At 70.3% G+C, this 53,220-nt stretch carries 32 protein-coding genes, 1 tRNA gene and 5 pseudogenes; 25 read left to right on the plus strand and 13 right to left on the minus strand.

All coding sequences use genetic code 11. From position 1 onward, the window contains the following. A pseudogene (locus tag SSOG_RS37990) lies at nucleotides 1-681 on the minus strand (anti-sigma factor RsbA family regulatory protein); the annotation flags it as partial. Nucleotides 682-913: 232 nt separating this feature from the next. Here SSOG_RS37990 and SSOG_RS37995 point away from each other — a divergent pair. After that, nucleotides 914-1,420 carry a MarR family winged helix-turn-helix transcriptional regulator gene (locus tag SSOG_RS37995; protein ID WP_009719619.1) on the plus strand — a complete coding sequence of 169 codons (507 nt, stop codon included), beginning with the start codon at nucleotides 914-916 and terminating at the stop codon, nucleotides 1,418-1,420. Between the two features lie 41 nt (nucleotides 1,421-1,461). Here the strand turns inward: SSOG_RS37995 and SSOG_RS38000 are convergent, their stop codons facing one another. Continuing rightward, on the minus strand, nucleotides 1,462-2,715 hold the full coding sequence (locus SSOG_RS38000; RefSeq protein WP_050800397.1) for a PP2C family protein-serine/threonine phosphatase: 1,254 nt from the start codon (nucleotides 2,713-2,715) through the stop codon (nucleotides 1,462-1,464). 341 nt (nucleotides 2,716-3,056) lie between these two features. On the opposite strand from SSOG_RS38000, the gene SSOG_RS38005 reads away from it, so the two are divergent. The 3 genes from SSOG_RS38005 (at nucleotide 3,057) to SSOG_RS38010 (ending at nucleotide 9,647) form a co-directional block, all read left to right on the plus strand. Next, complete coding sequence (locus SSOG_RS38005) at nucleotides 3,057-6,971, plus strand: HAMP domain-containing protein (RefSeq protein ID WP_009719621.1); 3,915 nt, start codon at nucleotides 3,057-3,059, stop codon at nucleotides 6,969-6,971. A gap of 61 nt (nucleotides 6,972-7,032) precedes the next feature. Beyond that, nucleotides 7,033-7,326 carry a response regulator gene (locus tag SSOG_RS58670; protein WP_009719622.1) on the plus strand — a complete coding sequence of 98 codons (294 nt, stop codon included), beginning with the start codon at nucleotides 7,033-7,035 and terminating at the stop codon, nucleotides 7,324-7,326. After that, a complete protein-coding gene (locus SSOG_RS38010; RefSeq protein ID WP_009719623.1) occupies nucleotides 7,323-9,647 on the plus strand; it encodes a SpoIIE family protein phosphatase in 2,325 nt (774 codons plus the stop codon). Before SSOG_RS58670 ends, SSOG_RS38010 begins: the two co-directional genes overlap by 4 nt. Nucleotides 9,648-9,663: 16 nt before the next feature. Here the strand turns inward: SSOG_RS38010 and SSOG_RS38015 are convergent, their stop codons facing one another. Then, nucleotides 9,664-10,530, minus strand: coding sequence for a helix-turn-helix transcriptional regulator (locus SSOG_RS38015; protein WP_009719624.1), 867 nt, complete (start codon nucleotides 10,528-10,530; stop codon nucleotides 9,664-9,666). A 114-nt stretch (nucleotides 10,531-10,644) separates the two neighbouring features. Between SSOG_RS38015 and SSOG_RS38020 the strand changes: the two genes are divergently transcribed. Next, nucleotides 10,645-11,343 carry an SDR family NAD(P)-dependent oxidoreductase gene (locus SSOG_RS38020; protein WP_009719625.1) on the plus strand — a complete coding sequence of 233 codons (699 nt, stop codon included), beginning with the start codon at nucleotides 10,645-10,647 and terminating at the stop codon, nucleotides 11,341-11,343. Between the two features lie 55 nt (nucleotides 11,344-11,398). After that, on the plus strand, nucleotides 11,399-12,343 hold the full coding sequence (locus SSOG_RS38025) for an NADP-dependent oxidoreductase (RefSeq protein ID WP_039939668.1): 945 nt from the start codon (nucleotides 11,399-11,401) through the stop codon (nucleotides 12,341-12,343). 27 nt (nucleotides 12,344-12,370) lie between these two features. Here the strand turns inward: SSOG_RS38025 and SSOG_RS38030 are convergent, their stop codons facing one another. Beyond that, on the minus strand, nucleotides 12,371-13,267 hold the full coding sequence (locus SSOG_RS38030; RefSeq protein ID WP_039939669.1) for a LysR family transcriptional regulator: 897 nt from the start codon (nucleotides 13,265-13,267) through the stop codon (nucleotides 12,371-12,373). Nucleotides 13,268-13,362: 95 nt separating this feature from the next. On the opposite strand from SSOG_RS38030, the gene SSOG_RS47790 reads away from it, so the two are divergent. Further along, nucleotides 13,363-14,712 carry a nuclear transport factor 2 family protein gene (locus SSOG_RS47790; protein ID WP_078510501.1) on the plus strand — a complete coding sequence of 450 codons (1,350 nt, stop codon included), beginning with the start codon at nucleotides 13,363-13,365 and terminating at the stop codon, nucleotides 14,710-14,712. Here the strand turns inward: SSOG_RS47790 and SSOG_RS47795 are convergent. The 5 genes and pseudogenes from SSOG_RS47795 to SSOG_RS38055 form a co-directional block, all read right to left on the minus strand. Beyond that, nucleotides 14,641-16,065 (minus strand): annotated as a pseudogene (locus tag SSOG_RS47795) (peptide MFS transporter); the annotation flags it as partial. The gene SSOG_RS47790 and the pseudogene SSOG_RS47795 sit on opposite strands and share 72 nt — an antisense overlap. Next, on the minus strand, nucleotides 16,062-16,490 hold the full coding sequence (locus SSOG_RS49645; protein ID WP_154686027.1) for an FAD-binding oxidoreductase/lyase: 429 nt from the start codon (nucleotides 16,488-16,490) through the stop codon (nucleotides 16,062-16,064). The gene SSOG_RS49645 and the pseudogene SSOG_RS47795, both read right to left, overlap by 4 nt. A 90-nt stretch (nucleotides 16,491-16,580) precedes the next feature. Then, entirely contained in the window at nucleotides 16,581-17,519 is a 939-nt protein-coding gene (locus tag SSOG_RS49650; RefSeq protein WP_009719630.1) for an NAD(P)/FAD-dependent oxidoreductase, read from the minus strand. A gap of 49 nt (nucleotides 17,520-17,568) precedes the next feature. Continuing rightward, nucleotides 17,569-18,141 (minus strand): XRE family transcriptional regulator, encoded by a 573-nt coding sequence (locus SSOG_RS38050; RefSeq protein ID WP_009719631.1) that lies wholly within the window; start codon nucleotides 18,139-18,141, stop codon nucleotides 17,569-17,571. A gap of 67 nt (nucleotides 18,142-18,208) precedes the next feature. Continuing rightward, nucleotides 18,209-19,555 carry a glycoside hydrolase family protein gene (locus SSOG_RS38055; RefSeq protein WP_009719632.1) on the minus strand — a complete coding sequence of 449 codons (1,347 nt, stop codon included), beginning with the start codon at nucleotides 19,553-19,555 and terminating at the stop codon, nucleotides 18,209-18,211. Between the two features lie 180 nt (nucleotides 19,556-19,735). On the opposite strand from SSOG_RS38055, the gene SSOG_RS38060 reads away from it, so the two are divergent. From SSOG_RS38060 to SSOG_RS52755, 8 genes are all read left to right on the plus strand, one after another. Continuing rightward, a complete protein-coding gene (locus SSOG_RS38060) occupies nucleotides 19,736-20,755 on the plus strand; it encodes a LacI family DNA-binding transcriptional regulator (RefSeq protein WP_009719633.1) in 1,020 nt (339 codons plus the stop codon). Nucleotides 20,756-20,846: 91 nt separating this feature from the next. Continuing rightward, the gene (locus SSOG_RS38065) at nucleotides 20,847-22,190 is read left to right on the plus strand and encodes an ABC transporter substrate-binding protein (RefSeq protein WP_039939672.1); all 1,344 of its coding nucleotides are present in this window, start codon (nucleotides 20,847-20,849) and stop codon (nucleotides 22,188-22,190) included. A gap of 165 nt (nucleotides 22,191-22,355) precedes the next feature. Next, a complete protein-coding gene (locus SSOG_RS38070; protein ID WP_245606469.1) occupies nucleotides 22,356-23,288 on the plus strand; it encodes a carbohydrate ABC transporter permease in 933 nt (310 codons plus the stop codon). A 6-nt stretch (nucleotides 23,289-23,294) separates the two neighbouring features. Continuing rightward, a complete protein-coding gene (locus SSOG_RS38075) occupies nucleotides 23,295-24,137 on the plus strand; it encodes a carbohydrate ABC transporter permease (protein ID WP_009719636.1) in 843 nt (280 codons plus the stop codon). Nucleotides 24,138-24,272: 135 nt separating this feature from the next. Next, complete coding sequence (locus SSOG_RS38080) at nucleotides 24,273-25,541, plus strand: glycoside hydrolase family 16 protein (protein ID WP_039939673.1); 1,269 nt, start codon at nucleotides 24,273-24,275, stop codon at nucleotides 25,539-25,541. A 113-nt stretch (nucleotides 25,542-25,654) separates the two neighbouring features. Next, nucleotides 25,655-26,122 (plus strand): DUF3592 domain-containing protein, encoded by a 468-nt coding sequence (locus SSOG_RS38085; RefSeq protein ID WP_039942384.1) that lies wholly within the window; start codon nucleotides 25,655-25,657, stop codon nucleotides 26,120-26,122. Between the two features lie 19 nt (nucleotides 26,123-26,141). Further along, entirely contained in the window at nucleotides 26,142-26,555 is a 414-nt protein-coding gene (locus tag SSOG_RS38090; protein ID WP_039939674.1) for a hypothetical protein, read from the plus strand. Continuing rightward, nucleotides 26,546-26,648 (plus strand) — tRNA-Pro (locus SSOG_RS52755). The genes SSOG_RS38090 and SSOG_RS52755 overlap by 10 nt, the downstream gene beginning before the upstream one ends. Before the next feature lie 516 nt (nucleotides 26,649-27,164). Here SSOG_RS52755 and SSOG_RS38095 read toward each other — a convergent pair. Further along, a pseudogene (locus tag SSOG_RS38095) lies at nucleotides 27,165-27,445 on the minus strand (DNA-binding protein); the annotation flags it as partial. 125 nt (nucleotides 27,446-27,570) lie between these two features. On the opposite strand from SSOG_RS38095, the gene SSOG_RS38100 reads away from it, so the two are divergent. From SSOG_RS38100 to SSOG_RS38110, 3 genes and pseudogenes are all read left to right on the plus strand, one after another. Next, nucleotides 27,571-27,930: a hypothetical protein gene (locus tag SSOG_RS38100; protein ID WP_009719640.1), complete on the plus strand. Its 360-nt coding sequence runs from the start codon at nucleotides 27,571-27,573 to the stop codon at nucleotides 27,928-27,930. A gap of 53 nt (nucleotides 27,931-27,983) precedes the next feature. Next, nucleotides 27,984-31,761 (plus strand): annotated as a pseudogene (locus SSOG_RS38105) (RHS repeat-associated core domain-containing protein); the annotation flags it as partial. Between the two features lie 387 nt (nucleotides 31,762-32,148). Next, nucleotides 32,149-32,397, plus strand: coding sequence for a hypothetical protein (locus SSOG_RS38110; protein ID WP_009719642.1), 249 nt, complete (start codon nucleotides 32,149-32,151; stop codon nucleotides 32,395-32,397). A 293-nt stretch (nucleotides 32,398-32,690) separates the two neighbouring features. Here SSOG_RS38110 and SSOG_RS38115 read toward each other — a convergent pair whose 3' ends face one another. From SSOG_RS38115 to SSOG_RS38125, 3 genes are all read right to left on the minus strand, one after another. After that, nucleotides 32,691-33,329, minus strand: a complete 639-nt coding sequence (locus tag SSOG_RS38115; protein WP_009719643.1) for a leucine-rich repeat domain-containing protein — start codon at nucleotides 33,327-33,329, stop codon at nucleotides 32,691-32,693. A 3-nt stretch (nucleotides 33,330-33,332) separates the two neighbouring features. Beyond that, nucleotides 33,333-37,538 (minus strand): hypothetical protein, encoded by a 4,206-nt coding sequence (locus SSOG_RS38120; protein ID WP_167542532.1) that lies wholly within the window; start codon nucleotides 37,536-37,538, stop codon nucleotides 33,333-33,335. 255 nt (nucleotides 37,539-37,793) lie between these two features. Further along, nucleotides 37,794-38,402, minus strand: a complete 609-nt coding sequence (locus SSOG_RS38125; RefSeq protein ID WP_009719645.1) for an acyl-CoA-like ligand-binding transcription factor — start codon at nucleotides 38,400-38,402, stop codon at nucleotides 37,794-37,796. A gap of 83 nt (nucleotides 38,403-38,485) precedes the next feature. On the opposite strand from SSOG_RS38125, the gene SSOG_RS38130 reads away from it, so the two are divergent. From SSOG_RS38130 to SSOG_RS58675, 7 genes and pseudogenes are all read left to right on the plus strand, one after another. Continuing rightward, on the plus strand, nucleotides 38,486-39,421 hold the full coding sequence (locus tag SSOG_RS38130) for an oxidoreductase (RefSeq protein WP_039939676.1): 936 nt from the start codon (nucleotides 38,486-38,488) through the stop codon (nucleotides 39,419-39,421). 427 nt (nucleotides 39,422-39,848) lie between these two features. Continuing rightward, on the plus strand, nucleotides 39,849-40,838 hold the full coding sequence (locus SSOG_RS38135) for a cytochrome P450 (protein WP_208867403.1): 990 nt from the start codon (nucleotides 39,849-39,851) through the stop codon (nucleotides 40,836-40,838). A 2-nt stretch (nucleotides 40,839-40,840) separates the two neighbouring features. Then, nucleotides 40,841-41,050 (plus strand): ferredoxin, encoded by a 210-nt coding sequence (locus tag SSOG_RS38140; RefSeq protein WP_039942389.1) that lies wholly within the window; start codon nucleotides 40,841-40,843, stop codon nucleotides 41,048-41,050. A 237-nt stretch (nucleotides 41,051-41,287) separates the two neighbouring features. Further along, nucleotides 41,288-41,824: a response regulator transcription factor gene (locus SSOG_RS38145; RefSeq protein ID WP_009719649.1), complete on the plus strand. Its 537-nt coding sequence runs from the start codon at nucleotides 41,288-41,290 to the stop codon at nucleotides 41,822-41,824. Between the two features lie 206 nt (nucleotides 41,825-42,030). Further along, nucleotides 42,031-51,261 (plus strand): type I polyketide synthase, encoded by a 9,231-nt coding sequence (locus tag SSOG_RS55125; protein WP_050800088.1) that lies wholly within the window; start codon nucleotides 42,031-42,033, stop codon nucleotides 51,259-51,261. Nucleotides 51,262-51,296: 35 nt separating this feature from the next. Further along, nucleotides 51,297-52,607: pseudogene (locus tag SSOG_RS55130) on the plus strand (acyltransferase domain-containing protein); the annotation flags it as partial. A gap of 246 nt (nucleotides 52,608-52,853) precedes the next feature. Then, the coding region (locus SSOG_RS58675; protein WP_425385473.1) for a polyketide synthase dehydratase domain-containing protein at nucleotides 52,854-53,220 on the plus strand (367 nt) is incomplete at its 3' end.

Below are 53,220 nucleotides of genomic sequence, written 5' to 3' on the forward strand. Positions count from 1 at the left end.
GGCGACCGCCAGGGCCAGATCGCCCAGCCGCTGCCCGGTGAGGCCGAGCCGCCCACCGGCGGCGACCGCGAACTCGCGGGCGAGGGGCAGAAGGTCCGCGTCGAAGGAGAAGGCGGCAGCTCCGGCGGGCGGGGGAAGCGGCGCATTGTACGCCGCGATGGCGCGCTCGGGGGCATAGCCGTGGCTCGGGCGCTACCGGCCGTCCTCGATGACCACGGGATGGGTCAGCCACGCGTCGGCGAGCGCGTCGGTGTCCAGCCCGCCGGTGTCGTACGGACACAGGATGGTGACCGCGCGGCCGGTGAAGGCCAGGTTGATCAGCGCCTCGTGCTGGACACATGGCCCGTACTCGGCCGCGGTGCGACCGGCCCAGACGGGTTCGCCGATGATCCGTACCCGGCCGCCGGGATGCCGGTCGGCGAAGTCCCGCAGGACCGTGGGGATGATCCGCCCGGGGTTGCGCCCGGCCTCGGCCATGTCGAGGAACCGTACGCGCTCACCGTCCCGCCCCAGCGCCGTCCGCAGGAGCCGGAGGTTGGCACCGGGCACGGCCACCGCGACCGGCTCGGCGGCGCGCAGCCCGTCGAGCACGAAGGGCAGGGTGCCGGCCAGATAGTCCTCGTCGTCCCGGTAGAAGAGGGCCGGGTGCACGAAGGGGTCGGCGACGGCTTCGGTGCTCACCACGGCGTCACCCCGATCGCGGAAGGGCAGGGCCCGGACCCGGACCGGTCGGCCTCGGGCGAACCGCCGGGGGAGTGGGCGGAGGCCCGCACCACCCTACCCAAGGGGTGTCCGGGGCGGCCGTATGGCGGTCCGAGGGGGGCGGGCAGCGGACCGGGGATAAGGTTGCGGCGGGAGCAAGGCGCAGGGTCGGCACCAAGGCGCCGAAGACGCTGATTCGGAGTGCACTGTTATGGGCGTGAATCCGGCACCCTCTCACCGCCGGTCCCGCGAGGCTGCTCAGATGGCGTCCGAGGTGATCGAGTTGCTCGAGGTGCTGTGGGAGCGGGGGCGGGACGCCGTCTCCTCGTCCCCGGTGTCGGCGTCACAGCTACGGGTGCTGTACAGCCTGGACCGTGAGGAGGGCATCAACCTCCGCACGCTGGGGGAGCTGCTGGGTTCGGCGCCCTCGTCCGTGAGCCGTTTGTGTGACCGGTTGCAGGCCCTCGGATTCGTGGAGCGCGCGCCCAGCCCGGTCAGCCGCCGGGAGCTCGAATTGCGGCTGACCAGTCACGGCAAGGCGTACCTGCTCGAATTGCGGGCCCGCCGGGAGGAAGCCCTGCTGGCCGCCATCGCCGCGATGACCCCGACCGCCCGCAAGGCGCTGCTGGAAGGGCTGACGGGGTTTCAGGAGGCCGTGGAGAAGACGGCGTCGGGCCACGAGCGGGAGGCCGCGGACGGAGCGGTCCGCTTCGCCTGAGCCTGCCGCCCGGCGCACCCGGCGTGGGCACGAGTGCCTGCTCATCTGATGCGCCACAGTCCGCCCCCGTCTGTCTTCGGCTGCTGCCCCTGAGCGGGTCCCCTCCGCTCCTTCCGCCCGTACCAGTCGAGGCAGACCACCAGGGCGTCGTCGTCGAGCGGGCTCTCGGGGCGGAAGCCGGCCAGCTGATGCAGGACCGCCTGGGGCACCTGGGTCGGCGGCAGCAGCCGGGTGTTGCCCAGGGCGCGGGTCAGCGCCCGCTCCCCGTAGCTCTCGCCGGACGGGGACAGCGCTTCGTACACTCCGTCGCTCCCGAACAGGAGACGGTCGCCGGGGCGGGCGGTGAAGTGCTCGGCGACATAGACGGTGTCCTCGAACATCCCGAGCGGCAGCTGGGCGTCGAACCGCACGGCTTCCACCGCGCCCTCCCGCTGGCGCCACATCCGCGGCGATCCCGCGTCCACGACCGCCACGTCCCCGGTCGCGAGGTCGAATTGGAGCAGCAGCGCCGATACGGAGGATGCTCCCCGGTAGTGGGCGTAGACGGCCTGGTCGGCCAGGCTGGCCTGATCGCACAGGCCGAGGCCCGCGCGCCGCGCGTTGCGCAGGGCGTTGACGGCGAGGTTGGTGAGCAGCGACGCCTCGATGCCCTCGCCCATGCCGTTGGTGATGGTGAGCGTCAGATGGTCGGCGGAGGCCGACCAGTCGAAGTTGTCGCCGAAGATCGCGTATGCCGGTTCCAGATGCGCCCCGAGCGAGAACTCCGGACGGGAACAGGAGTGGCCGGGCAGTAACTGCCACTGCATCTCGGCGGCCAGGGTCAGCCGGGTGGCGCGCCGGGCCAGGAGGTAGAGGTCCGTGTCCCGCTGGGCGACGAGGATCTCCCGGCCGAGGGCCGCGCAGACCGCTTGGAGGTGGGGTATCCGGGTCCGGGCGTCGTGCTCGCCCGGCAGCCGTACGGACAGCACCCCCAGTCGGTCGCCGCGGATGGTCATCGGAAGGTGTACGGTCACCGCGTCCTGCCGGGCGTGCCGGGTGACGCAGGGTTCCTGTGACCCGAAGGCGCGGCCCTGGGGGCTGCCCTGGATGGGCACCGGCTCCATGTCGCGGGTCTCCGGGCCGCCGCCGCGGGTCTCCGGGTTCACGGACTGGAGCGACCGCATGCCGTAGTCCACCATGCGAAGCTCGACCTGTTCGGCGCCGTACTGCTCCGCCAGGGCGGCCGTGACGACATCGAGCAGGGCGTGCGGTGCGGCTGTGTGCAGCGCCTGCTCGACCGTAGAAATCTTGTCCACATCGTCCTGCTTCTCGAATGCGCCGGGGCAGCGGCGGCCGCGGGACGGCGCGGTCCGCCACGCCGACATGCGATGACCGGTGCGCGGGCACCGCGACAGAGGCCGCGGCGATGCCCGTGATCACCACGAGCGCATTCTATGCACCACGAGGACAATAATTGTCGTACGACAATTGTCGTCGTCAGCCTTTGGGTGGGCGGCTCGTCCCTCAATAGTTGCCGGACGGCAAATGTGGCAGTATGACGCCCCGGAGCGTCTGATCACTCCCGGGCCGAAGGCCCGCCGACTCCTCGACCAGGGGCGCTCGGTGGGCGGGACCGCTACTCGAGGGGCGGAGAACCATGGTGGCGAGTTCCGGCGCGGGGCAGCGCCCGGCGGCGCGCACGGCCAAGGGGCGTGGTGTCGGCACGGTCGCGGAGCCGGAGTTACGGCAGTTACTGGCCGGCCTCACGGCGGTCAGGGACGGCGACTTCGGCACCCATCTGCCGACCGACCGGGACGGCCTCCTGGGGGAGATCGCCACGGTCTTCAACGGCATGGTCGACCAACTGTCGCTGTTCACCTCCGAGGTGACCCGGGTGGCCCGGGAAGTGGGCACCGAGGGCCGTCTCGGCGGACAGGCCGCGGTGCCCGGGGTGGACGGCACCTGGAAGGACCTCACCGACTCGGTCAACGCCATGGCCGGCAACCTGACCACGCAGGTGCGCGACATCGCCCAGGTCGCCACGGCGGTGGCCAAGGGTGATCTCTCGCAGAAGATCACGGTCGTGGCCCGGGGCGAGATCCACGAGTTGAAGAACACCATCAACACGATGGTGGACGAGCTGTCCTCGTTCGCGGCCGAGGTGACGCGGGTGGCCCGCGAGGTCGGCACCGAAGAAAAAAAGGGCGGCCAGGCCCAGGTGCCGGGCGTCGGCGGCACCTGGCGCGACCTGACCGACTCGGTCAACTCCATGGCCGGCAACCTCACCGCCCAGGTGCGGTCGATCGCGCGCGTGGCCACTGCGGTGGCTCAGGGCGATCTCACGCGCAAGATCGAGGTCGATGCGCGGGGCGAGATCCTGGAGCTGAAGACCACGATCAACACGATGGTGGATCAGCTCTCGTCGTTCGCCGCCGAGGTCACGCGCGTGGCCCGCGACGTCGGGACCGAGGGCCGCCTCGGCGGTCAGGCCGATGTGCAGGGTGTCTCGGGCACCTGGAAGGACCTCACCGAGTCGGTCAATGTGATGGGCGACAACCTCACCGCCCAGGTGCGGTCCATCGCCGAGGTCACCACCGCCGTGGCGCGGGGCGATCTGTCGCAGAAGATCCGGGTGGACGCGCGGGGCGAGATCCTGGAGCTGAAGACCACCATCAACACGATGGTCGATCAGCTGTCGGCCTTCGCCGACGAGGTGACCCGGGTGGCCCGCGAGGTCGGCACCGAGGGCAATCTCGGCGGCCAGGCCACCGTTCGCGGCGTCTCGGGTACGTGGAAGGACCTCACCGACAACGTCAACGTCATGGCCTCCAACCTCACCAGCCAGGTGCGGTCCATCGCCCAGGTGGCGACGGCGGTGGCCCGCGGCGATCTGTCACAGAAGATCATCGTCGAGGCCAAGGGCGAGGTGGCCGCGCTCGCCGGTGTCATCAACACCATGGTGACCACCCTTTCGGCGTTCGCCGACGAGGTGACGCGCGTGGCCCGTGAGGTCGGCACCGAGGGGATCCTCGGTGGTCAGGCGCAGGTGCCCCATGTGGCGGGCACCTGGAAGGACTTGACCGACAACGTCAACTCCATGGCGAACAACCTGACCAATCAGGTCCGTAACATCGCCCAGGTCACCACCGCGGTGGCCCAGGGCGATCTCACGCGCAAGATCGACGTGGACGCGCGGGGCGAGATCCTGGAGCTGAAGACCACCATCAACACGATGGTGGACCAGCTGTCCTCGTTCGCCGCCGAAGTCACACGCGTGGCCCGCGAGGTGGGCAGCGAAGGGCGGCTGGGCGGTCAGGCCGAGGTCGAGGGCGTCTCGGGCACCTGGAAGCGGCTGACCGAGAACGTCAACGAGCTGGCCGGGAACCTGACCCGTCAGGTCCGGGCCATCGCCGAGGTCACCAGCGCGGTGGCCGAGGGCGATCTGACGCGCTCCATCACGGTGGACGCCTCCGGCGAGGTCGCCGAGCTCAAGGACAACATCAACGCCATGGTGGAGTCCCTGCGCGAGACCACCCGGACCAACCAGGAGCAGGACTGGCTCAAGACCAACCTCGCCCTCATCTCCGGGCTGATGCAGGGCCAGCGCGATCTGAGGGTGGTCGCCGACCTGGTCATGGACCGGCTGACCCCGCTGGTCGGCGCCCAGTACGGTGGCTTCTACCTCGCCCACGACGCCCCGGACGGGGTGGAACTGCGGCTGCTCGGCTCCTACGGACTGCCCGTCGCGGACGCCGAGGACCGGCCGGTGCGGTTCCGGCTCGGCGAATCGCTCGTCGGGCAGGCGGCCCGCAGCCGCCGCACCATCGCCATCGAGCAGCTTCCGCCCGGCTACGTCACCGTCTCCTCGGGACTCGGCGCGGCCGAGGCGTCCAGCCTCCTCGTCCTGCCCATCGTGGTCGAGGAGCAGATCCTCGGCGTCATCGAGGTGGCCTCGGTCAGCCGGTTCACCCAGGTCCACCGGGACTTCCTCGATCAGCTCATGGAGACCATCGGGGTCAACGTCAACACCATCGTGGCCAACGCCAGGACCGATGAGCTGCTGGAGGAGTCCCAGCGGCTGACCGCCGAACTCCGGGCGCGCTCCCAGGAGTTGCAGGTGCGTCAGGACGAACTCCAGAACTCCAACGCCGAACTGGAGGACAAGGCCGCCCTGCTGGCCGCGCAGAACCGCGACATCGAGACCAAGACCCGGGAGATCGAGCAGGCGCGCCAGGAGCTGGAGGAACGGGCCCGGCAGCTCACGCTGGCCTCCAAGTACAAGTCGGAGTTCCTGGCCAATATGAGCCATGAGCTGCGCACTCCGCTCAACAGCCTGCTGATCCTCGCCCAGCTCCTGGCGCAGAACCCGGCCCGGAACCTCACCCCCAAGCAGGTGGAGTACGCGGGCGTCATCCACTCGGCGGGATCCGATCTGCTCCAGCTGATCGACGACATCCTGGATCTGTCCAAGGTCGAGGCCGGGAAGATGGACGTCGAGCCCGAGCGGGTGCCGCTTCAGCGGCTGCTCGACTACGTGGAAGCCACCTTCCGGCCGATGACGGCGCAAAAGGGCCTCGACTTCCGCATCAGCGTCTCGCCCGCCGTCCCCGCCGAACTGGTCACGGACGACTCCCGGTTGCGCCAGGTGCTGCGTAATCTGCTCTCCAACGCGGTCAAGTTCACCGAATCCGGCGCCGTGGAGCTGCGCATCGCGCCCGCCGCGGAATCCGATCTGCCCCGGGAGGTCCGCGGACAGGGGCCCGCCCTCGCGTTCCGGGTGGTGGACACCGGAATAGGCATCGCCGAGCAGCAGCTCGAAGCCATCTTCGCCGCGTTCCAGCAAGCGGACGGCACCACGAGCCGCAAGTACGGCGGCACAGGGCTTGGCCTGTCCATCAGCCGGGAGATCGCCCATCTGCTGGGCGGGGCGGTGCACGCCGCCAGCACCCTGGGCGAGGGCAGCACGTTCACCTTCTATCTGCCCGTCGGCAGGTTCTCCCTCCCCGGCCAGGAAGGGCCCGAGACCTCCCCGGCACTGACCGCCGGTGCCGTGGAGCAGCGTCGGCTGCTCGTGGTCGAGGAGCGGCCGCACGGGCTGCTGTCGCTCCTGGTCGAGAGTGCCGTGGCCGAGCTCGCTGCGGGCGGCAAGGCCACCGGCGGGGTGCGGGTGCGGACGGTGGCCGATCCGTGGGAGGCCGCCGCGGCGCTCACCGGCGAGCCGTACCACTGCGTCGTCCTCGGCCTCGACATGCCCGACGAGGCCGCCCTGCGCTTCCTCGACGAGCTGGACCGCGTCCCGGCCGCCCGGCAGGTGCCGATCCTGGCCCACCACACCCGGCGGCTGGACTCCCCGTGGAACCGTCGGCTGACGGACCGTTTCCAGGGCGAGGGGTGGGAGCTGCTGTCGAGCCTCGACGAGCTGCGTGAGCGCGTCGTCCTGCATCTGTCGGCCGACCGGCCGGCCGACGTCCTGCCCCTGGTGCCGTCCGTCGGCTCCGTGGCGGACGTCCCCGTGGCGGTGCCCGTGAACGCGGGCGCGGACGGCGACCTGGCCGGGCGGGGGGGGTGCTGATCGTGGACGACGACACCCGTAATGTCTATGCGCTCACCGGGCATCCTGGAGCTGTACCGGCATGCACGTCCTGCACGCCGAGAACGGGCGCAAGGGGCTGGAGATGCTGTCCCGCCACGACATGGTCGAGCTGCTGCTGATGGACATCATGATGCCCGAGATGGACGACTACACCGCCACCGCGGCGATCAGGGCCATGCCCGAGTACGCCGATCTGCCGATCATCGCGGTGACCGCCAAGGCCATGGCGGGCGACCGGGAACAGACGCTGGCCGCCGGGGCCAACGACTACATCACCAAGCCGCTGGACGCCGATGAGCTCGTGGCCTGCGTGCGCCGCTGGCTGAACCGGTGAGCGGGCGCGAACGGCGTCTGAACGCGCTGGCGGCCACGGTCGAGCGGCTGCGCGGCGAGCTCACCGCGGCACAGGAGGCCGCGGACGCGCGCACCCTGATCGGCATCGCCACCGGCATCCTGGTCGAACGCGGCCATGGCGGCCCGACGCGGGCCGCCCGCCACCTGGAGGAGCTGGCCGAGGCCGCCGGGCTGCCGCTGGTGGAGCTGGCCGCCGACGTGGTCGACGGGGCGGCCGGGGACACGGTCGCCCTGGCCCTGTCCGGTGCGCCGCGGGGGCCCGGCGGCGGACACCACAGCCCTCCGGACGTCCTGCGGGTGCGGGCGGCCGAGGCCGGTTCGCTCACCGACGACCCCCAGTCGGTGGTGGACACGCTGGTCGAGCAGGTGCTCGCTCCCCTCGGGGTGAGCGCGGTGGCGCTGTGGTCCGTGGTGTCCGGCGATGCGCTGGCCCTCGCCGGACACGCGGGCTTTCCGCGCGGCGAGGCCGAGCGGTGGCGGTTCGTCCCGCCGGGCCTGCGGGTGCTCGCCCAGCGCGCCGTGACCGAACGGCGGGCGCACTGGTTCGCGGCGCTGCCCGCCGACGCGGCGGCCATCGGAAGGCGCCACGGCACCGACGGCGCCCGTGCCGTACTCCCGGCCGAGCTGGGCGGCCGGACCCTCGGTGTGCTCGAGGTGTGCTGGGCCCATCCGCGGCCCCCGCTGTCCGCCCCGGTCAGCCGCCAGCTGGACGCACTGGCCGAGCTGTGCGCCCACGCCCTGCCCGGTACGGAGGAGACGGCGGCCGGTACCACCGCGGACCCGGCGCTCCCGGGCGGTCCCGCGATGGACCTCGCCGACGGCCTGCTCGACCCGGCGCTGATCCTGCGCCCGGTGCTCGATGACAACGGCCATGTGGCCGACTTCTCCATCGCCTACGCCAACGAGCGCTTCGCCGATCCGGCGGGCCGCCCGCGCGCCATGATCACGGGTATGCGGCTGCTGGCGGCGTACCCCCTCATGGCCTGCGACGGCGGTCTGGACGACCACGTGTTGCGGGTCCACGCGACGGGCGAGCCGTTCCGCGCGGAGCGGCTCGCCCTGCGCGTCCTGGTCGACGATGTGTCCCTGACCGGGCTCCTCACGGTGGGCATCGGGCGCTACGGGGACGCGGTGCTGCTGAGCTGGCGGCTGGAGGACGAGGCGGCACGGCTGTCCGCCCTGCTCGAACACGTCCAGCGGCTCGGCCGGATCGGCGGCTTCCAGGAGGACGCGGTCAGCGGCGAGATCCTGTGGAACAGAGATCTGTTCTCGCTCTTCGGCCTCCCGCCCAGCGCGTCCCCCGTGCCGGTGGAGCGGCTGTACAGCCATGCGCATCCCGACGACTCCGTGGCCATCGGCCGTTTCCTGCGCACCCTGCTGCACCACCGGCACTCCGCCTCGACCGTGTTCCGGCTCCAGCGGGCCGACGGAGCCGTACGGCATATCCGCGTCGTCGCCGAGCCGGTGACCGATCCGGCCGGGCATCTGCTCGCGGTGCGCGGGGCCTACCAGGACTTCTCCAGCCAGCACTGGACGGAGGTGGCGCTCTCGGCCACGCGGGACCGGCTCGCCGACACCGAGCAGCACGCCGCGGAACGCAACCGGCTGGCCCTCCAGTTGCAGCGGGCCATCATGCCCTCGTCCCACGCCCCGGTCGCCATCGCGGGACTGCACGTGGCGGTGCGCTACCGCCCGGCCGAGGAAGGACACCTGGTGGGCGGTGACTGGTACGACGCCGTCGTCCTGCCCCACAAGAAGGTGCTGCTGGCGGTCGGCGATGTGGCCGGACACGGCATCGAGGCGGCGACGGGCATGGTGGTCCTGCGCAACGCGCTGCGCGGTCTCGCCACGACCGGGGCGGGCCCCGCCCAGCTGCTGGGCTGGCTGAACACGGTGACCCACCATCTCACCGAACAGGTCACGGCCACGGTGGTCTGCGGCGTCTACGATCCGCAGACCCGCGTGCTGGACTGGGCGCGGGCCGGCCACCCGCCACCGGTCCTGATCCACGAGGGCACCGCCGCCGCCCTGCCGCTGCCCGGCGGCATCCTGCTGGGCGCGGTCGCCGAGGCGGAGTACGAGGAGAGGCGGCTCGGCCTGGTGCCCGGCGACCGGTTGCTGATGTACACCGACGGGCTGATCGAACGCCGCGACCGGTCCGTGGAGAAGGCGCTCGAACAGCTCCTGGCCACCGTCGGCGCCGCCACCCCGGAACTCGGCGAGCACCTCGACGTCCTGCTGACGCACGCGCGCTCCGACACCGACGACGACACCTGTCTCATCGGCATCGACGTGTGCTGAAGCGACGCCGTCGGGGTCAGGTGTGCGCCGTGGCCGGTGGGTCGGCGATGGCCGTGAGCCGGAACTTGGTCTCGTCCTCACTGCCGGGCACGGCGGTCATGATGACGATCTTGAGTTCGGAATCGCCGTCGGTCAGGACGTCGCAGTCCACCGTGACCGGACCCACCGACGGATGGTCGATGGTCTTGTGGTCCTCGCGGTGCGCGGCCACCTCTCCGATCGCCCACAGCTCGGCGAACCTCCGGTTGCCCGCGTTCAGGTCGCGGATCAGGGCGGCCAAGCGGTCGTCCCGGGGGAAGCGGCCGGTGGCGCGGCGCAGGTCGGAGACGACGGCGGCGTCGGTGGCGGCGCGGTCCGCCTCGGTCACCGGCCACAGCGCGAGGCGGGCGGGGCCGGCGTCCACCGGGAACCTGTCCCGCGCGAAGTTGCGCAGCCGCGGCGGCGAGGCGGCGGGGTCGCCCAGCAGGGCGGCCCACCCACGGTTCCACCACACCAGGTGCCAGTCCGCCGCGAACACGGCGACCGCCACGTCCCCGAGGCGGGCGAGTACCCGTTGCACACCGGGCGGGAGGTGGTCGGAGATCGTGCCGTCCGCCGGTGGCATGAGCTGGGCCAGCCGGTACAGGTGGTCCCGTTCGGCGGTGGACAGCTGAAGGGCTCGCGCGAGGGACGCCACCACCGACGCCGAGGGTGTCGTGGCCCGCCCCTGTTCCAGGCGCACGACGTAGTCGACCGACACCCCGGCCAGGTCGGCCAGCTCCTCGCGTCGCAGCCCGGCAGCCCGGCGCCCGCGGGCCACCGGCAGTCCGGCGGCCGATGGCGGCAGCCGGTCCCGCCACGTGCGGATCATCCCGCCCAGCGCGGTTCCGGGTGTCGCCGACATGCACTCCATCCTCCCGCATCTCCGGTCCTGTGGGTGGGCGCGAGGGTGGTACGGGTCTTCCTACCGTCGAAGCGTCCCTGGTCCGCCTCCCCGGTCGGGAGCAGCATCGAACGTATGACGATCACCTTCATCACCGGAGCCAACAAGGGTCTCGGCCGCGAGACCGCCCGTCGCCTGATCGAGTGCGGCCACACCGTGCTCGTCGGAACGCGCGACCGCGAGCAGGGCGAGGCGACCGCCACCGCGCTCGGCGCACGCCACGTCCCCATCGACGTGACCGACGACGCGTCCGTGGCCGCCGCGGCCGCGAACGTCGCCGCACACGAGGGCAGGATCGACGTCCTGATCAACAACGCCGGTGTGCACGGCCCCGTCGGCGATCCCGGCGACCTCACCGCCGCCGACGCCCTCGGTGTCCTCGACGTCAACGTCATCGGCGTCATCCGCACCACCACCGCGTTCCTGCCGCTTCTGCGCCGCTCGGACGATCCTGTGATCGTCAACGTCAGCAGCGGCATGGGCTCCCTCGCCCTCACCCACGACCCCGCCCGGCCCGAGTCGCAGGTCGTCGTGCCGCTGTACACCTCCTCGAAGGCGGCGCTGACGATGTTGACCACGCAGTACGCCAAGGGGCTCGAGGACGTCCGCGTCAACGCCGCCGACCCGGGCTACACCGCGACCGACCTCAACGGTCACAGCGGCCCCCAGACCGTCACCGAGGGCACGGACGCGATCGTCGCTCTCGCCACCGAGCCGCCCGGCGCCGGCACCGGACGCTTCGTCTCCCGCCATGGCGAGATCGCCTGGTCCTGACGGGTGGAGTGACCGCACGCGGAATGCCGTGCCACCGCGGCAAGTTGCAGGCGTCATGAAGGCGATAGGTGTCCACAACTTCGGCGGCCCGGAAGCACTACAGGTCCTGGAGCTGCCCGAACCGCAGGCCGGCCCCGGTGAGGTGCGCATCCGTGTGCACGCGGCCGCCGTCAGTCCCACCGATGTCATGCTGCGTACCGGCGGCCACGCCGTCCGCATGCCCGACCGTCGGCCCCCGTTCGTGCCCGGCATGGACGCCGCGGGCGTGATCGACCAGCTCGGGCCCGGGGCCGACGGGCGGCTCGCCGTGGGCCAACGAGTGGTCGCCATGGTGCTGTTCACCAGCTCGCACGGCGGGGCCTACGCCGAGCAGGTCGTGATGCTCGCCGCTACAGTGGTCCCGGCGCCCGAGGGGGCGGACTTCCCCGCGGCGTCCACGCTGCTCATGAACGCCATGACGGCCCGCCTCGCCCTGGACGCGCTGGCCGTGCCGAACGGCGGCACCGTCGCCGTGACCGGTGCGGCCGGTGCCGTCGGCGGGTACGCGGTCGAGCTGGCCAAGGCCGACGGGCTGACCGTGATCGCGGACGCCGCCCGGTACGACACCGAGCTGGTACGAGGCTTCGGCGCCGACCATGCCGTCGACCGCGGCACCGATGTGGCCGCGCGTATCCTCGCGCTGGCCCCCGACGGTGTTCCCGGCCTCGTGGACGGCTCGGTGCAGACCACCGAGACCGTGCCCGCCGTCGCCGACGGCGGGACCCTGGCCGAGCTGCGGGGCTGGTCCGGTCCGGCCGAGCGCGGTATCCGGGTGTGCCCGGTGATGGTGCCGGACGGCATCACCGACACCGAGGGACTGGACACGTTGCGCCGTCAGGCCGAGGACGGCACGTTGACGCTGCGCGTCGCGGAGGTGCTGCCCGCCCACGAGGCGGCCGAGGCCCATCGCATGCTGGAGGCCGGCGGCCTGCGCGGTCGGTTGGTGCTGGACTTCTCCTGAGCACCGCACGTTGACGCCCGAAGCCGATCAACACCCCCGGACCGAGGCGAAGGCCGTGGCGAGCTGGTCGAGCAGGGGCGCCGCGGAGGGGTGGCAGTCGCGGCGTGGTGTGATCGTGTAGATGCCGCGGGTCGGGGGATCGACGAGGGCTGCCGTGGTGACGTCGGCCCGCAGCGCGCATGACAGCACCCCGGGTATCAGCGCGATGGCGTGGCCGGTCGCCACCAGGGCCAGCTTGCCGGGCAGGTCGGCCGCCGTGAGGTCGATGCGGGCGCTGACCCCGGCGCGGGCGGCGTGCTGGCGCAGGAGCGCCGCCGAACCGTCGTTGTCCTCGACCCAGGTCTGGTCGGCCAGCGTCTCCATGGGCACCGGCCCGCGCCCGGCTTGTGCATGGCCGACGGGCAGCGCGACGACCATGTCGTCCAGCCCCAGGAACCGCCGTTCGACCCGCGGGTCATGAGGCAGTCCTGGCGGTGCGTCGGTGACGACGGCGATGTCGAGATCGCCTGCGATCAGGCGGTGGTGCAGTGCTGCGCTCAGGCCCGGCAGCAGGCTCCACCGGAGGGATCCGGCGTGCTCCAGCAGACCCCGGATGGCCACGGGGACGATCCCCGCGGCCAGCGAAGGTGTCGCACCGACGGCCAGCGGACGGTCGCACACCCCGTCACGAACGTCTCGTACGGCGCGTACGGCGCGGTCGGCCTCGTTGAGCGTGGCCAGGGCGTGGCGCCGGAACACCTCGCCCGCGGGCGTCGGACGCACACCACGCGCATGGCGCTCCATCAAGGGAACCCCGAGCTGCCGTTCCAGTCCGGCGATCTGCCGGGAGACGGCCGACTGCGTGTGATGGAGTTCGGCGGCCGCGGCCGACAGCGACCCGACCCGGCACACGGTCACGAAGGTTCGCCACACCGTCAGATCCATGGCGCCAGTATGCCCAGCCGGTATGCGCAACTCGCAGGGTATCCCTGCGAAATCCGCGCTTGTCGCAACCCTCACGGTGCAGCACGCTGGCGCGCATGACCACACCGCACACGATCGCCGTCCTCGGCTTGGGGCGCATGGGCGACGCGATCGCGACACGACTGGCCGCCCAGGACTGGGACGTCGTCGGCTGGACACGCTCAGGGCGTACATCAGGCGCCGTCCAGACGACCGTCGATCCGCACGAGGCCGTGGCGAAAGCCGACCTCGTGCTCCTGGCGTTGTTCGACGGTCCGGCCTGCCGACAGGTCCTCGACGACGTCCGTGGCTCGCTGCGTGCGGACACGATCGTGCTGAACACCAGCACCATCGCCCCTGCCGAAGCGGCGGAGCTGGCCCGGAAATTCGGTCCGTCCTACGTCCACGCGCCCCTGCTCGGCTCCGTACAGGCCGCCACCGGCGGCACCCTGCACATCCTCGCCGCCGCCGACCCCGCCGACCACCACGCGCTCGAACGCGTCCGTCCGGTCCTGGAAACGCTGGGCGTCGTGCGGTACGTGGACGATGCCTCCACCGCCGCCGCACTCAAGCTGATCGCCAACAACAGCCTCGCCGGTGCCGTCCTCGCGCTGCGCGACTCACTGCGGCAGGCCGACGCCCTCGGCCTGCCCCGCGCCCAGGTGCTGGACATCCTCGAACTCGGCCAGCTCGGCGGGCTCGTGACCCGCAAACGCGCCTTCCTCGCCGACCGGTCGGCCACGGCCCCGGCCACGGCCCCGGCCACGGCCCTGGCCACGGCCGAATTCACGATCGGTGCGCTGGCCAAGGACATGGCTCTGCTGGCCGCCGCGTCGAACGCCCCGCTGCGCAGCGCGGCGGGCCTGGCCGACACCCCTGCCGACCCTGAGGCCGACATCGCTGTCGCCGCCACGGCCCCCGCCGTGGAGGACGCCGTACTCGAACCGCTCCGCGCCTATATCCGCGGACATGCCACCGGCGACCCTTCCCACTTCCGCGACGCGTTCCTGCCCACCGCCCACATCGAGGGGGTTCGGGACGGCGCATTCGTCTCGTGGCCGCTGGCCGAGTACTGCGCCCTCTTCCACGGCCGGTCGGCCCCGGACGAAGAGACCCGGTCCCGCCGCATCGACGCCATCGACGTCCACGGCACGGTCGCGACCGCGACCATGACGCTCGTACACGGCGCGGACACGTTCACCGACATCTTCCTGCTGATCCGTGTCGACGACAGCTGGCGCATCGCCAACAAGACCTACCACCGACACGGCTCAGCCCTCCAGCCCGGACCGCAGCAGACGTCCCACCGGACGGCGCGTGGCGAGCAGGACGAGGCCGATGCCAATGCCGCATACGGCGGTGACGGTGAAGTACGAGGCGTTGTCGATCGCGGTGAAGAGCTGCCCCAGCAGGCCCGCGAGGGATGAACCCAGGGCGAGTGTGAGGAAGTTGAGCCCGACCATCTGGGACCGGAACGTCTCGGGCCCGATGCGCGTGGCCAGGGACAGTCCGATCGGGCCGACGAAGACCTCCGAGGAGCCCGCCATCATCATGAACAACAGGACGAGGGCCAAGGGGATGTCGGCCTTCCCGGTGGCCTCGGAGATGATGAGCAGGAACAGATACGCGCAGCCGATCTGGATCAGCCCGATGGCGACCTTGACCACCGGGCCCGGCTGGCGGTCCCCCAGGGTCTTCCACATCCTGGCGATGAGCGGTGTGATGAGGACGGCAGCCAGCGGGCTGACGGTCGTGACCCAGGCGACCGGAAAGGTCCAGTCGCCGATGTGCAGGTCGATGCGTTCGGTGATGAGGACCGAGATCGCCGTGAACTTCTGGAACAGGAAGCCGAAGTACACCCCGGAGGCGAGGAAGAGGGGAAGGTAGCCGAGGATGCGGCGGCGTTCGTCGCGGCTGACCGACGACGACGTGGTCATGGTGAGGAAGTAGACGGCGGCGGCCACCAGCGCGGCGATCGTCACCACGGTGGACAGGTTCTCCGCCCGGAGCAGGCCGAAGGCGACGGCGCCACCGATGGCCGCGAGGGCGGCGAGGGCCGCCAGGGCGACGAGCGGACGGCGGCCCGCGGGGAGGGGGTTGTTGATGGTCCGGGCGCGCTCGGGGAGCTTCTTCATCGAGGCGATGTACTGGACGAGCGCCGCGCCCATGCCGGTCGCCGCCAGGCCGAAGCCGAAGTGGAACCCGACCTCGTTCTGGGCGAGGCCGGTGGTGAGCGGGCCGACCACGGCACCGATGTTGATGGCCATGTAGAAGTACGAGAACCCGGCGTCGCGGTAGCGCTCGTCCTGGTGCTGGTCCAGGACGAAGCCGACGATCGAGGTGATGTTCGTCTTCAGCGCGCCGGTGCCGAGGACGATGCACACCAGGCCGACGCCGAGCCCGGTCAGGCCGGGCGCGAAGGCGAGCACCAGGTGTCCGGCGGTGATGACGACGGCGCCGTACAGCACCATGTTCTGCGGGCTGATCAGCCGGTCGCCCAGCCAGGCGCCGAGGATCTGGGAGAGGTAGACGGCCCCGCCGTAGGCGCCGACGATGCCCGTCGCGACGGCCGGGGCCAGGGCCAGGCCGCCGTCATGGAGCGCGTAGAGCAGGTAGAACGAGAGGATGCCCTGGAGGCCGTAGAAGGAGTAGCGCTCCCACAGTTCGGTGAAGGCCATGCTCACCAAAGAGCGCCGGAAGGAGGGTTCGGGCACCTCGGCCGGTGCCCCGCCGGTCTCACGGTCGACTGTGGTGGTGGTCCGGTGCGGTGTGTTCTTCATTCGCTGAGTCCTGCCAGTCGCGAGCCGAAACGGGCGATGAGGGAGGTGTCCTGGGAGTGGCGGCTCTCCTCCCACCGGTCGGCGAAGCCGAAGAGCCGGTACATGGCGTGGACGCCGATCCAGCGCAGCGGTTCGGGTTCCCAGCGACCGGAGTCGTGGTCGTTCCAGGGCAGCCGGGTCAGCGCGGTGTCCCGCCCGGCCGCCCGGTCCAGCAGGGTCCGTGCGGCGAGCTGGGTGGCGGTCACCCCGTGTCCGGCGAAACCGCGCGCGACCCCGATCCCGGTGGCGGGGTCGAAGGTGATGCCCGCGCACCAGTCGCGGGTCACACCGATGGCGCCCCGCCAGGCGTGCTCGATGGTGAACCGCACGTCGGGGAAGAACAGGTGGAGGCGTTCCCGCAGGGTGCGCACCGTACGGGCGTCCACGCCGCCTTGGCCCGGCGTACCGGAGTTGAAGGCGTACGGCGTGCCGCGGCCACCGATGGCGATGCGGGTCGTCGGCGGTGCGCCTGGGGCCTAAACAAAGGGTGTGGGGCTGCTTCGCCCAGGCATTCCCGGTCCTGCCACCCGATCCGCTCCCCAGACGCTTGCGGGGAGCTGATTGGTCACGACCATCGAGGAGTTGACGGGGATGATGTCACGGCTGCCGAGGCCGCGGGCGTCGCTTTCGACCTGTCCGGAGTACGCCTCCAGGCAGGTCAGGATGGTCCTGGCCCGTACGGTTCCGCGCTCGGTGGTCACGGCGCCGGGCGCGATGCGCGTGGCGCGGGTGCCTTCGAGGATGCGTACGCCCTTGGCCTCCGCCACCGCCGCGAGGCCGTGGACGAGCTTGGCGGGGTCGACCCGCGCGGTGGTGCGGGTGAGCATGCCGCCCAGCGCGGGGCGGATGGCGATCCGCTTCCGGACGGCCTCGGCGTCGAGGAGTTCGATGTCCTCCGCGCGGTAGCCGGCTGCGAGGTCCGCGGCGTGGGTGAGTTCGAGGCGCTTCATCGCGGCCGGAGTGGTGGCCACCCGCAGGTGCCCGCCCCGGTGCTGGTCGGCCTGGATTCCCTCCTCCTCGAGGATGCGGAGGGTGTCGTCGATGGCCCCGTTCATCTCCCGCTGGAAGGAGGCGACGGCGGCGGCTCCGTCCTCGCCCCGCCTGCGCGCGGCCTTGGCGTACACCGCCCGGTTGCCCGGGATGAGCGGGGAGAGCCAGCCGCCGTTGCGCCCGGAGGCGCCGTAGCCGACCTCTTCGGCCTCCAGGACGGTGATCTTCGCGCCGGGGGAGTCCACGGCGGCGAGGTAGGCGGCCCAGAGCCCGGTCAGACCGCCGCCGACGATGACGAGGTCCTGTTCCTCCTCGGGCAGGCCCGTGGCCCCGCGCTGTCGCTGCGACAGGTCGGCGGCCGGCCCGTCCGCGGTACGGGAGGCCGCCATCCAGTGCGATATCTCGCCGTTTCGATACGCGGTCATGAGTGTCTCCAACGGTGGCTGCCCAGCGGTGTTCCGGTGGGACGGAGATTCAGTACGTGGGCGGCGCGATCGCCCACAGCACCCGGGCTTCCTCCGTGCCCGTGACCTCGACGACCCGATGGGGCTCGCTGCTGAGGTAGTGGATCGAGTCGAAGGCGGAGAGCCTGTGGGGCTGCTCGCGGACCCACACCTCCACCTCGCCGGACAACACCAGAAGCAGCTCTTCGGAGCTGCCGTGGGTGTAGGGCTCCACACCGGTCGAGCCCCCCGGCGCGAAGTGGCCGAGGAGCACTTCCAGATGGTCGAAGCCCCCCGGGGTGAGCTTGATCTTCGTGGCGCCCTCGCCGAAGGACATGCCGTGGGTGTCGCGGAACCGCAGGACCGGACTGGCCACGGACCCACCCTGGTCGAAGAGGTCCCCGACGCTGAGCTTGAGCACCTCGCACAGCCGCTGGAGGGTGCGCACGCTCGCGTTGACCTGGTCGCGCTCGACCTGCGAGAGGTGCCCCTCGGTGAGACCGGTCCGGTCGGCCACGTCCTTGAGCGTTAACCGGAGGGCCTTCCTGCGGCGCCGCAGACGGTTACCGACGCCGACCGGGGAGTCCGATTGCCTGTTCGTCATGGGCGGGAACGTAACAAGGCTGCGGCGTGATCACAAGAGATATTGTCCGCATCAAAGTTTTCTTAGATCAGTGCGTCACCGGTCCGGGCCACACCGCGGAGGCGTCGTCGCGCTCGGGATCCGGCAGGCGGACGGGGCGGACGGGGATGGTGCGGGTGAGTCCTTCCGCCACCGCCGTCCAGGGGGCGGGGTGGCCCGAGTAGCACAGGGTGGTCAGGATGAAGACGCCGTCGGCGTAGACCTCGACGTACTCGCCGACGGTGAGGATCCGCAGGGTGGTGGCGGGTTCGGTCAGGACGGTCTCGCCCAGCGGTACGCCTGCGGGGCCGGTGATCCAGAGGTTCTTGCCGTCGCAGCCGACGACCAGGGCGGGGCCGTCCTCGCCGGTGCGCAGGGTGATCTCCACGCGCCCGGAGACATCGACATCACCGACCGCGTGCGGCGCCGGGTCCTTCGTCTCCGCCAGCAGCCAGGCGTCGAGGCCGGGCCACCACTCCAGGCAGGGTGCCGAACCTTCCCGTATGACAAGGGACTTGGGCTGGGCCAGCATGCCGCGGCAGCGTTCGCCGGAGTCGGTGAGGCCGACCCGGCGGGGGGTGGTGTGCAGGACGACGCGGGAGCCGTCGGGGGCGGCGATGACGCGCGGGGCGTACGAGCCGGTCGGGCCGAGCGGACCACGGCGGGTCCACGGCCCCCGCAGCCGGGGCGCGGTCCACGCCTCGAACCCGCGGGTCGCGCCGATCGAGCCGATCAGCAGCCAGCTTCCGTCGTCGAGCCGTTCGAGGACCGGGCACTCCAACTCGTCCACGTCACCGGGTGAGATGAGCGGCGGGTGGACGGTCCAGTGCTCCAGATCGTCCGACGTCGCCCAGGCGACACAGCCGCTGACCTCGACGGGCAGGGAGGCGTCGGCGGCGCAGACGACCATCACCCAGCCGTCCGACGCGTCGTCGCGTACGACGAACGGGTCGCGCCAGCCCATGCGTTCACCGGTGCGGTACCAGCGGGCGTCCGCCTCGACGACCGGCCCGGTGCCGTGGCGGCGCCAGCCGGTGCCGTCGGTGCGGTCGGAGTACGCGAGACCGACGGACTGGAGCGGCCAGCCGCCTTCCGTCAGCCCGCTCACGCCCGTGTAGAACATCGCCATTCCGCCACCGGGGCCGTGCCGGACGGGGTGCATGGTCCACACCGCCTGCTGGTCGAAGCGTCCGGGCAGCCCGTTGCCGAAGGCGGTGCCCTCGGGCCGCCAGCCGACCAGGTCGGCGGAGGTGGCCCGGCCGTACGAGGTCTCCATCCTCAGGTGGTCGAACTCGCTCGTCCACGGGCCCTGGAGGTGCAGCACCGCGTAGGTGCCGTCGTCGTCGCGGAGTAGGGCGAAGTCGTTCACGCAGAGGCCGGGCGGGGCGTATCGCATGCACAATTCCTGTCGGCTCGCAGCGCTCAAACGCGTGCGCTGACCATGGATCTCAAAGGTCTCGCTTAAGAATCGGCCCAAGTAAAACTCAACGCAAACGCTTGCGCAACAGCGAGGTCGGGCTTACGGTCTCGTCACCCCCAGATCACACCGATGTGAAACAGACGGGAGAAAAGCGCTGTGAGCGTCAGCATCACCGATGTCGCCCGCGCCGCCGGAGTCTCGGCGTCCACTGTGTCCCGCGCGCTGCGCGGCCAGCCGGGCGTCTCCGGCGAGGTCGCGGCGCAGATCACGGCAGTCGCCGCACGGCTCGGCTATACGGCGTCCCGCTCGGCGTCCAGCCTGGCCAGCGGGCGCACCTTCACCATCGGGGTGGTGGTGCCGTACGTGGGCCGCTGGTTCTTCGGCACCGTGCTGGACGCCGCCGAGCACGTGTTCAGCGCCGCCGGGTACGACGTCCTGCTGTACAACCTGGGCTCGCCGGAGACACGCAAGCGTTTCTTCACCAAGATGCCGGTCCGCAAGCGGGTGGACGCCGTGCTGTCGCTGCTCATCCCCGACGAGGAGGAGTCGGCCGCGCTGCGTTCACTCGGGGTGCCGCTGGCCACCACGGTCGGCGGCGCCCGGCCCGGGTTCACCGTGGTCGGCATCGACGACCGGGCCGGGACGGAGAGCGCCGTCCGGCATCTGGTGAACCTCGGCCACCGCCGGATCGGCATGATCAGCGGGTCGAGCGGCCCGCAGCACTGGACCACGCCCATCGCGCGCCGCCAGGCGTACCTGGAGGTGCTCGCCGACGCCGGGATCGAGCACGATCCGGCGCTGGAGGCGGACGGCGACTACACCGTCGAGGGCGGCGAGCGGGCCATGACCGAACTGCTCGCCGCCGCCCGGCCGCCGACCGCCGTGTTCGCGCAGTCCGACGAGATGGCGATGGGCGCCCTGCGCGCCCTGCGGCGGCACCGGCTGAGGGTGCCCGACGACGTGTCCGTCGTCGGCTTCGACGATCACGAACTCGCCGATGTGGTCGGGCTGACGACCGTGGCCCAGCCGGTCGCCGGGCAGGGCGCCGAGGCCGCCCGGCTGCTGCTGCGGCAGCTCGACGAGCCGGACGCCGGGCAGCCCGGGCAGGTGCGGATGCCCATCCGTCTCGTCCTGCGTGAGACCACCGCCCCGCCGCGCCCGCGCGGACCCCAGTGACCCCTTTGCCGTCAGGCCCCGACGTCCCACAACCCCACGCCGGAAGCACCCGAGTACCACGGACCCTCGCACCGCACCGGAGGCACGAACCATGAGCTCGACCAACAGAAGGTACCGTCGCACCGCCTGTACGGGCGTGGCCCTCGTTCTGCCCCTCGCGGCACTGGCCGCCTGCGGCGGCGGCAGCGGCGCCGACGTGTCCGCGGAGGCGGGCAGCGGCAAGGGCGCCATCAGCGTCTGGGCCCACCAGGGGCAGAAGAGCGAGAGCGCCGCCCTGCGGAAGGCGGTGAAGTCCTTCAACTCCTCCCAGCACAAGATCAAGGTCGAGCTGAAGCTCATCCCCACCAACGACTACACCAAGACCATCACCGCCACCGACGCCTCCAAGCTTCCGGACGTGATGGAGTTCGACGGCCCGACCATGGCGAACTTCGTCTACAACAAGAAGCTCGCCCCCATGGACTCCTACGTCTCCGCGAAGACGATGTCCAACGCCACCGACGCCGGCAAGGCACAGGGCGAGATCGACGGCAAGCACTACGGCCTGGGCATGTACGACGCCGGGCTCGGCGTCTACGGCAACAAGAAGCTGTTGGACGCGGCCGGGGTCAAATACCCGACGAACCTGTCCGACGACTGGACCGCCACCGAGTTCACGGCCGCGCTCAAGGCGCTGGGGACCAAGGACTCCGACGGCAAGGTCGTCGACCTCCAGGAGAACAGCGGCTACGCCAACGAGTGGGGCACCTTCGGCTTCGCGCCGGTCCTCTGGTCGGCGGGCGGCTCCCTGCTGAAGGACGGCAAGGCGGAGGGCGCCCTGGACACGCCCGCCGCGCTGTCGGCGATGAAGACCCTCCAGTCCTGGAAGCCGTACACCGACCCCAACACCGACGGCAACGCCTTCGCCAACGGCCGCGTCGCGCTGAGCTGGGTCGGCCACTGGATGTACCCCGCCTACAGCAAGGCCCTCGGCGACGACCTCGTCGTGCTGCCGCTGCCCGACTTCGGCAACGGCCCCAAGACCGGCCAGGGCTCGTGGGCCTGGGGCATCGGCGCGAACTCCAAGAACGCCAAGGCGGCCGGGACCTTCCTCGACACTCTGCTGAACGACACCAACGTCACCGCGATGACGACGGCCAACGGCGCTCCGCCCGCCACCAGGTCCGCGCTGGCCAAGAGCGAGCTGTACCAGCGGGGCGGCCCGCTCCAGCTCTTCGCCGACCAGCTCGCCAAGCCCTGCCGCGACAGCGACGTCACCAAGACCTGCGTCGCCGTGACCCGCCCGGTCACCGCCGGATACCCCACCGTCACCGCCAAGTTCAGCGACGCCCTGAACGCGATATACGGCGGCGCCGACCCGAAGGGCGCCCTGGAGAAGGCCGCACGCGCCATCGACCGGGACTTCTCCGACAACGCCGGTTACAAGATCCCGTAGTCCCGTAACCCCGTCATCCCGTAGGACGCTTCGGCCGGGGCGGGACCGCTCACGACGCGCAGGACGCGTACGGCGGCACGCCCGTCCCGGCCGGGAACAGGACACCCCGTGAAGACCGTGGAACCCGCGCCCGCCGCGCCCTCGAGGAGGGAGCAGGGCCCGCCCGTGAACCCCGTGAAGCGCGCGCGGCCGGTGCGTACGAACCGAGACTGGGCGCACGGACTGCTCATGTCCGCGCCCGCCGTCGCCGGACTCATCGCCTTCGTCGGCATCCCGTTCGGCTACGCCGTCGTCCTCTCCTTCTACAACGTGCGCCTCGGCTCCCCGCTGGAGCCCACCTTCTTCGGGATCGAGCAGTACCGGCGCCTGTTCACCGACCCGGACCTGTCCGGCCCGTTCCTGCGGGCCCTGCTCAACAACCTCACCTTCGCCGTGGTCGTCGTACCGCTCCAGACGGGCCTGGCGCTGGGCCTGGCCATCCTGCTCAACCGCAAGCTGAAGGGGATCGGCCTGTTCCGGTCGCTGTTCTTCATGCCGGTCGTCTTCCCCATGGCCCTGGTCGCCGTGATCTGGCGGCTCATCCTCGCCCGCAGCGACGAGGGTCTGCTCAACTCCGCGCTGCACGCGGTGAGCTTCGGCAACTGGGGCGCCTTCGACTGGCTCGGCGACGGCGCCACCGCGATGGCCTCGATCATCGTGCTGTCGGTGTGGCAGGGCGTCGGCTTCCAGATGGTCATCCTGCTCGCCGGGCTCCAGCAGATCCCCGGCGAGCTCTACGAGGCCGCCGAACTCGACCGGGCCCCCCGGTGGCAGCAGTTCCGCCACGTCACCCTGCCCGGCATCCGCGGCACCCTCGTCTTCGTCGCCATGCTGACCTCCGTGCTGTCCTTCCGGGTCTTCGACCAGGTCTACGTCCTCATTCACGGCGGAGGTCTCGACGAGGACGCCACCCGCACGGTCATGTACCAGGCCGTCACCACCGCCTTCGACCAGAACAACATCGGCCAGGCGTCCGCGATCACGGTCGTCTTCTTCCTGATCGTCGTCGCCCTGACCCTCATCCAGCGCCGCCTCGTCCGGCCCGACAACGAGGACTGACCCACGATGGCCACGACCCGCGCACCCCTGCGCCGTTTCGCCGACTACGCCGTCCTCGGTATCCTGGCGTTCATCTTCGTGCTGCCCGTCCTGTACCTGCTCCTGGGCAGCCTCAAGCCCTCGGACGAGGTGCTGAACGGTCTGACCGGCTTCCTCCCCACCCACTTGTCCTTCGACAACTACGCGGCCGTCCTGGACGCCCTCAACTCCGACAGCACCGGCTACTTCTGGCGCTTCATGGGCATCTCGCTGCTCGTCGCGTTCGTGGTCGTGACCGGCGGCCTCTTCGTCAACTCGATGGCCGCGTACGGCATGTCACGGCTGAAGTGGCGCGGCCGGGAGGCCGTCTTCACGCTCGTGCTGCTGCTGATGCTGGTCCCGTTCGAGTCGGTGGCCGTGCCGCTCTTCTACATGTTCAACGACCAGCGCGACACCATCTTCATCCAGGCGGTCCCGTTCATCGCCAACGCCTTCTCGATCTACCAGTTCCACACCTTCTTCCGCTCGATCCCGCCGAGCATCGAGGAGGCCGCCCGGCTGGACGGTGCGGGCCCCTGGCGCACGTTCTTCGCGGTCATCGTGCCGATGTCGAAGCCGGTGTTCGCCTCGGTCGCGATCCTCACCTTCCTCATGCAGTGGGGCTCGTTCCTCTGGCCGGTCCTGATGGTCTCCGACCCCTCCGTCCGCCCCCTCCCCCTGGAGATGAGCGTCTTCCAAGGCCAGCAACCCCCGGACTGGGGCCAGATCCTCGCCTTCGGCGTCCTCCTCGTCCTGCCCGTCCTGATCGTCTTCGCCTTCTTCCAGCGCTGGTTCGTCCAGGGTGTCGCCAGCTCCGCCGTCAAGGGCTGACCACTGAGAGGCACGGCGGACTGGTCCAGACCAAACTCTTGACAGGGTTTCCCTTCACTTCTTAAATCACGTAGTGAACTGAGTATCTGTCATGTTCCGCTCACCCCCCACTCCGGACGTCTGGAAGGGAGAGTCATGGACTCCCCGCGTCTGCCCCGGCGATTACTGCTGTCCTTCGCCTCGGTTCTCGCCCTCATGTCGCTGTCCACCGGACTGGCGCAGGGTGCGCCCGTTTCCGCCGTGGATCCCGCCGCGCCACCGGCGGCTGCCGCCGCCGTCACGTTCTCCGACGAGTTCGACGGGCCCGCGGGCTCCGCCGTCGACGGCGGCAAGTGGCAGATCGAGACGGGAGACAACGTCAACAACCATGAGCGGCAGTACTACACGGCAGGCAACCGCAACGCCGCCCTCGACGGACAGGGCCATCTGGTCATCACCGCCCGCCGCGAGAACCCCGGCAACTACCAGTGCTGGTACGGAAGATGCGAGTACACCTCCGCCCGGCTGAACACGTCCGGCAAGTTCACCACCACGTACGGCCGGGTCGAGGCCCGGATGAAGGTTCCGCGCGGGCAGGGCATGTGGCCGGCGTTCTGGATGCTCGGCAACGACATCGGACAGGTCGGCTGGCCCAACTCGGGTGAGATCGACATCATGGAGAACGTGGGCTTCGAGCCGTCCACCGTCCACGGCACCCTCCACGGCCCCGGATACTCGGGGTCCGGCGGCATCGGCGCCGGGTACACCCTGCCCGGCGGCCAGGCGTTCGCCGACGCCTTCCACACCTTCGCCGTCGACTGGAGCCCGAACGCGATCACCTGGTCCGTCGACGGAACCGTGTACCAGCGGCGCACCCCCGCCGACCTCGGCGGACGGCAGTGGGCGTTCAACAAGCCCTTCTTCCTGATCCTCAACCTCGCGGTCGGCGGCTACTGGCCCGGGGACCCAGACGGCAGCACGGCCTTCCCCCAGCAGCTCCTCGTCGACTACGTCCGGGTCAGCACCGACAGCGCACAACCGGGCGGCGGCGCCATCACCGGCGTCGGCGGCAAATGCGTGGACGTGGCGGGCGCCGACAACGCCAACGGCACGCCCGTACAGCTCTATGACTGCAACGGCTCGGCCGCACAGCAGTGGACCGTCGGCAGCGACGGCACGATCCGCGCGCTGGGCAAGTGTCTGGACGTGGCATCGGGCGGCACGGCCGACGGCACCCCGGTCCAGCTCTACGACTGCAATGGCAGCGCGGCCCAGCAGTGGGCCGTCCCCGCGGCCCGCGACATCGTCAACCCGCAGGCCGACAAGTGCCTGGACGCCACCGGCGGCGGTTCGGCCAACGGCACCCGGCTCCAGATATGGACCTGCACCGGCGCCGCCAACCAGAAGTGGACGGTGACCCGGTAACCACGCGGCGCCACCGACGACAGCCGGACCGTTCCGAAGTGCGGGACGGGAACACGGCGACTGGGATGTCAGGGATAGCGTCCCTCTCACACCGGACAAGTGAGGGGGACATCGTGAGGTTTCAGGTGCGTGGGCGGGGTGGCCGCCGGTGGGTCCCGTTCGTGGTGATCGCGTTCGGGGCGCTGTTCTTGGCCATCGGGCTGATCCTCGCGGGGGTGTCGGCGTCGTTCCTGACGGACGCGAAGCGTGCCCGGGGGACGGTGGTGTCCTTGGAGTGGCGGAACGACCACGAGACCTCCCCCAGGACGCAGACGGACGACAAGCCCGCGGCGTACCCGGTGGTCGCGTTCACCTCGGCGGACGGCGCGCCGAGGAAGTTCGAGGACTCCACGGGGTCCAACCCACCGTCGTACGAGCTGGGTGAGCGGGTCGAGGTGCTCTACGCCCCGGGTTCCCCCGAGGACGCGCGGATCAACGGGTTCGCCTCGCTGTGGCTGATGCCGCTGATCTTCGGTGGGATCGGGTTCGTGATCGCAGGGATCGGGACAGGGGTTGCGGTGGCGACGCGACGACGTTCCTAGGCCGCGTACTGTCGGCCCCGTGCCCCGCCACCCGAAGAAGCCCCGCCGCTTGGTCGCCGAAGGGCGCGCGTACCTGTGGACGCTCCGCCACAGCCACCGCGTGCTGGACAGCGGCCGGGCCGCGGACTGCCGCGAGACCCTCACGCTGTACCCCCAACCGCCCGGCACCGGCGGCCCGCTGCGCATCGTCTTCGCCGACGGCCCGGGCCGGTACGTCCCGGGCGGGTTCCCGCTGGGCTCCGGGGACGTGGGATACGTCCGGGGCGGCTCCCTGAACCTGCACGAACCGGGCGCCGTCCGGGCCCTGCTCGACGCGGCGTCGGCCCGCGGATGGCAGCCGGGGGACCGGCGGGCGGCGGAGGTCGACGGCTGGCCCCTGCTGGAGGCGGCGGTGGCGGCGCGAGCCGGTGACGTCGGCCCGCACGGGCCGTAGGGGGTGGCTCCGGCATCCCCTCACTTTCCCGGGAATCGGGGGCACACTTGACTGGGGGTCAAGGGGGCGCAGGTTCAAATCCTGTCGTCCCGACGGTGCGGGAAGGCCCGCTGGCAGGGAGAAACCCCGGGCCAGCGGGCCTTTCGTTGATCCTTCGCGACCGAGTACGCGCGGGCCCACTGGCCCGGGCGGGTGGCGAAGACCCGGGACGAGGTCAGCGACGCGCTGACAGCTGTCACAGTGGCGATGCTGTGGGACCTTCCTGGCCGGCCGAACGGGCAGCTGCTGCGTCGTGCCCTGCGGCACTGGGCGTTCCTCGTGCCTGGGCCGGGGGAGGTGCCGGCGGAGGACCGGCTGGTCCTGCAGTGGGTGGCGAAGGCGTCCCGGCCCCCTGGTGCACCTGCACGATCCGGTCCTGGTGCGCGATGTGCTGGAGTCGCTGCGCCGCCGTATGACTTGTGGCACTCGGCGCTGTCCACCTGGCTGTGTGCGGACGCGGACCCAGCTGAGGTTGCCCAGCGCGCCGGTAACAGTGTCGCGCTCCTGCTGAGCCGGTACGCGAAGTGCCTGTCTGGTCCGAGAAGCGCAGCCCCGCGGTGAGGTGCCGGGTCAGACCTTGATTACGGTGGCCCGTCCGCCGCACAGCACGGTCAGATCTTCGGGATCCGAGGTGAGGATGGCGACCAGTACGGGCGTGGCGAGGGCGATGGCGCTGAGCATGGCGTTGATGGCGTACGTGTGGCCGTGCAGGCCGGCGTCGGCGAGGAGCGCGGCAGCGTGGCGTGCGATCGGCTCGGTGACAGGTTCGACGACCAGGCGCGACAGAGTCACTCCAGGGCCGGGCGGTTGATCCGGGGGCGGGCCGCCTCTACCAGGGTGGCGCCTGACGTGGTCGGTCCACGTATGACCACGGCTTTGCGCATGTCATACCCCTGATTGGCTGAGTCCCCGTTCATGACCTCATATAGTGAACCCTTTGCCATGCGTTCGTTCGGTCGAAAGGGGGAGGCGTCGCATGGGCAGCGGCAGCGGCGGCGGCAGGGTCCTGGACATCAAGGTGGCGGACATCAAGTCCGTGTCGCCGACGTTCCATCACCAGGCGGTCAAGCTGAGTGAGGCGCTGACCACGCTGATCAATACGCTGGACGGCTATGGCGGGCCGTGGGGGGACGACAAGCCGGGCAAGGACTTCGCGAAGCACTACAAGCCGAACCAGAAGCACATCGAGTCGGCGACCGGCGTCCTCGTCCTCGGCCTGACCAGCATCCACGAGGCGATGCAGGACATGGCCGACGGCCACGTCGACAACGACAAGCTGATCGAGGGCATGTTCACCAAGGCGAAGAACGCGCCTGGCAAGGACGGCCACAAGTGAGCATCGGTAGCACGGTCGAGGAGAAGGCCAAGGCAATTCTGCTGTAGCTGGGCATGTGGTGGCCGGACGCCAACTCCGGCACCCTGCGCCACGCCGCCGACGCCTGGCGGACCTTCGCTGACACGGTGGATGACGTGCGCGCCGCGACCAACAAGGCCGCCACCACGCTCATCCACAACAACAAGGGCGAGGCGATCGACGCCTTCGAGACCTTCTGGGGGCGTTATGCCAAGGGCAAGGACGAGGGCTGGCTGAGCGACCTGGCCACGTCCGCCCGCAGTATGGCCAAGGCGCTGGACAAGTTCGCCGACAAGGTCGATGAGGCGATCGAGGAGCTGTGGACGCAGATCGCCATCGATGCCGTGGCGATTGTCGCCGGCGGGCTGCTGACCCTGCCGACCGGGGGCGCTTCCGACGCGGTCGCCGGGGAGATCATCGCGATGGCGGCGGGCCTGGGTGTCGCGGTGGAGGGGGCGGTGGCCACCATCGCCGCGGAGATGCTGGTCGGCGCCGTGTACACCAGCATCGCGTCGGTCACCGTCGATCTCGCCGTCGCGCAGCCGGCCAAGATCGCCCTCGGTCAGCAGGGTGGGTTCAGCCTGGATGAGGTGAACGCCGCCGCCAAGGACGGCATGATCTACGGGGGCCTCTTCGGCGCCGGGGCGGGTGTGCTCAAGCCCGGCGTGCTCCCCAAGACCGGCGGCGTTCCCGGCTTGTTGAAGCCGCCCGGGATCCGCCCCAACCTCATTGGGAAGGGCCCCGCCGGTCGTTTTGCCAAGGAGACTCCGAAGGTGGGCGAACCCATTGACATCGCGACGGGCGCGATGCTGATGGAGCAGACCGACCTCACGCTCCCCGGCTCCCTGCCGCTGGTCTTCGAACGCACCCATATGTCGTCCTACCGGGGCGGCGTCAGCTTCGGCCCGACCTGGTCCTGTCTGCTGGACGAGCGCATCCAGCTCGACTCCGAGGGCGTCGTCTTCGCCGCCGCCGATGGCATGCGGCTGGTGTACCCGGTGCCGGAGCCCGACGTTCCCACCCTGCCGGAGAAGGGCGCGCGCTGGCCGCTGGAGTGGGACGGGAAGCCGGACGGCGTCATGACCGTCACCGACCCGGGGACCGGTGTCGTACGGACCTTCACCCGCCCCGCCCCGACGGAGGAGTCCAGCGCGGTCCACCTGTGGCTGGAAAGCCTCCAGGACCGCAACGGCACACGCATCGACATCGAACGCGCCCTGGCAGGCAACCCCCTGGCGATCCGCCACTCCGGCGGCTACTACGTGGCCGTCGACACCGACGAGCACCGGCGCGTTACCGCCCTGCGCCTGCTCGACGAGGCGCCCTCGATCTACGAGCCCCAGGGCCGCGACGGTGCCGGCACGATGGTGATGCGCTACGCGTACGACGAGGCCGGTCACCTCGCCGAGGTCATCAACTCCAGCAACCAGCCGATGCGCTACACCTACGACGCGCAGGGCCGGGTCACATCCTGGACCGACCGCAACGGCACGTCGTTCGCGTACGTCTACGGCCCGGACGGCCGGGTGATCCGCACCGAGGGCAGCGACGGCGTCTACAACGGCACCCTCGAATACGACGACGCCGCGCGCACCACCGTCTACACCGACTCCCTCGGCCACCGCACCACCTACCGCTACAACACCGACGGCCAGGTGACCGAGGAGACCGACCCGCTCGGCCACACCACCCTCACCACGTGGAACACCCGAGGCGACCGCCGCCTCTCGGTCACCGACCCCATGGGTCACACCACCCGCTACGCCTACGACGAGGACGGCAACCTCACCGCTGTCACCCTCCCCGACGGCAGCGAGGCCCGGGCCACGTACAACGATCTCTGCCAGCCTGTGGAGGTCACCGAACCGGGCGGCACCACCTGGCGCCACGTCTACGACGGGGCCGGAAATCTCCTCACCACCACCGACCCCATGGGGTCGACCTCCACTTACGGCTACACCGAGCGGGGCCACTTGGCCGAGGTGACGGACGCGCTGGGCAGCACCACGCGCCTGACCCCGGACCGGACCGGGCTCCCCAACGCCGTAACGGACCCGCTGGGACACACCACGAGCGTCCGCCGGGACCCCTTCGGCCGGGTGGTGGAGGCGACGGATCCGTTGGGCCGCACAACCCGTATGGGCTGGACGACCGAGGGCAAACCGGGGTGGCGGGAGGAGCCGGACGGCGCCCGGGAGAGCTGGACCTGGGACGGCGAGGGTAACCTCCTCACCCACACGGGCCCGGCAGGCAACACCACCCACCAGACGTCCACCCACTTCGACGTCCCCGCCACCCGCACGGAGCCCGACGGCGCGAGCTACGCCTTCGCCTACGACACCGAGCTGCGCCTGACCCAGGTCACCAACCCCCAGGGCCTGACCTGGACGTACACCTACGACCCGGCGGGCCGCCTCACCGCCGAGACCGACTTCAACGGCCGCACCCTCACCTACACCCACGACGCGGCGGGCGACCTGCGGACCCGCACCAACGGCGCGGGCGAAACCCTCCACTTCACCCGGGACGTGCTGGGCCGCACGACGGAACAACGCGATGAGTCCGGCGCACGGACGACATATGCCTACGACGCGCAGGGCACCCTGACCCAAGCGACGAATCCGGACGTCGAACTGACCCTCGAACGGGACGCGGTGGGCCGAGTCCTGTCAGAAACGGTCAACGGTCGGACGACGACGTACGCGTATGACGCCGCAGGCCGCCGTATCGAACGCACGACGCCCTCGGGCCTGAGGAGTGTCTGGACCTACGACGAGTCAGGCCGCCCCGCCCAACTGACCACGGGCACGGCCGGCACCCTGACCTTCACGTACGACGCTGCGGGCCGCGAGACGGAACGCCGCATCGGCGAGTCCGTGACGCTGACGCAGACCTGGGACAGGGCAGACCGCCTCGCCACCCAAACGATCAACGCAGGCCACCGCCGCGAGACGGGCCGGATCCTCCAACACCGCTCCTACGCCTACCGCCTGGACGGCTACCTCGCCGAGATCCGCGAACTCACCTCGGGCACGCGCCGCTTCGACCTCGACTCGGTCGGCCGCGTCACCGCCGTGCATGCGCACGGCTGGACCGAGACGTACGCCTACGACACGGCGGGCAACCTCACCCACGCCACGGCCCCGGATCACGAAACCCCCGGCGACCGCTCCTTCACCGGCACGATCATCCACCGCGCGGGCCGCACCACCTACGAACACGACGCCCAGGGCCGCCTCACCCGCCGCACCCGCAAACTCCTCAACGGCCAGACCCGCACCTGGACCTACACCTGGAACCCCGAAGACCGCCTGACGAACGCGACCACCCCCGACGGCGAGCACTGGCACTACACGTACGACCCCCTCGGACGCCGCATATCCAAACAACGCCTGGCCGCGGACGGCACGGTGGCGGAATCGGTGACCTTCGCATGGGAAGACACCCGCCTCGCGGAGCAATCCACACCAGAGGGCAAGCACACCACCTGGGACTACGCCCCAGACACCCACCGCCCCCTGACCCAAACCGACCACACGTCACTGGTGCGCGAGCCCGGCCTGGCAACACCGCACCACCCTCTGGGGCACGGACTTCCCCTCCCCAGTAAGCCCGGAGGCCGTTGACTGCCCTCTCCGCTTCCCCGGCCAATACGCGGACGCAGAAACGGGGTTGCACTACAACTATCACCGCCATTACGACGCCGAGACGGCCCGCTACATCACCCCCGATCCTCTAGGCATCGAACCGGCGCTAAATGACTATGCGTATGTTGCTGATCCGCTCAGCTGGATTGACCCGCTGGGCCTGGCGGGATGCAAAGCTGGAAAGGTCAATTGGGTTACAGAGGGTACAACCCGATCGGCAGCCGCAGATGCGTATGAATCTGGCGCACATGGGGCTCGAAGTGAGGTTTCCTCACAGAAGAGGCTTGTCCCTTCGCTTGATTATGTAAAAGCAGACGGCACTCCTGGGGCGGTTCGCTTCGATGGGCTCCGCGATGGCCAGTTGATCGATCGGAAACTCGGTGTCGCTACCACTCCCAAGTCGAAGCTGGGCCGCGACCAGGCAATCCATGGCTCTCGACCAGAACGGGCGAACAGCTGTCTGGGAGGTGGCGGATCAACGTGCGTACCGGCGGGCTACTAGAATGCTCGGGCAGCAGAACATCATCAATATCAAGGTGAGGATAGTTTCGCCATGAATGCCATCATTGCTCGCGCGCTGATCGAGCTGCTTGTATCCCTTGAGCTGTCCGACGAAGAGTCTGTCTCCGTGGAGGCGTCGGCGGCTCTTGCCGAGGATGCCGCCACGTCGCTAGGGGCTCTGTCGGATACCGAGCGAGCGGAACTCATCTCGATCATTACCCAGATGGCTGAAGAAGCCGGGGACGAGGATCGTCGGCAAGTTCTCCTGGACCTCCCTGAAGGGCTTGGCCTTACCGAGTGACCAATGTGCTCGACCTTTGTGAATGCATCCCGGCATCGTCAGCTCGGCGCGCCCCAGGCGGCGGTGGGATCTCTGCCGTCGCGCCGAGTACCCGCACGCGCCGGGTGAGTTGGTGGCGCAGGGCTCCACCCATGCTGGTGTGGGGGAGGCTGGGTCGGCGCGTACAACGCTATCGGTGCGGCCCCACCTGCACGGCGCAGGCGATCACCTGGCTCGCATAGCCCCTTCGGTCGAGGGAGGGCAGTCAAGCGTGGTCTCACGCTCAGAGCTTGCCGGAGACTTGGGTCGGGTCGTCAAAAGAGGGCTTCGATGTCGCTGGGACTGGTGACCAGCAGGTGTTCCAGTTCTTGAGGGGTGATTTTGATGTGGCCGCCCTCCGGGGTGTCGGTGCGAGTCAGGCCAGGACGGGACAAGCGGTGGTGATCGCCGTACTGATAGTAGGAGAACGGGAGCCCCGCCGCGTGCAGTGCGCGGGTGAGGGCCCATTCCCGTTCTTCTGAAGCCTGTACGTCGACGCCCTTGTCCCGCAGCTCGGGGATGACCTCCCGGTATGACATGTCCGACAGCGGGTTGCCTCTGACGTCGAGCAAGGTCAGTCTCGCGCACTCCAGGGTGGGCGAAATGTCCGCGACGAGGTTGCGTTCCACGCTCAGCACGAGCAGCGAGGGTGCCGTGCGGACCGCTCCGATGTCACGGACGTCGCTGTCGGAGACCGTGAGGCTCTCGAGTGCGGGGAATCCGCCCAGGTCCGGGATCTTGTTGCTGCCGTGGCCAGACAGGATCAGGATTCGCAGGGACTTACAGCGCTCGAGCCCGGAGCTGCCACGGGCATGGTGGACCACCAAGTCCATGATGCTGTCGAGTTCCTCATCCCGGAACGGTGCCGGGTGTCCGACTTCGAGGGTGATCGCTTCGGCGATAGCCGGTTCCATCGGTCATCCTTTGAGGGCGTCCCTGGCCTTCGCGAACGTTAGTCGCACCGCCGCGAATGCCTTCTTCTGTTTGCCGGAGAGTTCCAACAGGGTGAGTTTCTTCAAATCGCCAGGCTTCTCCCTGAACAGTACATCGATCGAACGTCCGAGCGCCTCGCTTGGAATGGCGCCGACACCCCCGCTCCACATGAGCTGGAATCCGGACGGACCCGCCTGTGCGTCGCTGCCCAGCATCTCGATGAGCAGGGTGACGTACGCCCGGGCGGTGCCTGTCCTGTTCTGCATGTAGAGGGCGCGGAGCCGATCGTGGAACTCCTTGGTGCCGTTGGTCAGGGTCGGTTTGCGGTCGTCAGTGTAGAAGGTGCCCACGTGCGCACCCAGCGACACGAGGCCTTCGCCGTCCAGAATGCGCCAGATGACAACGTTCGTCGGCGATCGCAGGGCATCCTGCAGGCGCAGCCAGTCCAGGCCCTTCTCGACGTTGCCTCTCTTGTGTTGCGCGATGGCGACCTCGAGGACCTGCAGGATGTAGTTGGTGGGTATCCACTCGTGCGTACCCGGGTTGAGGTCGCGGAAGTGGCCCTTGATGAACTCACGGCTTGGCGTGTCGTTGTCCCAGAGCCAGCCGAACCTCGTCCAGTTGACGTCGCCGACGCGCCGCGTGCGCACCATGGTCTCCAGAAACCCGTCCAGCCCACCGGCGAGTTTGACCGCCGCCACCAGGTCCTTGTCGGCGTCCGCATCCCGGCTGGGGAATGGATCCCACCGCCCGTAGGTACCAAGAGCGGGGTCGAAGACCATCTCCTCGACGTCGTTGACGGTCTTCTCATCACCTTCAGCGGCCTTCTTCCCGGTGGTCTTGAGTTTCGGCAGCGCGCCCTCGTCGCCGCCGAGTTTGTCGAGGAACGTCGTACGAATGGCGGACCCGGCCTTGAACAGGTAGGTGACGGCGACTTCCTTGTTGTCCGCCGCTCTCGGGTGCTTCTCGCGGAACTGGGTCACGCTCTGACTGCCGGCATACTTGACGGCTTCGGACTCGGTCTTGTCCAGCACGGAACGCTGCCACAGTTGCTTGTTCGAGCCGGACTTGGCCTTGCTGAGCAATTTGTCCCACCACGACGTGTGGACCTTCTCCGCGAAGACCTTCCCGGTGTTGGCGAAGTCGAACTCCAGTGCCGCGTCCTTCGACTTGCCATTCGGGTTGATGGCCAGCCTGATGTGGTGGAGGTCCCCGGACTTCTTCAGGCTTATGGAGGTCAGGCGATGCCGACGCTTGATGTCGGGCAGCCCGGCCCGGACCGACTTCACGGTGGCGTTTCCGTCACCGATGAGCCGGTTCGCGTCGCGGATGGCGGCGTCCAGGGCGCGCCGCTTGTCCTGGTCCGTGCGGCGGTCCTCGCGTTTGCGGTTCTTCCGGCGGTCCGGCTTCTTCGCCTTGCGCGGTCGCTTCGGTTTCGCCGGTCTGCGCGGCCTTCTCGGTCTCGTGGGCTTGCGGCGGTGTTGCGGGCGCTTGGGCTTCTTCCGTTTGGGCTTGAGCTTGGCCGCCAGTTTCTTGAGCAGTCCGGTGATCTTGGTGATGACCCAGTCGATGGCGCGGCTCACCGGCCGGGACAGGGCCTGGAATATCTGCTTGACCTTGCCCGCGATCCCCCCGATGCCGAGGATCGCGGCCAGGGCCCCGATGAGGACCGGGATCGACCGTGCCAACGCGCGTTCCACCAGGGCCGGGACGCCGCCGGTGCCGCCGCGGGCGATGGCGATCACGGCATCCAGGACCGTGTTGACGAACTCGATGATCTGACGGCCCTGGGTGACGATGAACCGGACGATGTCGATGATCATCTTGCAGGCGCGGATGAACGCCGACGCCGGGTTGAACAGCGACACGATCCACGTCACGCCCGCGATGATGATCGTCGGCAGCAGGTAGGACACCAGCTTGCTGATCAGGTCCTTCTTCAGGTCCCCGACCCGCGACTTCAGGTCCGACCACAAGCCCGCGACGCCGCGTCTCTTGGCCTCCACGACGATCGGGATCGCGTCCTTGCCCGTTTCCGCCGCCGCCATCGTCTTCGGGTTGACCTTGCGGGCCAGGCGGGCGCGGATGTTCGGCCATGACAGCCCGAGCAGACCGGCGATCATCACCAGGATGCCGAGGACGTCGAAGCTCGTCGGCAGGACCAGGCCCGCCGTGACGCCGGAGCCCAGCAGCCAGGCCAGCACGCCTTGTTGGAGGTGGCGGCCTGCGTTCTTCATGAACAGATTGAGCCCGCCGCCGACACCGGTGATGAGCCGGCCGAGGAAGCCGACCGGGTCCTTGAGGATCAGGCCGACCGCCGACGCGGCCTTGCGCAGGACGCCCATCAGCAGGCGGCCGAGTTCCTTGATCGTGTTGATGACGCCGCCGATGGCGTCGGCGGCCTTGGAGACCAGGCCCTTGTTCTTCTCCTTCTCCGCCGCGATCTCGGCGTCGACCGACTTGACCGCTTCGGTGTACTTGGTGGCCAGAGTGTCGACCAGTTCGGTGCCCTTGTCGTTGACCGTGTCCGACAGCTCGTCGAACTTGCCCTGGAAGTCCGCGGCCGCTTCCCTGCCGATGGCACGGAGGTCCTTGGGCAGGGTGTCGACCGTGTGCTGGAGGTCCTTGCGGCCCTTGGCGATACGGTCCTTGGCATGGCGTAGCTCGCCCTCGACCGTGTCGGCGACGTCGGAGATGACCTGGCGCATCGCGGTCAGGTAGTTGTCCCGAGCGCGTTCGTAGATCCGGTTGGCCTCTTCCGGGAGGTCGGCGAACAGGTCCTTGACCCAGCGGGCCTTGCCCCGCAGCCCGGAGTAGCGGCGGGACTTGTACTCGTCCATGCCCCGGGTGTGCTCGTCGGTGAACCGGTCCCTCGCCCGCTTCTCGCCGTTGGTGAACTGGGTGTCGACCTTCTTGTCCAGGCCGGACAGGATCTCCTCGACGTCGCCCTTGGTCTCGTCGAACACCTTCTGGAGCAGGGCGGTGACCTTCGTCCGCTTGTCCTCGTCGCGGCCCTTCGTGCCCTCCTTGCCGGTGGTGACCTGCTGGCCGGTGGCGACCCGCGTGGCGTGGAGGGCACCCATCGCGGCCGCGCCGCTCGTGGCGGCGGTCGCCTTGACCTTCTTCAGCTCGGCGGCCTCCCCGGCACGCAGCTCCTTCGGGGCGGCCGCCGAGTGGGCCTCCATCGTCTTCTTGTCCCGCACCGCCTTGTCGAACGCGGGCTCGCCCGAGTTCTTCATCGACAGCTGCTGCTCGGTGACCTGCGCCGATGCCATCTGCTGGTTGACCTGGTCCGGCCCGGCCGACATGTCCGTGGCCGACTTCGGCAACGCGTCCGGGGCCGCCTGGTTCGGGTTCGGGGCACCCGGTTTCCCCGGCACCGAGTCCGCCGCCAGCGGCACGACCTCCTTGGCGTCCGGGGCCGGTTCCGGCGTGGCGGCGGTGGTGTCGGCGATCTCCTGGCCCGCGGCGTCCTTGCCCTCACCGACCTTGCCCTGGACCTCGGTCTTGACCTCTTCCGCCTTGCCCGACTCCCCGAACTTGTCGGCCTCGTCCAGGTTCTTCGGGGCCCGGTCCTTGATGGCCTTCTCCACCGCGGCGATGAACGACTGCTTGTCGAACTCCTTCGGCTGAGCGGCGTCCATGTCCTCCGCGTGCGCCGCCTTGCCGCGGGCCTCCTGGTCGTCGGCCGGCGGCACCGCGGCTCCCTGCGCGGCACCGGCCTCCGCGGCCGGCGGCGGGTGGCTCGACGCCACCCGCTGCTTCTTGGCCGCGACGTCCTTCTTCAACGCCTGGAACTTCGGGTCCGCACCCGGTGACCGCGGCCCTGTCGCTTCCTGTTTCTTCGCTCCCTTGCCGGGGCGGTCCTCGGTTTCCTTCCTGTCCTTCTGGTCCTGCTGGTCCTTCTGGACCGGGCGAGGTGCGGGCGGGGCCTTCGCCTTCCGGACAGGCTTCGGCTCCGGCTTCTTCGCGTCCGGCTTCCGCGCCGACTGCTGCTGTTCCGGGAGCTGTGCCGAGGGGGATTGCTGAGCTGCGGGCAGCGCACCCGCCTGAGCCGCGACGGCCTGGTTGCCGATCAGGTCCTGCCCGCCCGGCAGCAGCTGCCCGGCCCACCAGGACGGGAACGGGCCCGGCCCGGCACCCGGTGGCGCCCCACCCATCGCCGCCGCCATCGCCGCGTTTCCGGCCACGGCCCGCGTCCGCGCGACGACCGACGGGCCAGGTTCCACGGCCGATCCCGACGCACGCGCGGTCGGGCCCCGCAGGTCCGACACCTCCGCCCCGCTCCGCATGCGTGCATCGCGCACCGGGGGCACCGCCGGTGTCGTCGGGCGCGGAGTGCGGACCTTTATCTGCACAGGCATGGTGGCCGCAGGTTCGCACTCGCCCCGTCGCGGCAGTGCCTTCGCGGCGTCACGGGGGCGTCTCCGGAGTGCCCGGCCTTGCTACGCGACGGCGTCCAGCGCCGGGGCGATGACGGCGAAGGCCCGGTCGGTCAGTGCGGCGGGGTCCTCGACGCCGTCGCTGTCACTCCACCGTTGCAGCACGGCGTCGAAGGCGGTCAAGGCAATTCCGGCGGCCAGCTGCGGGTACAGGTCCGTCGCGGGGTCCAGGTCCAGCCGGTCGGCGACCTCCGTCGCGAGACCGTCGCGCCACTGTGCCTGACGCTCCAGGAAACGGGCGCGGAGGGCGGGCGTGCCCAGGATCAGCTGCACCACGCGCAGCGCCTGGTCGGCATGGCCGGCGCAGGCGTCGATGGAGACCCAGACGGTGTGCCGCAGCGCCACCGACGGCGACTCCTGAGCGGGGCGGCTCGCCAGCTCCGCGCGCATGCCGGTGCCCATTTCGGCCAAGAACTGGATGACCACGTCCTCCTTGGACGCGAAGTACCGGAAGAAGGTCCGCTTGGACACACCGGCGGCGATCACGATCTCGTCGACCGTGACCGCGTCGAACCCCTTCCGGGCCAGCAGCTTCAGCGCGGCCTCGGTCAGCTCGTCCGAGACGAGCTGACGCTTGCGTTGGGCCAGGCTCACTTCAGGGCGAGTAGTCACCCCTCCATCGTATATGCCGATGCCATCGATGGCATAAAGGATCGACCTTGACACCGAATGCCACATGGGGCAGCTTGTGCCGTATGAGCAATCAGCAGCGCTGGACCGCCGAGCGGATCCCCGACCAGAGCAAGCGCGTGGTCCTCGTCACCGGAGCCAACAGCGGCCTCGGCCTGGCGACCACCCGGGCACTCGCCCGCAAGGGCGCGCACGTGATACTCGCCGTACGGGACGAGGCCAAGGGGCGCCGGGCGGTCGCGGAGATCACCGCGGAGTACCCGGCCGCGCAGCTCGAGGTGCGCCAACTCGACCTGGCCGACCTGGAGTCGGTCCGCGCCTTCTCCGGGCAGCTGCACGCCGACCACGCGCACCTGGACGTGCTCATCAACAACGCCGGCTTGATGGCGCCGCCCCGGACGCTCAGCCCGCAGGGTCACGAAGTGCAGTTCGCGGCCAACCACCTCGGCCACTTCGCGCTCACCGGTCTGCTGCTCGATCTGCTGGAGGCCGGGGACAACCCCCGTGTCGTCACGGTGAGTTCGCCCAACCACCGGCAGGGCACCATCTTCTTCGACGACCTCTCCGGTGAGCGCAAGTACTCGCCCATGGGGTACTACAACCAGTCGAAGCTGGCCAACGCCGTCTTCGGCTGGGAACTCCACAAGCGGCTCACCGCGGCCGGCAGCCCGGTGCGAAGCGTGCTCGCCCACCCCGGCTACACCTCGACCAACCTCCAGACGAGTTCGCCGGTCGGCATGGTGAAGTTCCTGTTCGGCCGCCTCCTCCTCCCGCTCGCCCAGTCCCCGGACCAGGGCGCGCTCTCCCAGCTGTACGCGGCGACCGCCCCGGGCGTGGAGGGCGGGCAGTTCATCGGCCCTGACGGCATGGCCGAGCTGCGCGGTGCGCCGAAGCGGGTGGCGCTGGCCGAGCGGGCCTCCGACGCCGAGACCTGCCGCCGCCTGTGGGAGCTGTCGGAAGAGCTGTCCGACGTGCGGTTCGCGTTCTCGGCCGCGGCCTGAGCCCGGACTCGATACTACTGGTGCAGAGGGCTTTCTCTGACAGATTTACGGCATTGAACTGATCTATTTCTGCGTGTGTGATCTGTGTCACCAATGGGCGTTTCTTGACCATTCTCCTTGTTAGGGTGAACCACTCTTTCCAATGCCGCTGTGAGGTGTTGAAGTCGTGGGGGACTTAATGGGGGACGCCGTGGGGGACATGGCAGAGATAGATGTGGCCGGTCTTCCGGCCTATCCATTCATCGGTCCGGATGACGATCCATTTACTCCTGTCAAGGGATCTGACCTGGATCGATTCGAGGGGCCCATCGGAAAGGTCCGGCTTCCGTTTGGCGGCTGGGCCTGGCTCGTCACCCGGCATGAAGACGTGCGGCAGCTGCTGCGGCACCCGGGTTTCAGTTCCGATCAGTACAAGCCCGGGTTTCCGGTGCTGAATCCGATTCCGCCGAAGCAGGACGACGCCTCTGGTCTGTTCATCTTCATGGACGGCGACGCGCACAGCCGCTTCCGGCGGATGCTGACCGCCGAGTTTATGATCAAGAACATCCGGCGGATCGAGCCGCTGATCGAGAAAGACGTGATCGAGGCGTTGGAGCGGATGCGCTCCCTCGGGGCTCCCGCGGACCTGATGAACGAGTTCGCGCTGCCCGTGCCGTCGATGACGATCTGTCACCTGCTCGGCGTTCCGTACGCCGACCATGACTTCTTCCAGCATCACAGCCGCGTGATCATGGACCGGAAGTCCGGCCCGGCGGAGGTCGAGGAGGCCCTCGGTGCCCTGACCGTCCTCCTCGGGAACCTCGTCAAGGCCAAGCGGACCGACCCCGGTGAGGATCTCCTCAGCCGGCTGGTGGCCGAGCGCGTGGTGCCGGGCGAGCTCCGGGAGGACGAACTCGTCAGCCTGGCCATGCTCCTGCTCGTCGCGGGCCATGAGACGACCGCGAACATGATCGGGCTCTCCGCCCTCGTGCTCCTCGAGCACCCCGAGCACCTGGCGGCCCTGCGCGAGGACCCGGGCCTGGCGCCGGGCATGGTCGAGGAGCTGCTCCGGTACCTCACCGTCGTACGCACCGGCCTGCCCCGTCTCGCCCTGGAGGACGCCGAGATCGGCGGTCAGAAGATCCGCGCGGGCGAGGGTGTCGTGGCGATGCTGGCGATGTCCAACCGGGACAGCTCGGTCTTCGGCGACCCGGACGAGTTCGACCCGAAGCGGCGCGAGGCGCACCGGCACATGGCGTTCGGCTTCGGCCTGCACCAGTGCATCGGCCAGCCGCTGGCCCGCGCCGAGCTGCGGATCGCTCTCCTCGAGCTGGCCCGCCGCTTCCCCGGGCTGCGGTCCGAGAGGGCCCTGGCCGACGTCCCGCAGCGTCCCATGGCGGTGACGTTCGGCGTGGCCGAGCTGCCGGTGACGTGGTGACCATGCGCATCACGGTGAACAGGGAGCTGTGCGTCGGTTCCGGGAATTGCGTGGCGAACGTCCCGGAGGTATTCGACCAGGACGACGAGGAGGGCCTGGTGCGGCTTCAGATCACCGAGCCGCCCGAGGAACTTCATGAACTGGTCGAGGTGGCTGCCCAGATGTGTCCAGTGGGTGCGATCGACGTCCAGTATCGCGTGACCACGCAGTAACGGCGTCATGCACGGGGGAGTGCGCCGTCATGCTGTCCATTCACGCCCGGATTCGGGAATGGTTCATCGGCATGTGTTTTTTCGCTCCCGTGTGAATTCCACGCAACAGGAGAGTGGATAAATTAATAGGGGGCGTTCGAGTTGAACGGTGTAAGGCAGGCGCGAGTCATCGTATGCGATCCACATCCCTACGCGCGCCGTGGCATTCGTAGAGCGCTTGAGCAGGATCCCGCACTCATGGTGGTCGGTGAGGCCGGGGATATCGTCGAACTCCTTTCGGCGGTGAATCCGTGCGTACCGGATGTCGTGGTGCTGGAGGGGCAGTCACAGATCGGCCATGTGCAGGAACTCACCGGCATCGACGCCGCCTTGGTCGTCGTGGGAGACGTCGATACGACTACGCGCTGGATCGGCCTGACCCAGGCCAATGTGCATGCCCTCGTCCACTGTGACGACCCCGAGGAGGAGCTGGTGGAGGCGGTCCGCCGGGCGAGCGACGGCACCGGCTACGTCTCGCCCGGCCTCAGCGGGGCGCTGCTCAGGTTCACGCGCGCCATGCTGCCGCGGCACTTGTCGGCCGTGCCCACGCACGCGCCGCTGACGTCGCGCGAGTCCGAAGTGCTCCAACTGGTACGAAAGGGAATGGCCAACAAGGAGATCGCCCGCCGCCTGGGCCTGAGCGAGAAGACGGTCAAGTTCCATGTCTCCAACGTGCTCGCGAAGGCTCATGTGGCGTCCAGGGCCCAGCTGATCGCGTCGGGCGCGGCCATGTAAGAGCTGCGCGAGCGGGCCGCACGAGCGGGGGCGTACGCACGGTGAACCGTGCGTACGCCCCCGTCGTCATGTCCGCGCACCCGAGCCTGGTCGAAAGTCCTGGTTCCACGGGACGGTCCTGCACCGAAGCCCGGCTGCCGAGCCCCATCCTCTGGCCGAAGTCGTGCCCCCGTTCGAAAACCAATAATTCCCTTATGAATCCATCCATGTCAGGTGTCCAGGAGACCGGCGGGGCGCGCGACACCGCCATCGCGGTGATCGGAGCTGCCTGCCGGGTGCCCTCGGCGTCCAGCCCGGCAGAGTTCTGGCGCCTGCTGTCGGAGGGGACCGACGCCGTCTCGCCCTGGCCGACGGAGCGCGGCGAGGGCAGCCGGTCCTGGCGTGGTGGCTTTCTGGACGAGGTCGGCACCTTCGACGCCGCCTTCTTCGGCATGGAGCCGGACGAGGCGGCCGCCGTGGATCCGCAGCAGCGGCTCGCGCTGGAGCTGGTCTGGGAGGCGATGGAGGACGCCGGTGTCCGCGGCGAGCGGCTGCGGGGCTCACGCACCGGAGTGTTCGTAGGCGTCTCCTCCGACGACTACGCCGCCCTCGCCGCCCGTGGCGACCGGGCAGGGCGCGGCGAGCTGCACGACTTCACGGGGCGGCACCGCGCCATCGTCGCCAACCGGGTCTCCTGGTCCTTCGGACTCCAGGGGCCCAGCCTCGCCGTCGACGCGGCGCAGGCGTCGTCCCTGGTCGCCGTCCACTTGGCCTGCGAGAGCCTCCGCCGCGGGGACTCCGACCTCGCCTTCGCAGGCGGGGTGAACCTGATCCTCTCGGCGGACAGCATGCGGACCACGGCCGGTCTCGGCGCGCTGTCCGCCAAGGGGCGCTGCGCCGCCTTCGACGAGAGCGCCGACGGGTTCGTACGCGGTGAGGGCGGCGGAGTGGTCCTGCTCAAGCCGCTCGCCCGGGCCGTCGCCGACGGCGACCCCATCTACTGCGTCATCCAGGGCAGCGCCGTCAACAACGACGGCGGCGGCGACCGCCTCACCGACCCCGACGTCGCGGGCCAGCGGGACGTCCTGCACCGGGCCTACGCCGACGCCCGGATCAGCCCCGAGACCGTCCAGTACGTCGAACTCCACGGCACCGGCACCCCGGTCGGAGACCCCGTCGAGGCCGCCGCCGTATCCGATGTCATCGGCCGGAGCAGCGGGGACCGCGGGCCGCTGCGGGTGGGCTCGGTGAAGACGAACGTCGGCCACCTCGAGGCCGCCGCAGGGATCGTGGGCCTGCTCAAGGCCGCGCTGTCCCTGCGCCACCGTCAACTGCCGCCCAGCCTGCACTTCAGCACCCCCAACCCGGCGATACCCCTGGCCGAGCTGAACCTCCGGGTGCAGACCGAACTCGACGCCTGGCCCGCCCCCGATGCCCCGCTCGTAGCGGGCGTCAGCTCGTTCGGCATCGGCGGCACCAACTGCCACGTCGTCCTCGCCGAAGCGCCGTACACCGGCCGCCCCGACACCGCGGTGAACCGCCCGGAGACCGCACGGCCCGTGCCCTGGGTGCTGTCCGCCCGCACCGGCCGCGCCCTGGACGCGCAGGCCACCCGTCTGCTCACCCATCTCGAGCAGCAGCCGGACACCCACGTCGCCGACATCGCCCGGTCGTTGGCGGTCGGCCGGTCCACGTTCGAACACCGCGCGGTCGTCGTCGGCACGGACAGGGACGGGCTCACATCGAGCCTGGCCCGCCTCCACGACGACGCGGTGAACGGCATCGCCACGTCGGGCCGGACGGCCTTCCTCTTCTCCGGCGGTGGCTCCCAGCGCGTCGGCATGGGGCGGGAACTGTACGAGACGTACCCGGTCTTCGCCGACGCCCTCGACGAGGTGCTCGACCACTTCGTGCCCGGTCTCGACCTGCGCGAGGTGCTGCTCGGCGGACTCGACGACGATGCCGCCGCCGACGCCCTCGACGGCATGCGCTACATGCAGCCCGCCCTGTTCGCCTTCCAGGTCGCCCTCTACCGCCTGGTCACCTCCTGGGGCGTCACGCCCGACCTGCTCGTCGGCCACTCCTTCGGCGAGATCGTCGCCGCCCATGTGTCCGGGGCCCTGCCCCTGGCCCACGCCGCCGCCCTCGTCGCCGCGCGCGGGGAGCTGATGGAGGAACTGCCGCCCGGTGGCGCCATGATCGCGGTCGAGGCGACGGAAGAGGAAGCGCTCGCGGCCCTCGACGGCGTCGACGACGTCTCGATCGGCGTCATCAACGGGCCACGGGCCGTCGTGCTCTCCGGCGCCGACGAGGCGGTCACCCGGATCGCGGACGAGTTCCGCGCCCGCGGCCACCGCACGAGCCGACTGCGGGTGCAGAACGCCGCCCACTCGCCGCTGACGGCCCCCATGCTGGACGAGTTCGCCCGCAGGATCCGGGGCCTCGCCGTCTCCGAACCCGGCATCCCCATCGTCTCCACCGTCACCGGGCGGACCGGGGCCGCCCTGACGGAGGACTACTGGATCGGGCACCTCGGCGCCACGGTGCGCTTCCACGACGCGATCGCCGCCTGCCGTGAGCAGGGCGTGACCCGGTTCCTCGAACTCGGCCCGGGCAGCGCGCTGACCCCGCTCGTCCCCACGTCCGACACGGACCTCGCGGTGGCATTGCAGCACCGCGACCGCCCCGAGCCGCAGGCGCTGCTCACCGGCCTCGCCGAAGCCTGGTGCGCCGGTGTCTCCGTCGACTGGGCCGAGACGGTCGGCGAGGCCCGAACCGTCGGCCTGCCCACCTACGCCTTCCAGCGCCGGCGCTACTGGCTCGACGAACGCCCGGCCGCCGCCGAGGCCGAGCAGCACGTCAGCTCCGCCACCCTCGCCCTGCGCGAGCGCATCGGCACCGAGCCGGACGGATTCCTGATCCGCTGGCTGGCCGACCACATGGCGGAGACCACCGGCGCCGCCCCCGCCGACCCCGACGCGACCTTCCGCGACCTGGGCCTGGACTCGGTCCTCTCCGTGCAGCTGCGCAATCGCCTCGTCTCGGCGACCGGCCTGCGGATGCCCGCGAGCATCCTCTTCGACTACCCGACGCCGAGCGCCCTCGCCGCGCATCTGCACGACCAGATCCTCGGCGTCCTGGGCACCGTGGACGACACCCGGACCACCGCCCCCGTGACGACCGCCACCGACGACGATCCGATCGCCATCGTCGGCATGGCCTGCCATCTGCCCGGTGGAATCGACTCGCCGCAGGAGCTGTGGCAGGCACTCGTCACCGAGGTGGACGCCACGTCCGAGTTTCCCACCGACCGCGGCTGGGACCTGGCCGGCCTCTACGACCCGGACCCGGACCACCCCGGCACCACCTACTCCCGCCGGGGCGGCTTCCTGGCCGGGGCCACCGACTTCGACGCCGAGTTCTTCGGGATCAGCCCGCGTGAGGCCGCGGCGATGGATCCGCAGCAGCGGCTGCTGCTGGAGACCGCCTGGGAGGCCCTGGAGCGGAGTGGTGTCGATCCGGCCTCGCTGCGCGGCAGCAGGACCGGCGTGTTCGTCGGCGCCATGAACATGGAGTACGGACCGCATCTGCACGCCCCGGTCGACGGCACCGAGGGCTTCCGCCTCACCGGCAACACCTCCAGCGTCGCGTCGGGGCGCATCTCGTATCAACTGGGGCTCGAGGGCCCGGCGATGACGGTGGACACGGCGTGCTCGTCGTCGCTGGTGGCGCTGCATCTGGCGGTGCAGTCGCTGCGCAACGGCGAGTGCTCCATGGCGCTCGCCGGTGGTGTGACGGTGCTGTCCACGCCGGGCATGTTCGTCGAATTCTCCCGCCAGCGCGGCCTCGCCGCCGACGGCCGCTGCAAGCCGTTCTCCGATGACGCCGATGGCACGGGCTGGGCCGAAGGCGTGGGCATGCTCGTGGTCGAGCGGCTCTCCGAGGCCGAGAAGCACGGTCATCAGGTCCTGGCGGTGGTGCGTGGTTCCGCGGTGAACCAGGACGGTGGCAGCAATGGTCTGACCGCGCCGAATGGTCCTTCGCAGCAGCGTGTGATCCGTGATGCGCTGGCCGGTGCGCGGTTGACGTCGGCGGATGTGGATGTGGTGGAGGCGCACGGTACGGGCACGTCGTTGGGCGACCCGATCGAGGCGCAGGCGCTGCTGGCAACGTATGGCCAGGGGCGTGACGCCGACCGGCCGTTGTGGCTGGGGTCGGTGAAGTCCAACATCGGGCACACGCAGGCGGCGGCGGGCGTGGCCGGTGTCATCAAGATGGTGCAGGCGATGCGCAACGGGGTTCTGCCGCGCTCGCTGCACGTCTCCGTGCCGTCGCGCCATGTCGACTGGGAGTCCGGTGACGTCCGTGTGCTGACGTCGCACCAGGAGTGGCCGGAGCTGGAGCGGCCGCGCCGTTCGGCGGTGTCGTCCTTCGGTATCAGCGGGACGAACGCGCACGTGATCCTGGAGGCGGCGCCGGCCGAGGTGGGGGCGGCCGTCCAGGAGGTTGAGCCGGTACGTGAGAGCAGCGTGCCGTGGGTGTTGTCGGCCCGCAGCGAGGCGGCGTTGGCGGAACAGGCGGCGCGGCTGCTGGCGCGGGTCGGTGATGGTGCTGATCTGGATGCGCGGGATGTGGGGTTCACGCTGGCCGGGGGGCGTGCGGTGCTGGAGCACCGAGCGGTCGTCCTCGGTGGGGACGGTGCTGAACTGAAGGCTGGATTGGCGGAGTTGGCCGCCGGCCGCCTGGCCTCGAATGTGGTCGAGGGCCGGGCGGGGGCCGGGGCGTCCAGTGGTGTGGTGTTGGTGTTCCCGGGTCAGGGTTCGCAGTGGGTGGGGATGGCGCGGGAGTTGTTGGAGTTCTCGCCGGTGTTTGCGTCGCGGATGGCGGAGTGTGCGGCGGCGTTGGAGCCGTACGTTGATGGCTGGTCGCTGTTGGATGTGGTGCGGGGTGGGGACGAGGACGTACTGCGCCGTGTTGATGTGGTGCAGCCGGTTCTGTTCGCGGTGATGGTGTCGCTTGCGGAGTTGTGGGGGTCGTTGGGTGTGCGGCCTGCGGCGGTGGTGGGGCATTCGCAAGGGGAGATCGCGGCGGCGTGTGTGGCCGGTGGGCTGTCGTTGGAGGATGCGGCGCGGGTGGTGGCGTTGCGGAGTCGGGCGATCCTGCGGTTGTCCGGGCGTGGCGGGATGGTGTCGGTGCTGGCGCCTGAGGAGCAGGTGGCCGGGCGGTTGTCCGAGGGTTTGCAGATCGCGGTGGTCAACGGTCCCGAGCAGGTCGTGGTGTCGGGTGCGCCGGATGAGCTGGAGGTGTTCCTCGCCGGGTGTGAGGCGGATGGGGTTCAGGCGCGGCGTATCGCGGTGGACTATGCCTCGCACTCGCCGCAGGTGGAGGATCTGAGGGAGGAACTTCTCGACGTTCTGGCCGGTATCGAGCCTCGCAGTGGCCATGTACCGCTGTTCTCGACGGTGTATGGCGAGGTCATCGACACGGCCGACATGGACGCGGAGTACTGGTTCACCAACCTCCGTGAGACGGTCCGTTTTGATGCCGCTCTTCAGAAGCTGCTGGAAGCCGGGCACCGCGTGTTCGTCGAGAGCAGTCCGCACCCCGTTCTGGTCGGGGCGGTGACCCAGGCCGCGGAGGGCAGCGGGGTGGCCGGGGTGACGGCGGTGGGCACGTTGCGTCGTCGTGAGGATGAGCGGGCGCGGCTGTTGCAGAGTGTGGCCGAGGTGTTCGTGGCCGGTGTGGAGGTGGACTGGTCGTCGTGGGTGGCGGGCGGTCGGCTGGTGGAGTTGCCGACGTACGCCTTCCAGCGGCGTCGTCACTGGCTTCCCGCGGGGCGTTCGGTGGTGGATGCGGCAGGTCTTGGTCTGCGTCCGGCCGGTCACCCGCTGCTCGGCGCGGCCGTTCCCCTCGCGCCCCAGGAGGGCCTTGTCCTCACCGGTCAGCTGTCCCTGCACACGCACCCGTGGCTGGAGGACCACGCCGTCTTCGGCACGGTGCTGCTCCCGGGAACCGCCTTCGTGGAAATGGCCCTCCGCGCGGGCGACGAGGTCGGTTGCGCGGTGGTGGAGGAGCTGACGCTGGAGCGGCCGCTGGTGTTGTCGGCGGAGGCTCTGGTGGCGATGCAGGTGTCGGTGGGGGCTCCGGACGACAGGGGGCGCCGGTCGGTCTCGGTGCACTCCCGTGTCCAGGGCGCGGACGCTGGCGCCGAAGCGGGGGTGGAGTGGGTCCGGCACGCCGTGGGCGTGCTGGCCGCGGCCGGTCCCGTGGCGGAGGAGCGCCTTGAGGGTGTGTGGCCGCCCTCCGGGGCCGAGTCCGTGGATGTCGCCGAGGCGTACGAGCTGCTGTCCGGCGTGGGATACGGATACGGGCCCGTGTTCCGGGGCCTGCGCTCGGTGTGGCGAGCGGGCGACGAGCTGTTCGCCGAGGTCCAACTTCCGGCCGAACCCGACGCGTTCGGCGTTCACCCGGCGCTGTTGGATGCCGCGCTGCACCCGCTGCCGTCGGGTGACATGAAGGTGCCGTTCTCCTGGAGCGGGGTGCGACTGCACTCGGTGGGCGCGTCGGTCGTACGGGTGCGCCTGTCGCCGCGTGGCGACGGGGCCGTGAGCGTGGCCGCGTTCGACGGCGCCGGTCTGCCGGTGGTGACGGTGGACGAGCTGCGCTTGCAGTCGATGTCGCAGGAGCAGCTGGGCTCCGCGGTGGCCGCCGACCCGCTGTACGAGGTGCGGTGGACGGATGTGCCGGTGCCGGACGGCTCCGGTGGGGTGCCGCCGGAGGTCGTGGTCGAGTATGTCGAGCCCGGTGGGGACGTCCGTACGAGCGTGGCCGAGGTGCTGGAGTCCGTCCAGCGCTTCCTGGCCGAGTCGGCGGACGCCGAGTCGGCGGACCGTGAGGACACCCGGGGCGGGATGACGGGTACGCAGGATCCGGCGACGGCCGCGGTGTGGGGTCTGTTGCGTTCGGCGCAGGCCGAGCACCCCGGACGCATCGTGGTCGTCGACACGGCCGAAGGGGCGGACCCGAACGAAGCCGTGGCACTGGCCCTTGCTTCTGAGCCACAAGTCGCCCTGAAGGAAGGTCGGTTCCTCGTACCCCGACTGGTCGCGCACGCCCCTGAGGCGGCGACGGCGCCGGACTGGAAGCCGGACGGTACGGTCCTGATCACCGGTGCCGGTGGGGCGCTGGGCCAGTTGGTGGCCCGGCACCTGGTCGCCGAGCACGGCGTACGGCAACTGCTGCTGGTGAGCCGTCGGGGTGGCGAGGGTTCGGAGGAGCTGGTCGCCGAGCTGACGGAGGCCGGGGCGACGGTGGCCTTCGCGGCCTGCGACGTGGCCGATCGCGAGGCGCTGTCCGTGGCGTTGGCGGGCATTCCCGGTGAGCATCCGCTGACCGCTGTCATCCACGCGGCGGGTGTGCTGGATGACGGTGTGGTGACCGCGTTGACGCGTGAGCGGGTCGACACGGTGATGCGGCCGAAGGCCGACGGTGCCCGGCTGCTGGATGAGTTGACGCGTGATGCCGATCTGGCTGCCTTTGTGTTGTTCTCGTCGGCTGCCGGTGTGATGGGTACGGCGGGGCAGGGCAACTACGCTGCGGCCAACGCCTTCCTGGATGCGCTGGCGCTGTCGCGTCGGGCGGAGGGGCTGGCTGCCACGTCGATGGCCTGGGGGCTGTGGACCAGTGACAGCGCGATGACCGCGCATCTGGACGACGCCGACATCGCCCGCCTTTCGCGCAGTGGCCTGGGGTCGATGTCGACGTCCCAGGGCCTCGCGCTCCTCGACGCGGCCCTCGCGGCCGACCGGCCGACCATCGTCCCGGCCCGCCTGGACCTGTCCGCCCTGCGGAACCATGCGGCGCGGGGCACCCTGCCCGCCGTCTTCAAGTCCCTGGTCCGCGCCCCGGCACGCCGTGCGGCGGCGGTCGTCGGCACCGGTCAGTCGTCGTCGTGGATCGCCGACATGGCGGCGCTGGACGACGGGGACCGTGCGGCCGCGTTGCTCGAACTGGTCGGCACGCAGGTCTCCTTGGTCCTCGGCCATGGTTCGGCGTTGTCGGTGGAGGCGGATCGTGCTTTCCGTGATCTGGGCTTCGACTCGCTGACGGGTCTGGAGTTGCGGCAGCGGTTGCAGGCCGCGACCGGTCTGCGGCTGCCGTCGACGCTGGTCTTCGACTACCCCACGTCGAACGCGCTGGTCGGATTTCTGGAGGAGCAGATCCGGGGCACCGACGCGGCCCCGACCGGACCTGTGGCGGTCGCCACGGCCACCGACGACGACCCGGTCGTCATCGTCGGCATGGCCTGCCGACTGCCCGGCGGGATCGACTCCCCGCAGGCGTTGTGGCAGGCGGCCCTGGACGGCGTCGACGCGATCACCGAGTTCCCGGACGACCGCGGCTGGGACATCGCGGACCTCTACGACCCCGATCCCGACCGGGCAGGGAAGACGTACACGCGACAGGGGGGATTCCTGCACGACGCAGCGGTGTTCGATCCCGGGTTCTTCGGGATCAGCCCGCGTGAGGCCGCGGCGATGGATCCGCAGCAGCGGCTGCTGCTGGAGACCGCCTGGGAGGCCCTGGAGCGGAGTGGCGTCGACCCGACCTCGCTGCGTGGCAGCAGGACCGGCGTGTTCACCGGACTGATGCCCATGGAGTACGGACCGCCGCTGCACGAGCCGATCGAGGGCATGGACGGTTTCCGCATGCTCGGCAACGCGTCGAGCGTGGCGTCGGGTCGTATCGCGTATCAGCTGGGGCTCGAGGGTCCGGCGATGACGGTGGATACGGCGTGCTCGTCGTCGTTGGTGGCGTTGCATCTGGCGGCGCAGGCTCTGCGCAATGGTGAGTGCTCGTTGGCGCTGGCCGGTGGTGTGACGGTGATGTCGACGCCGACGACGTTCGTGGAGTTCTCGCGGCAGCGGGCGATGTCGGTGGACGGCCGGTGCAAGGCGTTCTCCGATGACGCGGACGGTGCGGGGTGGTCGGAGGGTGTCGGGCTGCTCGTGGTCGAGCGGCTCTCGGACGCGCGGCGCAACGGCCATCAGATCCTGGCGGTCGTACGCGGCTCCGCGGTGAACCAGGACGGTGGCAGCAACGGTCTGACCGCGCCGAACGGCCCCTCGCAGCAGCGTGTGATCCGTGATGCGCTGGCCGGTGCGCGGTTGACGTCGGCGGATGTGGATGTGGTGGAGGCGCACGGTACGGGTACGTCGCTGGGCGACCCGATCGAGGCGCAGGCGCTGCTGGCGACGTACGGCCAGGGGCGGGATGAGGACCGGCCGTTGTGGCTGGGGTCGGTGAAGTCCAACATCGGGCACACCCAGGCCGCCGCGGGTGTCGCGGGCGTCATCAAGATGGTGCAGGCCATGAGGTACGGCGTCATGCCGCGCACCCTGCACGCGGACACCCCCTCCCAGCACGTCGACTGGACATCGGGCCCGTCAGCCTGCTGACGTCACACCAGTCGTGGCCGGAGAGCGACCGGCCACGCCGTTCGGCGGTGTCGTCCTTCGGCATCAGCGGGAAGAACGCGCACGTGATCCTGGAAGCGGCGCCCGAGGACACCACGGCCCCGGACCCCGGCCCGGCGCCGGAAGCGCCGATGATCCCGTGGGCACTGTCGGCGAAGACCTCCGCCGGGGTACGGCGGCAGGCCGCACGGCTGCTCGCGCGGATCACCGACGACCCCGGCCTCGACCCCCGGGACGTCGGATACACCCTGGCCACGGGGCGGGCCCTGATGGAGCACCGGGCCGTCGTCCTGGGGGCCGGGCTCGACGAGCTGACCGGATCGCTGACGGCCCTCGCCCGGGGCGAGGACGTGCCCGCCGCCGTGGCCGGTGCCGTCCCCGCCGCCGGAGCGGGCGGGCTCGCGCTGGTCTTCTCCGGCCAGGGCTCGCAGCGGCCCGGCACCGGCCGGGAGCTGTACGAGCGGTACCCGGTCTTCGCCGAGGCGTTCGACGCCGTGTGCGCGGCCGTGGACGAGCAGCTCGACGGGTACGCCGAACACCCGCTGCGCGACGTGGCGTTCGCCCCCGAGGGCTCCCCGCTGGCCCCGCTCCTCCAGCAGAGCATGTACACCCAGACCGGCCTGTTCGCGCTGGAGGTCGCGCTCCTCGAACTGCTCAAGGCGTGGGGGGTGCGCCCCGACCACGTCATGGGCCACTCCCTGGGTGAGGTCACCGCGGTGTACGCGGCGGACGCGCTCTCGCTGGCCGACGCGTGCACCCTCGTGGCGGCGCGCGGTCGCCTCATGCAGGCCCTGCCGGAGGGCGGGGCGATGGTGGCCATCGCCGTCGCCGAGCAGGAGGCCGAGGCGTACATCGCGGAGGCGTCCCTCCAGGACGCCGTCGGGATCGCCGCGGTCAACGGGCCGCGGGCCGTGGTCGTCTCGGGTGACGAGGCCGCCGTGGTCGACGTCGCCGAGCATTTCCGGGCCGCGGGGCACCGGGTGCGCCGCCTCTCCGTCTCGCACGCGTTCCACTCGCACCGCATGGACGCGATGCTCGACGAGTTCGCCGACGTGGTCGCGGGACTCACCTTCCGGGCACCGCGGATCCCCGTGGTGTCGAACGTCACCGGCGGTCCGATCGACACTGAGCGCCTGTGCACCCCCCAGCACTGGGTGGAGCACGTCCGCCGGGGCGTCCGCTTCGCCGACGGCGTGCGGAGCCTGGCCGACCAGGGGGTCACCGCCTACCTGGAAGTCGGCCCCGAGGCCGTGGTGACCCCGATGGTGCACGCCACCCTCGACGCGGTCCTCGGCGACGACGGATACGTGGCCGTGGCGGCGCTCAAGTCCGGTCAGGGGGAAGCCCTCGCGCTCACCCGGGCGCTCGCCCGGACGTTCGTCGCCGGTACACCGGTGGCGTGGGAGCTGCTGCTGCCCGGCGGACGCCGCACCGAACTGCCGGGCTACCCGTTCGCGGGACACCGCTACTGGCAGGACGCGTCCGAGTCGACGGTCGGCATCCGGGCCGCCGGTCTGAACGCCACCCGGCACCCGCTGCTCGGCGCGGCCGTGCACCTGGCCGACGGCCAGGCGGTGCTCACCGGCCGGGTACTGCCCGGCGCGCATCCCTGGCTCGCCGACCACGCCGTGGGTGGCACCGTACTGCTGCCCGGCACCGCCTTCCTCGACCTGGCCCTCCACGCGGGCCACGAGGTGGGCTGCCCCCTCGTCGAGGAACTGACGCTCCGGACGCCCCTGGTCCTGTCGGCCGGCACCGCCGTGAACCTCCAGGTCGCCCTCGGCGCCCCGGACGAGACGGGCCGCCGGTCCGTCACCGTCTACTCCTCGCCCGCCGCGGTCTCCGGCACCGAGCCGCTGGGTCCGGCACGCGACCGGCACGCTGTCCGCGGCACCCCCGCCCGCCGCCGAAGCGTGGACCTGGGCCGCCTGCCGACGCCGA

This window comes from Streptomyces himastatinicus ATCC 53653, from assembly GCF_000158915.1.
Lineage (GTDB): Bacteria > Actinomycetota > Actinomycetes > Streptomycetales > Streptomycetaceae > Streptomyces > Streptomyces himastatinicus.

Coding starts and splice junctions, on each gene's coding strand:
- SSOG_RS38110 (WP_009719642.1), top strand. CDS start 32,149: ATGAATGCCATCATTGCTCGCGCGCTGATCGAGCTGCTTGTATCCCTT.
- SSOG_RS37995 (WP_009719619.1), top strand. CDS start 914: ATGGGCGTGAATCCGGCACCCTCTCACCGCCGGTCCCGCGAGGCTGCT.
- SSOG_RS55125 (WP_050800088.1), top strand. CDS start 42,031: ATGTCAGGTGTCCAGGAGACCGGCGGGGCGCGCGACACCGCCATCGCG.
- SSOG_RS38055 (WP_009719632.1), bottom strand. CDS start 19,555: ATGCGATACGCCCCGCCCGGCCTCTGCGTGAACGACTTCGCCCTACTC.
- SSOG_RS58670 (WP_009719622.1), top strand. CDS start 7,033: ATGCACGTCCTGCACGCCGAGAACGGGCGCAAGGGGCTGGAGATGCTG.
- SSOG_RS38140 (WP_039942389.1), top strand. CDS start 40,841: ATGCGCATCACGGTGAACAGGGAGCTGTGCGTCGGTTCCGGGAATTGC.
- SSOG_RS47790 (WP_078510501.1), top strand. CDS start 13,363: ATGACCACACCGCACACGATCGCCGTCCTCGGCTTGGGGCGCATGGGC.
- SSOG_RS38065 (WP_039939672.1), top strand. CDS start 20,847: ATGAGCTCGACCAACAGAAGGTACCGTCGCACCGCCTGTACGGGCGTG.
- SSOG_RS38145 (WP_009719649.1), top strand. CDS start 41,288: ATGGTGGTCGGTGAGGCCGGGGATATCGTCGAACTCCTTTCGGCGGTG.
- SSOG_RS38005 (WP_009719621.1), top strand. CDS start 3,057: ATGGTGGCGAGTTCCGGCGCGGGGCAGCGCCCGGCGGCGCGCACGGCC.
- SSOG_RS38030 (WP_039939669.1), bottom strand. CDS start 13,267: ATGGATCTGACGGTGTGGCGAACCTTCGTGACCGTGTGCCGGGTCGGG.
- SSOG_RS49650 (WP_009719630.1), bottom strand. CDS start 17,519: ATGACCGCGTATCGAAACGGCGAGATATCGCACTGGATGGCGGCCTCC.
- SSOG_RS38050 (WP_009719631.1), bottom strand. CDS start 18,141: ATGACGAACAGGCAATCGGACTCCCCGGTCGGCGTCGGTAACCGTCTG.
- SSOG_RS38130 (WP_039939676.1), top strand. CDS start 38,486: ATGAGCAATCAGCAGCGCTGGACCGCCGAGCGGATCCCCGACCAGAGC.
- SSOG_RS38015 (WP_009719624.1), bottom strand. CDS start 10,530: ATGTCGGCGACACCCGGAACCGCGCTGGGCGGGATGATCCGCACGTGG.
- SSOG_RS38115 (WP_009719643.1), bottom strand. CDS start 33,329: ATGGAACCGGCTATCGCCGAAGCGATCACCCTCGAAGTCGGACACCCG.
- SSOG_RS38075 (WP_009719636.1), top strand. CDS start 23,295: ATGGCCACGACCCGCGCACCCCTGCGCCGTTTCGCCGACTACGCCGTC.
- SSOG_RS38020 (WP_009719625.1), top strand. CDS start 10,645: ATGACGATCACCTTCATCACCGGAGCCAACAAGGGTCTCGGCCGCGAG.
- SSOG_RS38025 (WP_039939668.1), top strand. CDS start 11,399: ATGAAGGCGATAGGTGTCCACAACTTCGGCGGCCCGGAAGCACTACAG.
- SSOG_RS38080 (WP_039939673.1), top strand. CDS start 24,273: ATGGACTCCCCGCGTCTGCCCCGGCGATTACTGCTGTCCTTCGCCTCG.
- SSOG_RS38100 (WP_009719640.1), top strand. CDS start 27,571: ATGGGCAGCGGCAGCGGCGGCGGCAGGGTCCTGGACATCAAGGTGGCG.